The following is a 56,867-nucleotide window of genomic DNA, read 5'->3' as shown; positions in this document are numbered from 1 at the left end:
AGGGCCCGGCGGGTCTGCGCGGAGATGTCGAACTCGACGGTGCCGCCGGCGGTGCTGCGGTGCCGCGGGCGGGGGCGGTCCAGCGGCAGGTCCAGCTGGTCGGGCAGGTCGGCGAGCGCGGCGCGCCAGAAGGCGAGCTGCCGGGCCAGGGCGCTGGCCGGGTCGGCCTCGTCGCCGAGCAGTTCCCGTTGCCACAGTGCGAAATCCGCGTACTGCACCGGCAGCGGCGTCCACCGCGGCGCCACGCCCTGGGCGCGAGCGGCGACCGCGGTGATGATGTCGCGGCTCAGCGGGGCGATGGACCAGCCGTCGCCGCTGATGTGGTGCAGCACCACCAGGAACAGGTGGGTGTCGGGCCCGATGGCGTACAGCGCCACCCGGACCGGGGCCTGGCTGCGCAGATCGAAGCCGTACCCGGCGAATTCGCTCGCCAGCGCGACCGCGTCCTCGCCGGTGGCGTCGATGGGATCGAGGGTGAGCGGGATCTCCGAGGCCGGGTGCACCAGCTGGCAGGGCCCGTCGGGGGTGTCGGGGAAGGTGGTGCGCAGGCTCTCGTGCCGTTCCAGCACATCCACCAGGCCGGCCCGCAGTGCCGGAATATCCAGGGGCCCGGTCAGTTTCACCGCGAAGGCCATGTTGTAGGCCGCCGCGTGCTCGGCGAACCGGTTGAGGATCCACAGCCGCTGCTGGGCCAGCGACAGCGGAAGCTGTTGCGGCCGTTGCCCGGCCACCAGTTTCGGGGAGGTGTTCTCCGGCTCCGCGGCCGAGAGCCGGGTGGCCAGCGCGGTGATGGTGGAGGTTTCGAACAGATCGCGGATGGTGAGCGACGCGCCGAGGGCCGCGTTCACGCGCGCGACCGCCCGGGCGGCGGTCAGCGAGTTGCCGCCGAGGTCGAAGAAGCTGTCCTCGGTGTCGAATTCGTCGGTGCCGAGCACCTCGGCGAAGATGTCGGTGAGCTGGTGTTCCATGGCGGTGCGCGGGGCGGCGACGGGCCGGGCCGGGCGGCGGGCGCCTGCATCGGGTGCGGGCAGCGCCTTGCGGTCCACCTTGCCGTTGGCGCTCAGCGGTAGCTCGTCCAGCACCATGAGGTACGACGGCACCATGTAGCTGGGCAGGGTCCGGCGCAACGTGGCGGTGAGGTCGGACGGGTCGAGGTCGCCGATGCCGGGGGCGGGCACGACGTAGGCGATGAGCTCGTCCCCGCTGCGACCGCGGCGGGCCACGCACACCGCGCGTGCGACGCGGGCGTCGGCCAGCAGGACTGCCTCGATCTCGCCGAGTTCGATGCGCAGGCCGCGCACCTTGATCTGGAAGTCGCTGCGCCCCAGGTATTCCAGGACGCCGGCGGTGCCGGCGCCGCGCCAGCGCACCAGGTCGCCGGTGCGGTACATACGGGCGCCGGGGGTGAACGGGTTGGCCACGAAACGGTCGGCGGTGAGGGCGCCACGGCCCACATAGCCCCGGGCCAGCTGCACGCCGGCCAGGTACAGCTCGCCCACGACGCCCGGGGCGACCGGCTGGAGCCGGGCGTCGAGCACATAGGTGCGGGTGTTCCAGATGGGCGAGCCGATCGGGACGTCGGTGCTGCCCGGAGTGCAGTGCCAGGCGGTGACGTCGACGGCGGCCTCGGTCGGGCCGTACAGGTTGTGCAGCTGCGGCGCGTCGGTGCCGCTGCCGAGGGCGGCGTGGAACTCGGCGACGGTGGCGGCGGGCAGCGCCTCACCCGAGCAGAAGACCCGCGACAGTCCGGTGCAGCCCCGCACATCGGTGTCGGTGAGGAACACCGACAGCATGGACGGCACGAAATGCGCCGTGGTGACGCCCTTCTCGGCGATGATGCGGGCCAGATACGCGGGATCGCGGTGCCCGTCGGGGGCGGCGATGACCAGGCGGGCCCCGATCTGCAAGGGCCAGAAGAACTCCCACACCGAGACGTCGAAGGTGGCGGGGGTCTTCTGCAGCACCACGTCGGAGGAGTCGAGCGGGTAGGCATCCTGCATCCAGCGCAGCCGGTTCACGATGGCGGCGTGAGTGACGCCGACACCCTTGGGCGTGCCGGTGGAACCGGAGGTGAAGATGACGTACGCGAGGTGGTCGGGACGCAGCGACGCGGTCCGATCGGCATCGGTGACCGGGCGGCCCGGGTGCCGCGACACATCCGCGGTGTCGATGTCGAATCGCGGTGCGGTGCCAGGCATGTCGAGCCTGTCGCGCGACGCGGTGAGCACGCACAGCGGCCGGGCCTGGTCGAGGATGGCCTCGATGCGGTCGGCCGGGTGGTCCGGGTCGATGGGCAGGTAGGCGGCGCCCGCCTTGACGATGGCGTACATGCCGACCAGCAGGTCGAGGCTGCGCCGGACGGCCAGGCCCACCAGGCTGTCGGGTCCCGCGCCGCGCGCGATGAGTTCGCGGGCCAGCCGGTTGGTGCGCTCGTCGAAGGCGGCGTAGGTGAGGGTCTCGCCCTCGAAGTCGAGCGCGACCTGATCGGCGGAGGCGGCGGCCCGGTCGGCGAACAGTCCGGCCAGGGTGCCCTCCTGGCGGGCCACCTGGGTCGAATTCCATTCGTGCAGCACGCGTTCGCGTTCCGGATCGGTAAGCACCGGCATGTCGGCGACCGGTGTCTCCGGGTCGGCGGACACGAAGCGGGCCAGGTAATCCAGCAGCCGGTCGTGGTGCGCGGCGAGTTCGGCGTCGCTGTAGAGGCGCGGGTTGGCCTCGAAGTCGATGTGGATGCGATCGCCGAGCCCGTTGTACAGGTTGATCGACAGGTCCTCGACCGGGCCGGTGGACAACACGTTGATGGCGCCCATCAGGCTGCCGAACTTCAGCTCGTTGTGGAAGAGCATGAGGTTGACCATGGGGCCGAAGAAGCCGCGGGCGTCGCGCGAATAGCCGCAGTCCCGGCGGATGTCGTCGCTGCGATAGCGCTGGTGGCGCAGGGCCCCGGTGATCTGCAGCTCGACCGCGCGCACGGTGTCGGCGACGGTGTGGGTGTCGGTGAACTGCACGCGGATGGGCACCACGTTCGAGACCACACCGCTGGAACGGCGCAGCGCCACGGTGGTGCGCGCGGACACGGGCAGGCTCAGCACCACGTCCTGGGTGCCGGTGACGGCCCGCACGTAACCGGCCAGGGCGGCCACGAACAGCGCGGAGCTGTTGGAGCCGAAGGCGGTCGCGGCGGCCTCGACGGCGGCCTGGGCGTCGTCGGCGAGCACGGCGGTCGCGCTGCGGCGGCCGGCGTCGGACACCGCGGGCAGCATTCCATTGCTGGACAGGGTGATCGGCTCGCCGGCGCCGGCGAGCTGCTGACGCCAGTAGTCGCTGTCGGTCACGAAGCGGCTGGTCTCCCGGTAGCGGTTCTCGTCGGAGTAGATGCTGGCCAGTGGGGTGGCCCGGGAGTCCGCCGGCTCGTCGTGGGCTTCGAGCGCCGTATAGATCTCCGCGGCGCGGGTGGTGGCGTTCATGGCGCCGTAGCCGTCGATGACAATGTGGTGGCCGCGGCTGTACCAGATCCAGTCCGAGTCGCCCACCTGCAGCACCACATTGGTGGTGAGCGGGTCGCGTTCGATGTCGATGGGCGAGCTGGCGTGCTCGTTCATCCAGGCGAGGGCCGCGGCGCGCGGGTCGGTCTCGGCGCGCAGGTCGTAGCGGGCCCAGCCGGGCCGCCGGTGGTAGTCCACCAGCTGGTGCGGCACCCCGTCGATCTCGATCAGGCGCACGTGGCCGACTTGGCTCTCGGCGCCGTAGCGCTCGATGGCGTACAGCAGGCGGCCGACGTCCAGGTCGCCGTGAATCTCGACGTATTGCGCGATGGTGAGGGGAATGTCGGGCCGGATGCGCTGGGCGTACCACAGAGCCGACTGTGCGGGAGAGAGCGCGAAAGGTTGAGCTGAGAATTCACCAGAAGAACATTGGTCGACACGGTCGGTGGCCAATGAACTCATCAAAAAACTCCGTTCTGCCGCTGTTGACGCAACTCCCCGAGCCCCGAAAATCGATCACGGTCCGCCCCGATAGCCCGGCGATCGCGCGCATGCGCGAGCCGTAGGACGTGATCCACGTCCTATGATTCGGAGCATCCCGCCGAGCGGATCGGTGGTGATCTCGAGTTGTCCGCAACGAACGGGCGTTGACGGCGCGAAGATTAAGTTCAGTTACCCCATAGCAAACCTCGCTAGGATCGCTTAACTCGCCTAAGGAAACCGCACGACCACAGACAGACCGGAGACTCCAACAAGCCATGGCAACGAACTGGCGCAACTGTCTCGCCGACGCGGGACGGCCCTCTCACACGTGCCCGCGGGTAATACGCCGGAAAAAGCCTCCGGGATCAGATCCGGTCGATCGGAGTCACGCGCGCGGTGCCCGACGCCGGATCAGCGCTGCCGCAACGGCAGCAGCGGCCAGGATACACACGATCGCCTCGGGCGCGGGCCCGAAACGAGTGGCAAATGTCGTATTGTTCCGCAACGGCAACGTCGCTACCAGCGCCGCAGGTTCGAATTGCGGCGTCTGCTGCCGGATCACGCCGTCTGCGGTGATCATGGCGCTGACACCGGTGGTCACCGAGACCACCACTGCGCGCCCGTGTTCCACCGCCCGCACCCGCGACATGGCCAGCTGCTGATAGGTCATCTCGCTGCGGCCGAAGGTGGCGTTATTGGACGGGACCGCGAGCAGCTGCGCGCCGGCGCGCACGGACTCCTCGAACGCGCGGTCGAAGACCACCTCGTAGCAGGTGGCCACGCCGATCGCGACCGGGGCGCCGCCGGTGAACGGCTGGGCGCGCACCACACCGTCGCCCGTACCGGGGACGAAATAGCCTGCGCGGTCCGCGTATTCGGAGAAGTGCCGGAAGAAGTCGCGGTACGGGAGGTATTCGCCGAAGGGCTGGATGATCTTCTTGTCGTGCCGCTCCCCCGGTCCGGCGTCGCCGTTCCAGACGATGACCGAGTTGGTGGTGGTGCGGTCGTCGTTGACGAGCACCGCGCCGACCAGGATGGGTGCCTTCACATCCTTGGACGCCTGCGAGATCTCCTGGGCCGCATCGGCATTGCGCAGCGGATCGATATCGGAGGAGTTCTCCGGCCAGATCACCACGTCCGGTTGCGGGGCGCGGCCGGCCGCGATGTCGCGGGCCAGTTGCTCGGTGCGCTTGACGTGATTGTCGAGAACCGCGCGGCGCTGGGCATTGAAGTCCAGGCCCAGGCGCGGCACGCTGCCCTGGATGGCGGCGACCGTGATCGGCCGGTTGCCGTCCTCCGGGCCGGGCAGCGCGGTCCGGAGGATCACTCCGGTGAGGGGAACTATAGCCACAAGCATTGCCGCAGCAACAATCCGGTTCCAGGATGTGGGACGGCCAGCCCTCGATCTGGGAGAATCCGAGGCGGCCGCGACCGGCTCACTGCTCCCCTCCGCACTCGATGCGAAGCGGCGCAGCAAACTCACTGCAAGCCACGCCAGCCCGGTGCCGGTGAGCGCAACCGCGAAGCTCACCAGCGGTGCGCCACCCACCATCGCGAAGGGCAGATACCATCCGTCGGCCTGACCGAAAGCCAGTTTCCCCCAAGGGAACCCGCCGAACGGGAAGCTGGCCCGCGCCCACTCGGTCAGCGACCACACGGTCGCCACCCACAGCGGCCATCCGGGCAGCGTCGCCACCCACCGCGTCAGCAGCCCGAACAATCCGACATACAGGGCGCACACGGTCGACAGGGCGAGCCACGGCACCGGACCGACATAGATCCCGGTCCACGGCAGCAGCGGCAGGAAGAACGCCAGCCCCGCCACGAACCCGAATCCGAATCCTCCACGCGCCCGGCAGGTTCCGCGCACGGCGAGGGTCAGGACGGCGATCCCGACCGGAGCCAGATACCACAGCGTCCGGGGCGGGAAGCTCGCGTACAGCAGCAGCCCGGCCACCGCCGCGGCCGGCAACCGCGTCAACCACGGCCGTGCCGTCGCTACCGCGATCGCTCGCGCCGCCGCCCCCGGCCGGGACTCCGGCGCGGACGCGCCCCCGGCCCGCGCGACGGTCGAAATGCCGCCGCCCTCATCGCCTTCCGATGCCGCGCCGACGGCGCGATCTCCGTCCCGCTCGGCCGCTGTGGTCGCCACCGGATCCGGGCCCTGGTCGGCGGTCCCGGAGGCAGTGTCCGCATCGCTGGCCGACGGTCCCGATCGGGTAGCTGCTTCGGCGGCGGGACCGTCGGTCTCGCGAGGTCCGGGATCCGGCGTGGCCGGTCCGGTGGAAGGCGGTGCGGCGGTGCGGTTCTCGGGGCCGGGCTCAGGCTTCATGAATGGTGACTCCGCGGTGCACGGTGCGCAGGCAGCGCGGCAGGGTGGCGTCCGGGGTGAGGGGCGGGAGGCCTGGGACGCGGGAGCGGGGGTCGGTAGACCAGCGCTGCACGGTATCGGCGGCGGCCGCGACGACGAGCTCGCGGGCGTCCCAGATGGCATAGGAGGCAGGGGCGCCCGGGACGAGGGTGCCGGCGACACCGTCGCGGACGCCGCCCGCGCGCCAGGCGCCGCGGGTGGCCGCGGCGAAGGCGGCCCGCGGCGAGATCTGATGGCCCGGGGTGCGGTGGTTGACCGCGGCGCGGATGGCCTCCCACGGATTCAGCGCGGTGACCGGCGCGTCGGAGCCGATGGCGAGGGAGATGCCCGCGGCGGCCATGGCGGCGAAGTTGTTGAGGGTGGCGGCGCGTCCGGCGCCGAGGCGGGTGGCGTACATGCCGTCCGGGCCGCCCCAGGCGGCGTCGAATCCCGGTTGGACACTGGCGATCACGCCCCACGCGGCGAGTTTCCCGATCTGGTCGGCGGTCATCATCTCGGCGTGTTCGAGGCGGTGCCCGCGGGAGGCGACGGCCGGGCCGCCGAGTTCGCCCACGACCCGCTCGAATCCGGCCACGACCGCGTCCATGGCGGCGTCGCCGATGACATGGAAGCCGGTCTGGAGGCCGGCCTCGGTGCACGCGAGGATGTGCGCGGCGATCGCCTCGGTGTCGAGGTAGGAGGTGCCGGTGGTGTCGCGGTCGGCATAGGGTTCGCGCAGCCACGCGGTGTGCGAGCCGAGCGCCCCGTCCACGAACAGGTCGCCGCCGAGGGCGTGCACGCCGAGTTCCTTGACCAGGGTGCGGGCTTCGTCGGCGGTGCGCACGGCCTGCCCCCAATAGGCGCGCACCTCGACGCCATGCCCGAATTCGAGGAGTTCCCGCACGTCGTCGGCGCCGGAGATCTCGGGTCCCGCGCATTCGTGCACGGCCACAACGCCATTGGCGGCCGCCGCGTCCAGCGCGACCTGCCGGGCGGCATCCCGCTGTGCCCGGTTCAGTGCGCCCAGCGCGGCCCTGCGCACGCGGTGGTGGGCGTCCGCGCGCAACGGCTCACCGCGGGTGAACCCGGCCGCCTCGGTGATTCCGGGTACCGCGTCCAGCAATGCGCTGGAGGCCACCGCCGAATGTGCGTCCACGCGAGCCAGATACACCTGGCGTCCCGGCGCTGCGGCGTCGATCTCCTCGCGCGCCGGCGGCCGTCCGCCGGCCCAGGTGGTCTCGTCCCAGCCCTCGCCGAGGATCACCCCGTCCGGGTGCGCGGCGGCGAACTCCCGCACCAGCCGCAGGCATTCCTCCAGCGAACGGGCCTGTGCCAGATCGAGTCCCGTCAGCGTCAGCCCCAGCCCGGTCACGTGCACGTGCGGATCCACGAACCCGGGGGCCACGAACGCCCCGTCCAGTTCGATGATCTCGGCGTCCGGATGCAATGCCCGCCCCGGCTTGTCCAGCCCCACCCACACCACGATCCCGTCACTGACGGCCATGGCCGTCGCGTCAGGATTGCTCGAACTGTAGATACGACCGCCGACAAGCAACTGGGTACTCACGGGTCTCCAGTCTGCCCGACGCGCCTGCCACACTCACAACCGCACTGCGCACCAAAGACCGCCACTCTGGTAATACTCTAGTGCTACCGTGGTCGCATGAAGATCTCCGTGTCGCTTCCCGATGATCGCGTAACCGAGCTGATCAAGAAGCAGCCGAACGTATCCGATTTCCTCTATCGCGCCGCTCGCCGCATGCTCGTGGCCGAGGAACTGGCGGCGCTCACACCCGATACCGGGGCCGACGCCTTCGCCGAGGCGTCCGAAGCGGCGGCACTCGAGGCGTGGGCCGCCAATGAGTGACGTCCCCGGCATCCAGGGTGAGATCTGGAAATTGAGGGGCGTCCGCGACATCGTGCATACGGTCGTCGTCCTCGACTCGGTGCCACATGTCGTCCGGGGCGGCCTCATCGCGGTGGCGATGGTGATACCCACGCGCGAGGCTCCCAATCCCCGTGCGCTTCTGACCGTTCCGATCGCGGGCACCGATCAGGCGGTAGCTGTTTTCCGGCTCGGCACGTTCAGCGCGTCCTTGTTCATCGAAAAGATCGGGATGCTCGACTCTGCGACCCTCGAGAATGTGCGAATGGCGCTGCGAGCTCGGTTCGATCTCTAGCCGTTCGGCGACGAACTGCCGGAGATCGCGAACAGCCGGACTGGAGTGACCGCACGCTGCGGCTGGTCGCCGAGCGCCGGGACGCACCGGGGTGAGGGACAGCGCTGTGGGTCAGCGGGGGTCGATCATCTTGTACCCGTTGCCCTGGCCGTCGTCGTAGTACTCGGTCACGACGGTGGCGTCGATGACCTCGCCGTCGGGGTCGATGACGACATTGCGGTAGCCGTAGGGGCCGACCGCGGTGGCGACGCGGCTCAGGCGGCGGGCGGCGAAGGCGGCCACGACCGGGCGGAACAGGAAACGGGTCACGGGCAACAGGGCCAGCAGACCCAGCGCGGTGGTGAGCAGGCCCGGCACGAACATCAGGACCGCGCCGACCGCGACCAGGGCGCCGTCGGCGACGGCGGTGCTGGGTTCGAGTTCACCGCGGGCCGCGCGGCGGAAGCTCTGGAACACGCGCCGGCCCTGCGAGCGCACCAGCACCAGACCCACGGCCGAGCCCGCCAGCAGCAGCAGGATGGTCGGGAACACGCCGATGAAGTGGCCGACCACGACGAGGGTGGCGATCTCGGCGACGAACCAGGCGAGGAACAACAGGGCAGGCATCGGGCGATCCTTTCGATCGATCTACCCGTGCAACGCGCGACGGCGCGGTTTTTCTCCCGGATGCGTCGCCGGTCACACCCGCTAGGCGCTGCCCGGCCGCACCAGCCCGGTCTCGTAGGCCAGCACCACGGCCTGAACCCGGTCGCGCAGGCCGAGTTTGGTGAGCACCCGGCCGACGTGGGTCTTCACCGTGGCCTCGGACAGGAACAGCGCGCCGGCGATCTCGGCGTTGGAGCGCCCGGCGGCGATGTGTTCGAGGACCTCGCGTTCGCGGGCGGTGAGCACGTCGAGGACGCGGGGATCGCGCCCGGCGGCCGGGTCCTCGGCGATGAGACGGTCCAGCAGCCGCTTGGTCACCTTGGGCGAGACCACGGCATCCCCTGCGGCGACACTGCGAATCGCGGAGATCAGATCCTCCGGAGGCGTGTCCTTGAGCAGGAATCCGCTGGCCCCGGCGCGCAGCGCACCCAGCGCGTGCTCGTCGAGATCGAAGGTGGTCATCACCAGAACCCGGCTCCCGCACCCGGACTCGATGATCCGCGCCGTCGCGGTCACCCCGTCGGTCACCGGCATCCGCACATCCATCAGCACCACATCGGGCCGCAGCTCCCCCGCCCGCGCGATGGCGGTGGCCCCGTTGTCCGCTTCTCCCACCACCTCGAGGTCCGGGTGTGCACCGAGCACCATCCGCAGTCCGGCCCGCATGAGCTCCTGGTCATCGACAACGAGAACGGTGATCGGCACCCCCACAACCTATCCGGCCGCCCGGTGCGGTGGTGTGCGCGGGCCGGGGCCGATCGCGGGACGCTCCGGTCGTCGCAGGTGGGAGGCGGTCAGTCGGGGGCGTCGCGGTCCAGGGGGATGGTGGCGCGGACGGTCCAGCCGCCGTGGGGATTTCGGCCCGCGGTGAGGGTGCCGCCGAGGACGGCGATGCGTTCGCGCATGCCGACCAGGCCGAGGCCGCTGCCGGGGATGCGGGCCGGGGGCGGGAGAACGGTGAGTGTGGTTGGGGCGCTGGGGGATCCGCAGCCGCCGGGGGTGGTGGTCGCGGGCTCGACGGGGGCACCACCGGAGTCGGTGATGTCGAGCAGGACGTCGGCGGCGCGGCGGGTGACGCGGACATCGGCGTGCGGGTCGGGGCCGGCATGGCGGAGGGTGTTGGTGAGCGATTCCTGGACGATGCGGTGGATGCCGAGGCTGACCTCGGGGGTGACGGTGTCGAGTTCGCCGCTGAGTTCGAGGGAGACGTCCAGGCCCGCGCTGCGCATCATGTCGACGACCTTGGCGATGCCGGCGGTGCCGTGCTGCGGAAGTTGTTCGGGCGCATGCTCGGTGCGCAGCAGTTCGACGGTGCGGCGCAGTTCGCGCAGGGCGTCGCGGCCGGTACCGGCGATGGTGGTGAGTGCCTGTTCGGCGGTGTCCGGGTCGTGGCGCAGGGCGTAGCGGGCGCCGTCGGCCTGCACGATGATGACGCTGACCGCGTGCGCGACCACGTCGTGCAGTTCGCGGGCGATGCGGGTGCGTTCGGCGGCGACGGCGTCGTGGGCGCGGCGTTCGCGGTCGTAGTCGGCGACGGCGAGGCGGGCGGCGACCTCGGCGTCGTAGGCGTGGCGGGCGCCGACGAATTCGGCCAGCGTCCAGCACAGCGCGTAATAGAGGGCGGTGAAGGCGATGTCGGTGCCCGACGGTTTGCCGATGGCGGCCGCCGAGATGAGGCTGTCGAGCAGCAGGATGCCCAGGTAGAGCAGACCTTGGCGGCGGCCGACATACGCGACCAGGGTGTAGAGCATGATGCCAAGCCCGAGCAGCGCCGGATGCACGGAGGTGTCGCCGACCGCCCCGTGCACCAGTGAGGCCGCGATGGACAGCAGCACCACCGCGAGCGCCGCGGCGCGGGTGTGGGTGCGGCGGAACACGATCGGCAGCGGCAGCAGCACGCTGAAGACCAGGTAGGTCGGCTTGTACTGACTGTTGCTCAGGGCGAGCACATCGATGGTGAGCAGCAGCAGCGCCACCACGGAATCGGTGATCAGCGGCTTGCCGCGCAGCCACAAACTGAACCGGCGCACCCGTCCACCCTACGGTCGTGCCCGCGGGCGGCCTCGGGTCGGCGTGTCCTGGGTACTCAACCGTTTGATCTTGCTCCGGGGTTTCTGGTTGGGTCGCCCTGTGAGTTTTGCGGACTGGGCGGTCTTGCTGACCGCGGCGACGGCGGCCGGATGGGTCGATGCGGTGGTGGGCGGCGGAGGCCTGATCGTGCTGCCCACCCTGTTCGTGGTGCTGCCCGGCCTGGCGCCGCAGACGGCCCTGGGCACCAACAAGATCGCAGCGTTCTCCGGCACCAGCGCCGCGGTGCTCACTTTCGCCCGCCGGGTGCCGATGCGCTGGAAGGTGCTGATTCCGGGCGCGGTCATCGCCGCGATCGCGGCCGCCTGCGGTTCCGCGGCGGTGGCGCTGATCGACAAGAAGTACTTCGTCCCGATCGTGATGGTCGTGCTGGTGGGTGTGGCGATCTTCGTGACCCTGCGGCCCTCGGTCGGCGTCACCATGGCCACCCATCCGCCGACCCGCCGCAAGACGATCCTGGTGGTCGCCCTGGCCGCGGGCCTGATCGGGCTCTACGACGGCATTCTCGGCCCCGGCACCGGGACCTTCCTGATCATCACCTTCGCCACCCTGCTCGGCACCGAGTTCGTGCGCGGCGCCGCCATGGCGAAGGTCATCAACTGCGGCTCCAACCTGGGCTCGCTGCTGTTCCTGGCGAGCACCGGCCACGTGCTGTGGGCGCTGGGCCTGTCCATGGCGGTGGCGAATGTGGCCGGGTCCGTGGTCGGTTCGCGCATGGCGCTGGCGAAGGGCGCGGGCTTCGTCCGCGCCGTCCTGCTGGTGGTGGTCGTGGCGATGGTGATCCGCCTGGGCTGGCAGCAGTTCGGCGGCTGACCCCGGACCCGCGACCGTCAGACGCGGGCGTCCTCGGCGGGCCGGTGGCCGCCCGGCAGCGAGCGCGGGCTGCCGCCGTCGAAGGCGGAGCGCTGCAAGGACTCCGGGCCGAGCCGGTGCACGGTGGGCATCGCCCGGAAGGCGTCGGGCTCCTGGCGTAGTGGCCCGTCGGACAGCAATGCGGTCTGCTCCCCGGGCAATTCGTGCGGCGCGGCGGTCTCGGGCTGGCTCAGCCACGGCGCCAGCACCTTCGAGGTGGTCTCCTGGATCTTGCGTTGCAGCGCTTCGCCGTCCTCGAGGCCGGGCCGCTGGAACAGCACGGTGAGCGCGCCCGAGACGGCCCCGACCACCGCGCCGACCAGCGCGGCCGCGCCGACGTCGTCGAGTTCGTCGGGGAAGGCGCCGCGCAGCTGGCGCGCGATCTCCTGCTGGGAGGCGAGCTGGGCGTAGGCGGCGCGACCCGAGACGGCGGGCACGGTGCGCGAAACCTGCGCGCGCAGCACGGCGATGCGGGCGGCGAGGGTGTCGCCGAGGTGGTCGCCGGGATTGTCCCCGGCGGCGCGCAGGGCGCGCAGCAATACCTCGACGGGGCGTTCCCCGGCACGGCGGGTGGCGATGGCGCGCACGGCGGCCTGCACACGTTCGTCCGGCTCGGGGAACAGCAGTTCCTCTTTGCTGGCGAAGTAGTTGAAGAACGTCCGGGTGCCGACTTCGGCGGCGGCCGCGATATCGGCGACGGTGGTCGCCTCATAACCTCGGCTCTCGAACTGTTCGACGGCGGCTTCGAGCAGGGCTCGGCGGGTGCGTTCCCGTTTGCGATCGCGGAGTGCGGATGGCGGCACGCGGGCAGACAGTACGGCATCCGGTCAGCAAAACGTGGCATGTTCAGCTGTCGTGCGCGCCGTTTCAGGCTGTGCTGCTTCACACTTCGTGCATCGTTGCAGCGTATGCACTTTTGCGCGGAGTGAATTCGGTTCGAGGTGAGTCGTTTCTTGTACGCCCGGCGTGTCGGCCTCTAGCGTGGTGCGGGTGAGCATCGCTACCAAGGTCGTGGACGAGCAGTTCCGCGCGCTGCCGCTGTCCGCGCTGGCCGACGCCGCGCTCGGCGCGGCCCGCGCGGCCGGGGCCGAGTACGCCGACCTGCGCGTGCATCGACTCGTGCAGCAGTCCATCCGATTGCGCGACGGACGCGTCGAATCGGTGTCCGACAGCACCGATCTCGGGTTCGCGGTGCGCGTGATCGTCGACGGCACCTGGGGTTTCGCCTCGCATGCCGACCTCACCACCGGCACCGCCGCCGAGGTGGCGCGCCGCGCGGTCACCGTCGCGCAGACCCTGCGCGCACTCAATCGCGAGCGCGTCGAGCTGGCCCCGGAGCCGCGCTACGACGGCGCGGAGTACGTCTCCGCCTACGAGGTGGACCCCTTCGAGGTGCCGACGCCGGAGAAAGTGGCGCTGCTGCTGGACTATTCGGGCCGGCTGCAGGCCGCCGACGGCGTGGATCACGTGACGGCATCGGTACTGCAGGTCAAGGAGCAGACCTTCTACGCCGACAGCTTCGGCTCGCGCATCACCCAGCAGCGGGTCCGGCTGCACCCGCAGTTCGAGGCCATCACCGTCGACCCGTCGGCGGGGGTGTTCGAGACCATGCGGACCCTCGCCGCCCCGGCCGGGCGCGGCTGGGAGTACGTGACCGGCGCGGACGGTACCTGGGACTGGGCGGGCGAACTCGCGCGGATGCCGGAGTGGCTGGCCGAGAAGGTGAAGGCCCCGACCGTGCAGGCCGGGCCTGCCGACCTGGTCATCGACCCGACCAACCTCTGGCTGACCATCCACGAGTCCATCGGCCACGCCACCGAGTACGACCGCGCCATCGGCTACGAATCCGCCTACGCGGGCACCTCTTTCGCCACCCCCGACCTGCTGGGCACCCTGCGGTACGGCACCCCGATCATGCACGTGACCGGCGACCGCACCCAGCAGCACGGCCTGGCCACGGTCGGCTGGGACGACGAGGGCGTGGCCGGGCAGCGCTGGGACCTGGTGCGCGACGGCGTGCTCGTCGGCTACCAGCTCGATCGCGTGTTCGCGCCCCGCCTGGGTCTCGAGCGCTCCAACGGCTGCTCCTACGCCGATTCCGCACACCACGTGCCGATCCAGCGCATGGCCAATGTGTCGCTGCAACCCGATCCCGACCGCGACACCAGCACCGCCGAACTCATCTCCCGCGTGGAGAACGGCATCTACATCGTCGGCGACAAGTCGTGGTCGATCGATATGCAGCGCTACAACTTCCAGTTCACCGGTCAGCGCTTCTTCCGCATCCGCAACGGCGAACTGGCCGGGCAGCTGCGCGATGTCGCCTACCAGGCCACCACCACCGACTTCTGGGGTTCGATGGAGGCGGTCGGCGGGCCCTCGACCTGGATGCTGGGCGGGGCGTTCAACTGCGGTAAGGCGCAACCCGGTCAGGTGGCGGCGGTCTCGCACGGCTGCCCCTCGGTCCTGGTGCGCGGCATCAATATTCTCAATACCCGCGCCGAAGCCGGACAGTAGGAAAGGACCGACACGGTGAGTGTGCTCCCCGCCCCCGAGGTCGTCGACCGCGCGCTGCGGGCCTCCCGCGCGGACGAGGCCATGGTGATCGTCACCGACGCCCACGAGGCGTCGCTGCGCTGGGCCGGAAATTCCATGACCACCAATGGTTCCTCGGTCTCGCGGGACTGGGCGGTCGTCTCGGTGTTCCGGGACGGCCCGGACACCGCCCGCGTCGGCAGCGTCAGCTCCACCAGCGTGGATCCCGCCGACATCGAAGCCGTGGTGCGCGCCAGCGAAACCGCCGCCCGCACCGCCGAACCCGCGCGCGACGCCATGCCGCTGCTGCACCCGGACGCCGTCGACGCCGACACCCTCGACAAGCTGCTCGACTGGGACGGCGACCCGGCCACCACCGACATCGGCGTCTTCACCACGCTGGCAACCGATCTCGCTACCGGCTTCGACGGCGCCGACCGCCTCTACGGTTTCGCCCACCACCAGATGCACTCCACCTGGCTGGGCACCTCCACCGGTCTGCGCCGGCGCTGGGTGCAGCCGACCGGCTCGGTGGAGATCAATGGCAAGCGGGGCACGGGCGCCGAGCTGGCCAGCGCCTGGGTCGGCACCGGCACCACCGATTTCGCCGATGTCGACACCCCCGGCCTGCTGGCCGAACTGGCGCGCCGCCTGGACTGGAGCAAGCGCCGCGCCGACCTGCCCGCGGGCCGCTACGAGACGCTGCTGCCGCCCTCGGCCGTCGCCGATCTGATGATCTACATGGCCTGGACCATGGAGGGCCGCGGCGCGCACGAGGGCCACACCGCGTTCTCGCGCGTGGGCGGCACCCGCATCGGGGAGCGGCTGACCGGGATTCCGCTCACCCTGTACTCGGATCCGAGCGCGGCGGGACTCGAGTACCGGCCGTTCGTGGCGACACCGTCGTCGTCGGAGTCGCTGTCGGTGTTCGACAACGGCCTGACCGCGCAGCGCACCGACTGGGTCCGCGAGGGCGTGATCGAGTCACTGGTCTACCCGCGCGCCACGGCCGCCGAATTCGACGCGCCCGTCACGGTGCCGGGTGAGAACCTGCTCATGACCGGCGGCGGCGAGGCCAGCCTGCCGGACATGATCGCGCGCACCGAACGCGGGCTGCTGCTGACCTGCCTGTGGTACATCCGCGAGGTCGATCCGGCCACGCTGCTGCTCACCGGCCTCACCCGCGACGGCGTCTACCTGGTCGAGAACGGTGAGGTCACCGCGGCGGTCAACAACTTCCGCTTCAACGAGAGCCCGCTGGATCTGCTGCGCCGGGTCAGCGAGGCCGGGCGCACCGAGATCACCCTGCCGCGCGAGTGGAAGGACTGGTTCACCCGAACGGCCATGCCGCCCTTGCGGATTCCCGACTTCCACATGTCCTCGGTGAGCCAGGCGACTTAGCCTGGCCCGGCAGCCGCGCACCGAACACCTGAATCCGATTGCCGCCCGGCGCGATCCGTGACGCGCCGGGCCCCCTCGGGCCGCCTCGGACCTCGATCATGACGACTCCGGTGGCGAGTGCCTGCGCGTGAGCACGCGGATCATCGCGGGCCACCGCGAGGCACGGGCCGAGACCGTCGGTCGGTGTGCTACTCCGCGTCGAGCCGGGCGGCCAGTGCGCGCTGGCGGGCGGTGGAGCCGCGCAGGAAGCGGATGACGGTTTCGAGTTCCTCGGTGCTGAAATCCTCGTAGTGCGAATGGACTTCGCGGGCCCAGTCCTCGAACAGCGGCACCAGTTCGGTGTCGACCGGCTGCTCACAGAGTTCGATCAGGACCCGGCGCTTGTCGGTGGGGTGCGGGACGCGGCGCAGGTAGCCGCGTCGTTCGAGCCGGTCCACCAGTCCGGTCACCGAGGCGGGTGCCAGGCCGCTGCGCTCGCCCAGTTCCTTGGCGGTCAGCGGGCCGTGCCGCTGCAGCAGGTCGATGGCCTTCATATCGGTCGCCCCCAAGCCCTGTTTGGCGGCGATGGCGCTGTGGAACATGACGGCGACCGTGCTGGAGTCGCGGCCGACATTGTCGAGCTCGCCGATCACCGCCGCGCGGCGCTCGTCCGTGCTGTCGCCGGACTCCCCCGGCTCGGTGACGCTGGTCATGGCACGACTCTACCAAGTATTTCGTTCGCCCGAACGAACCTCTTGACGGACTCCAGCGTCGGTCATATTGTTTTGTTCGGCCGAACGAAATACTTTCCAGGAGTCCGACATGACCCTCACAACCCCCGCACCACCCGAGAACTCGCAGGTCATCCCGCATCCACGACGGTGGGCCGCGGCCGTGGTCATGATGGTGGCCGCGCTCATGGACCTGCTCGACGTCACCATCGTCAATGTCGCACTGCCCTCGATCGGGACCGATCTGCACGCCGCGGGCGATCAGTTGCAGTGGCTGGTCTCGGCGTATCTGCTCGGATTCGCGGCCAGCCTCATCGTGGCCGGTCACCTCGGCGACCGGTACGGTCGCAAGCTGCTGTTTCTGTGCGGCACAACCGCATTCGGGCTCGCGAGCCTGGCCTGTGGGCTGGCGCAGTCACCCGGCCAGCTGATCGGGGCCCGCGCGCTGGAGGGTGTGGCGGCGGCGCTCATCGTGCCGCAGGTGCTCGGCTCGTTCCGCACCCTGTTCGAGGGCAAGGAGCGCGGCGCGGTGTTCGGAATGTACGGCGCCATTGCCGGTTTCGCCTCGGCCATCGGCCTGTTGCTCGGCGGTGTACTGACCGATGCCGACCTGTTCGGCTGGGGCTGGCGGGCCATCTTCCTGGTGAACGTCCCGGTGGCGGTGGCCGTCGTGGCGCTGGGCGCGCTGCTGATTCCCGGCACCGGCGACCGCGGCGCGGCCCGCCCGGATCTGCTCGGCACGCTGGTACTGGCCGGTGGCCTGGTGGCCGTCGTGTATCCGCTGGTCCAGGGCGAGGCCAATGGCTGGCCGGTGTGGGGCTGGCTGTGCCTGGCCGCGGGTGTCGTGGCGCTGGCGGGGCTGGCGCTGGCCGAGTCCCGGCGTCGTGCGACCGCGCCGCTGCTGCCGCTGCCGGTGTTCCGGCGTCCGGCCTTCTCGGTGGGTCTGCTCGTGCAGCTGTTGTTCTCGATCGGCATGCAGGGCTTCTTCCTGATCTTCGCGCTGTGGCTGCAGGCGGGTCAGGGCTACACCCCGATGCAGGCCGGTGTGCTCACCGTCGCGTTCTCCGCGGGCGGATTCCTGACCGCGCCCGCCGCAGACGGCCTGGCCGTGAAATTCGGCCGCTGGGTGCTGCTGGCCGGGGCGCTGCTGATGGCGGGTGGTTTCGGCTGGGTCGGTTACGCCGTCGACCACGCCGCCGCCCACCACACCGGGGCCTGGCCGCTGGTGCCGGGACTGCTGCTCGCGGGTGCCGGCCTCGGGTTCCTGGTGGTGCCGCTGGCGAACGTGGTGCTGTCCGCGGTGCCCGCCGAGACCGCGAGCGCTGGATCCGGAATCCTTTCCACCGCACAGCAGTTCGGTGGCGCACTGGGTGTCGCGATGATCGGCACGGTGTTCTTCCACCACACCTCCACGGGGCCGGCCGACGGCTTCCACGCCGCCGCGCCCTGGATCGTGGCCGCCATGCTCGGATGCGCGGCGCTGTGCGTGCTGCTGCCCCGGCACGCCACCCGCCACGACTGAACGGCGTGGCGGTGGCCCGGCCGCGCGCGGATCGGTCGCGCGCGGCCGGCGCGTGCACCGGTTCGGTTCCGCGCCATGGTTTCCCGGCAACTGCTCGGGGCATGAACGATGATTTGCCGATATCGGCTCCGACTTCATCGCAGAGACGGCAATCCCCGCCGCTTCGTTCCCCCCCATGAAGGAGTACGGCAATGAGCAAGGTAGTCACCGGCGCGAGCATGTCCCTCGACGGATACATCGCGGGCCCGGGCGAAACCGGATTCGAGCACCTGTTCGCCTGGTACCAGAGCGGGGATGTCCCGATCCCCAGCACCCACCCCGAGATCCCGTTCAATCTGACGCCCGAGGATGCCGCGTATCTGCGGGCCTGGCTCGACGGGGTCGGTGTCTACATCGTCGGCAAGCGCCTGTTCACCCTGACCGACGGCTGGGGCGGCGTGCACCCGGCGGACAAGCCCATCGTGGTGGTCACCCACACCGTGCCCGACGAGTGGGTCGCCGACCATCCCGATGCGCCCTTCACCTTCGTCACCGGCGGTGTGAAGGAGGCCGTGGAGGTCGCGCGCGGCATCGCCGGCGCGAAGATGGTGGGCGTCAGCGGCGGCAATGTGGCCCGCCAGTGCCTGGAACAGGGCCTGCTGGACGAGATCTGGGTCGATATCGTGCCGGTGCTGCTCGGCGGCGGCGTCCCGCTGCTGGGTGAACTCTCCAACGCGCCGGTGCTGTTGGAGGATCCCGAGATCGTCGCCGGCACCCGCGTCACCCACCTGAAGTACCGCCTCCGGTGAGGCGCTGACCTCGGCCTGTACGGGGCGTGGTTGCGCTGTCGGCGAACCGGTTGGCGTGACGGTGGTTTCGCGCGCATTCTGGAATCGAGGCAACGTAATCATGTAATCGGGATGGTGGTCGTCGTGGACGACGAAGCTGCCCTCTCGTCGATGGACGAGAACGCGAACTCAGCGGCATCGACCCCGCAGCCCGGCTTCGGAACCCCCGACGCCGCGGCGATGGACGCCTACTCGCGCACGGTGATCGCGGTCGCCAAATCGGTGACACCGCACGTCGCCAGCGTGCAGACCCGCCGCGGCGGGGGCTCGGCGGTGGTCTTCACCGACGACGGCTTCCTGCTCACCAACGCGCACGTGGTGGGCGAGGCGGCCGAGGGAACCGTGGTGTTCGCCGACGGGATGGAATCGAGATTCGATGTGGTGGGCGTGGATCCGCTCTCGGACCTGGCGGTGCTGCGCGCCCGCGGCGGCGCACCGACCGCGGTGACGCTGGGCGACGCCGACACCCTGGTGGTGGGCCAGCTGGTGGTCGCGGTCGGCAGTCCGCTCGGGCTGGCCGGGTCGGTGACGGCGGGCGTGGTGAGCGCGCTGGGCCGGTCGGTGCCGGTGGGCAATCGCCGCGCCGCCCGCGTGATCGAGGACGTGATCCAGACCGATGCCGCCCTCAACCCCGGCAATTCCGGTGGGGCGCTGGCGGATTCGGCGGGCCGGGTGGCGGGGATCAATACCGCGGTCGCCGGCATCGGCCTGGGCCTGGCCATTCCGATCAATGCCACCACCCGCCGCATCATCAGCACCTTGCTCACCGAGGGCCGGGTCCGGCGCGCCTACCTGGGCGTGGTCGGGGTGCCCGCACCGCTGCCCACCGCGGTGGCCGCCCGCACCGGGCAGGACGCCGGGCTGCGCATCGTCGAGGTGGTGCGCGGCGGCCCGGCCGAGCGCGCCGGACTGCGGCGCGGGGATCTGATGCTCAGCGTCGCGCGCACCGAAATCCGTGACGCACAGGGGATTCAGCGGCAGCTGTTCGCCGACGCCATCGGCCGCTCGCTGCCGGTGACGGTGCTGCGCAATGGCGCGATGGTGGATGTCATCGCGGTGCCGGTGGAACTGACCGCCGACTGAATCGGCCCGGTGTCAGGATGCCGAGCGCTGGTCCGCGTGGCCCGGCTGCCAGATCTCGGCGAGCTCGTCGAGCGGGATGTCCAGTGCGCGGCTCAGGGCCACCACGGTCCCGAACGCCGGGGTGGGCAGCCGGCCCGATTCGATCTTCCGCAGCGTCTCCGGTGAAATGCCCGCGCTCGCGGCGACCTCCGGCAGCTCCCGGCCGCCACGGGCGGCTCGCAGCGCGGCGCCCAGGCGCCGACCGGCTTCCAGCTGGGCGGGGGTGAGGGGCAGTCGGACCATGCCCGCCACCCTACGGTTGGTATTTAAATACCGCAACCCGCTATGGTCGGTATAAAAATACCGAAACGAGGAGGTTGTCATGGTGGAGCTCAAGAGCCCGGCCGAGATCGAACGCATGCGGGTGACCGGGCAGTTCGTGGCCGGAGTGCTGAACGAACTGCGGGAGAAGGCACGGATCGGGGTGAATCTGCTGGAACTCGAGGCCGTGGTGCGCGACCGCATCCGCGAGCGCGGCGCGGTCTCCTGCTACTGGGACTACTCCCCCTCGTTCGGGCGCGGCCCGTTCCGCAACACCGTCTGCCTCTCGGTCAACGACGCTGTGCTGCACGGACTTCCGTTCGATTACGCCCTGCGCGACGGCGACGTGCTGAGCATGGATCTGGCGGTGAGCATCGACGGCTGGGTCGCCGACTCCGCGGTCACCACCATCGTCGGCACCCCCGACCCGGAGGACGCCCGCCTGGTCCGCGCCACCGAGCAGGCTCTCGACGCGGCCATCGCGGCGGCGCGGCCCGGCAACACCATCGGCGACCTGTCCGCGGCCATCGCACAGGTCGCCCGCGACGGCGGCTACCCCATCAACACCGAATTCGGCGGCCACGGCCTGGGCCGCACCATGCACGAGGACCCCCACGTACCCAACGACGGCCGCGCCGGGCGCGGCTTCCGGCTGCGCCCCGGTCTCACCCTCGCCATCGAGCCCTGGTTCGCGCGCGGCACCGTCCGCATCGTCACCGATCCGGACGGCTGGACCCTGCGCTCAGCCGACGGTTCGCGCACCGCGCACTCCGAGCACACGATCGCCGTCACCGACGCGGACCCGCAGGTCCTCACCCGCGTGGCGTGACCGGTCCGGCCTGGGCGCGGAAACCCGGACAGCACGTCGGGTTTCCGCGCCCGGCCGCGTGACGGGGATCGACGTCCGGGCTACGCGGATGCCCGGCGGATCCCGGCGTCACGGTCCCGAGGCCGCGAGAACACCGCCCATCTAAGCGCCCGCTTAGTCTACATGTGACCGGAACCACGTCACCCCCACCGGCCGGGCGTCCCTCGCGCCCGGCCGGTGATCGGGTGAAACACTCTCTGGGAGATACTCATTCGATGGGTAACGACGACATCGCGCCGATCACCGGGGACGGAATCCGCGACACCGCCGCCGACGGCTCTCGTGACACCGCCGCGGTGGCGCACCTGGAGCTCACCCAGCGCCGCTTCCCCGAGGGCCAGCGCCGGATCTTCCTGGCCGCCATCGACGCCTTCGCCGAGCGCGGCTTCCACGCCACCACCACCCGCGACATCGCCGCCCGCGCCGGGCTGAGCCCCGCGGGCCTGTACGTGCACTTCGGCTCCAAAGAGGAAGTGCTCTACCGCATCTCGCTGTCGTCCATGCGCCTGACCCATCAGGTCGCGGTGGCCGCGTCCGCCGGTTCCGGCAGCGCCGCCGACCATCTCAGCGCCGTGGTGCGCGATCTCACCGTCTGGCATGCCGAGCACGCCGCCTCGGTGCGCGTGGTCCTGCACCACATGACCGACCTGACCCCCGGGCACCGCTCCGAGGTCGTCGACCTCCAGGTCGCCATTCAGCGCCTGGTCCGCGATCTCGTCAGCCAGGGCCTCGCCGACGGCGTCTTCGACGTCTCCGACACCAATGCCGTCACGCTGGCGCTGATGTCGGTGTGTGTGGACACCGCGCGCTGGTACCAGAAGGACTACCGACGCTCCCCCGAGGAGATCGGCGCCGACTACGCGGCGCTCGCACTGCGGATGGTCGGGGCGAAACCCGCCTAGCCCGCCCGGCCGGCCGCGGGCAGGCCTTCCATCACCAGATCGACTGCGCCGCTGAGGTATTCGGGCGTCAGGGGCTCGCCGCGCAGCAGCAGCCGGAACCAGATCGCGCCGGCGAGCAGGTCCATGATCGCCGCCGGATCGCAGGTCGCGGCCAGTTCGCCCCGGGCCATCGCGCGCTGGAACACCGGCTGCTCGCGGCCGAGCCGGTCGGCGAAGAACGACGCCCCGACCGCCGCCAGGTGCGGGCGCGCGGGGGCGGCCGCCAGCACGGCGATCGCGATGGGTGCGGTCGCCTCCGCGGTCAGCAGCCCCGCGATCGCCTGCGCGAGCGCCAGCAGATCGCCCCGCAGGCTGCCGGTGTCCGGCACCGGGAAGGCCAGTACGTCGGAGTCGATGAGCGCCGCGGCCAGCAGCGCGTCCTTGGCCGGCCACCACCGGTACAGCGTCGTCTTGTTCACCCCCGACCGTTCGGCCACCGCCTCCATGGTCAGCCCGTCATAGCCCTTGGCCGCCAGCAGGTCCAGGGTCGCCCCGAAAATCGCCTCGGCCTGTCGCGGCCTGCCCGCCGATCGCCGTCCCGGTGTCGTCACTCCCCCAAAATACAACACAACGTTGCGTTGTGTTCCCAGCACTGCTTTCATGGAAACGCAACGCAGCGTTGCATTTCGATTCGGGAGGTAGTCATGATGAGAACGCCGGTCCTGCTGGTCCACGGCATTCGGCTGAGCAGCACCTGCTGGGTGGAGGTCGGCGAGCATCTCACCCGGCAGCGCCCGGTCCTGGCGATCGATCTACCCGGCCACGGCGCCCGCCGCGGTGAGCGCTTCACGCTGCCGGGCGCGGTCGAGGCCGTGCGCGCGGGTCTCGATCGACTGGGCGGATCCGCACTGGTCGTCGGTCATTCCTTGGGCGGCCTCACCACCATCGCGGCCGCGGCGGCCCATCCGGACCAGGTGGCGGGCGTGGTGCTCGCCGGCGCCACCCTGGTCCCGGGGCCCGCGCCGGCGACCCCGTTCCGGCTCATGCATCGCGTCCTGTCGTCCCGGCCCGACGGCGGACAGGCCCTCAGCGAGAGGGTCTTCGACCGTGCGGTGCCACCCCGGGTTGCCGCGGCGATCGCCCGCGGCGGCATCGCCACCGAGGTGATTCCGGATGTGCTCGCCGCCGTGTCCGGTTTCGATCCGGTTGCCGCGCTGGCGACCTACCCGGGCCCGGTACGCCTGATCAACGGCGGTCACGACCATTTCCGCCTGGGCGAACAGCGTTTCGTGCGTGCCTGCGCGAACGGCCGGCTCCTGATCGTGCCGCGCGCGGGCCACTATCTGCCGCTCACGCATGCCGTGACGTTTGCCGACCTGGTCGCAGACTTCGCGGCGGCGCGAGACGCCGCCCGCGAAGCCGTCTCCGCACGATAGGCGCCGAACGAGTCGGCCACGCCGGCCGGTTCACGACCCACGCTACGGACCCGGCGGGGATCCCCGCCCCTGACGCGGCGCGTGGTCCGCGTCGCCCGCCGGTTCCGGATAGGCTGCGGAGGTGGACAACCCGTTCGGGCCCGTGGGCACCGCGAACTACGTCAATCTCGTCACCTACAAGAAGGACGGCACGCCGGTCGGCACGCCGGTGTGGGCTGCGCTCGACAATGGCCGCCTCTACGTCTGGACCGTCACCGACAGCTGGAAGGTCAAGCGCGTCCGCCGCAATCCCGAGGTCACCGTGCAGGCGTGCGATCTGCGCGGCAAGACCCGCGGCGAGATCGTGAAGGGCAGCGCGACCGTGCTCGACGCGGCCGGCACCGAGCGAGTGCGCGATCTCATCAAGCGCCGCTACGGCATTCAGGGCTGGCTGGGCATCACCCTGAGCAAGGTGCGTCGCGGCAGTGCGGGCACCATCGGCATCGAAATCGTTCCGGCGTAACGGTATTCGCGCACCGCGCGGCCGCCGGACCGGCTCGACCGGTCCGGCGGCCGCGCGTGCTTCCACAGGGCGGCGACGGAAAGCACAGTGGTAGTGGCGATTCTGGCAATTCTCATGATGGTTCCCTGCGATCGAAGAGCCGATTCATCGCAGGGCCGAGCAGGCGCATTCATGGGATACGCCGGAACACTGCAACTCGATCACGCATACGCGAAAGCGCGGCGAATCGGGGAAATTCCCGCATCGAATTATCGGACCCGGCAAAGCCTTTGGAACGCTACCGGGTGACCCGGTGCCTGGTGACGAGTATGAAGTCCGCCGCCCCGAACGCGACACCGGGACGATTCTCATGATCCCCTCAGCCTGGAGGGCGGGGAAGACCGAGGTGCCGGGGTTGTCCGCCCTTGTCCTGCGCGTCACCCCGGCAGGCCGCGACCGATCGAACAGACCGGTCGAATTCGATTACTCCAGTTCGCCTTCGGTCTCCAGATAGATCTGCCGCAGCCGATCCAGGGTGTCACTGTCGGGCTGTTCCCAGAGTTTCCGCTCCGCCGCCTCCAGCAAGCGCTCCGCAATACCGTGCAGCGCCCAGGGATTCGACTGCTCCATGAACTTCCGATTGGTCTCGTCGAAAACATAGGATTCCGCGAGCTTTTCGTACATCCAGTCGGCGACCACATCTGTGGTGGCGTCGTAGCCGAACAGATAGTCGACGGTGGCGGCCATTTCGAACGCGCCCTTGTACCCGTGCCGGCGCATGGCCTCGAGCCAGCGCGGATTCACCACGCGCGCCCGGAACACCCGGGTGGTCTCCTCGGACAGGGTGCGGGTGCGCACCGCGTCCGGGCGGGTGCTGTCGCCGATGTAGGCCTCGGGATTCTTGCCGGTCAGCGCGCGCACCGCAGCGACCATGCCGCCGTGGTACTGGAAATAGTCGTCGGAGTCGGCGATGTCGTGCTCGCGGGTGTCGGTGTTCTTGGCCGCCACCGCGATTCGCCGGTACGCGGTGCGCATATCGTCCGCGGCGGGCGCGCCGTCCAGGTCGCGGCCGTAGGCGAAACCGCCCCAGGCCGTGTACACCTGCGCCAGATCATCATCGGTGCGCCAGCTCTTGGAGTCGATGAGCTGCAGCAGGCCCGCACCGTAGGTGCCCGGCTTGGATCCGAAAATCCTTGTGGTGGCCCGGCGTTCGTCCCCGTGCTCGGCCAGGTCGGTCTGAGCGTGGGCGCGGACATAGTTGGATTCGGCGGGCTCGTCGAGCTCGGCCACCAATCGCACCGCGTCGTCCAGCAGCGCCAGCACATGCGGGAAGGCGTCACGGAAGAATCCGCTGATACGCACGGTCACGTCGATGCGCGGCCGACCAAGTTCTTCGAGCGAGACGGCCTCGAGGCGGGTGACGCGGCGACTGGCCTCGTCCCACACCGGCCGCACGCCCAGCAGGGCGAACACCTCGGCGATATCGTCGCCGGAGGTGCGCATGGCCGAGGTACCCCATACCGACAGGCCCACCGAGCGCGGGTACTCGCCATGGTCGGCCAGGTACCGTGCGAGCAGCGAATCCGCCATGGCCTGACCGGTTTCCCACGCCAGCCGCGATGGCACCGCCTTGGGGTCGACCGAGTAGAAGTTGCGGCCGGTCGGCAGCACATTGATCAGGCCGCGCAGCGGCGAACCGCTCGGCCCGGCCGGAATGAAGCCGCCATTGAGCGCGTGCAGGATTCGCGAGACCTCGACGCCGGTCTGCCGCAGCCGCGGGACCACCTCGGTCGCCGCGAACCCCAGCACCTTGCGCACGTCGGTCAGGCGGGCCGGGACCTCGGTGATCCCGGCCGCGTCGGCGAGCTCGCCGTCCAGCAGGGTCTCACTGACCGCGTCGATGGAGTCGACATCCCAGTCGACCTCCTGCATGGTCAGCACCAGTTCGCGCGCCAGCTTCTCGAACGCGTCCACCCGTTCGCGAGCCTCGTCCCCGGATTCGCTGAGCCCCAGCGCTTCTCGCAGCCCCGGGACATTGACCTCGCCGCCCCACAGCTGGCGGGCGCGCAGCATGGCCAGCACCAGGTCGACCTCGGCCTCCCCCGCCGGCGCCTGGCCGAGAATGTGCAGGCCGTCGCGGATCTGCACGTCCTTGATCTCGCACAGCCAGCCGTCGACGTGCAGCAGCATGTCGTCGAAGGATTCCTCGTCCGGCCGCTCGGTCAGCCCCAGATCGTGGTCCATCTTGGCCGCGCGCATGAGCGTCCAGATCTGCTGGCGGATGGCGGGCAGCTTGGCCGGGTCGAGCGCGGAGATATTGGCGTGCTCGTCGAGCAGCTGCTCCAGACGCGAGATGTCGCCGTAGGTTTCGGCGCGCGCCATGGGCGGGATCAGGTGGTCGACCAGGGTGGCGTGGGCGCGGCGCTTGGCCTGGGTGCCCTCGCCCGGGTCGTTCACCAGGAACGGGTAGATCAGCGGCAGGTCGCCGAGGGCGGCATCGGTGCCGCACGAGGCCGACATGCCGAGGGTCTTGCCCGGCAGCCACTCCAGATTGCCGTGCTTGCCCAGGTGCACCACGGCGTCGGCGGCGAAGCCCTCCGGTGCGGCCAGCCAGCGGTAGGCGGCCAGGTAGTGATGGCTCGGCGGCAGATCCGGGTCGTGATAGATGGCCACCGGGTTCTCCCCGAACCCGCGCGGCGGCTGCACGATCAGCACGATATTGCCGAAACGCAGTGCGGCGATGACGATCTCGCCCTTCGGGTCCGCGGACCGGTCGACATAGAGCTCGCCCGGCGGCGGTCCCCACGCCTCGATCACGGCCGCGCGCAGATCCTCCGGCAGCGTCTCGAACCACCGCGTGTACAGATCCGCGCCGATGCGAATCGGGTTGCCCTCCAGCTGTTCGGCGCTCAGCCAGTCCGGATCCTGCCCGCCCGCGGCGATGAGCGCGTGGATCAACGCGTCACCATCGTCCTCTTCCAGACCCGGGATCTCGCCCGCCGCGCCGAGATCGTAACCGGCGAGCCGCATTTCGGTGAGCAGCCGGATGGCGCTGGCGGGCGTGTCCAGGCCGACCGCATTGCCGATCCGGGCATGCTTGGTCGGATACGCCGACAGCACCAGGGCGACCTTCTTCCGGTCCGCCGGAATGTGCCGCAGCCGCGCATACCGCACCGCGATACCCGCCACCCGCGCCGCACGCTCGGGGTCGGGCACATACGTCGACAGCCCGTCGGCGTCGAACTCCTTGAACGAGAACGGCACCGTGATGATCCGCCCGTCGAACTCCGGCACCGCCACCTGCGTGGCCACATCCAGCGGGGACAGGCCGTCGTCATTGGCCTCCCACTGCTCGCGACCGCTGGTCAGGCACAGGCCCTGCAGGATCGGCACATCCAGATCCGCGAGCGCGCCCACATCCCACGCCTCGTCGTCGCCGCCCGCCGACGCGGTCGCGGGCTTGGTGCCACCGGCCGCCAGCACCGTCACCACGAGCGCGTCCGCCGTGCGCAGTTCGGCCAGCAGTTCCGGTTCCGCGGTGCGCAGCGAGGCGCAGTACACCGGCAGCGCCCGCGCGCCCTTGTCCTCGATGGCCGAGCACAGCGCATCGATGTAGCCGGTGTTCCCGGCCAGATGCTGGGCACGGTAGTAGACCACCGCCACCGTCGGGGCGTCCGCCGCGACCGGGCGCGGATCCCGTTCCAGCGCACCCCAGCTCGGCATCTCGACCGGCGGCTCGAAGCCGTGCCCGGTGAGCAGCACCGTGTCGGACAGGAAGTTGTGCAGCTGCAGCAGGTTTCGCGGGCCGCCCGCCGCCAGGTAGTTGTGGGCGTCGGCGGCCACGCCGCCCGGCACCGTGGAGCACTCCATGAGCTCGGCGTCCGGCGCGATCTCACCGCCGAGGGCGACCAACGGAATCCCGCTGGCGCGCACCGTCTCCAGCCCCGGCTCCCAGGCGCGTTTGCCGCCGAGGATGCGCACGATCACCAGCTCGGCGCCGTCGAGCAGGGCGGGCAGGTCCGCCGGCAGCAGGCGCGCGGGATTGGCGAGCCGATACTCGGCGCCGCTCGCACGCGCGCTCAGCAGGTCGGTGTCGGAGGTGGACAGCAGCAGGATCACAGGTTTCAGGCCTTCCTAGGGTGACGCGCCCAGCACGGTTCGGCGCCCGCCGGGAAGGTCTGACTGTCACAGTGGCGCGACCGCACCGGAATTGCACCGGATTCTTCCGTTCGACGAGCTCGCCGATGCTATCGCGCCGACTCCCCGGGGCCGGTATCGCGCCCGGATCACAGTGCGGCAAAGGCTCCTCCGAGCTCCCTCGTGACCACCTGGGCGCCGCGTACGCTGCCCGTATGCCAACCACTCCAGGATGGGTCAGGCGGAACCGCTTTGCTGCCTGGTCGGGATACTTTTGCGTATTGGTTGCCTTCGCAACGCTGGCCATGGCCCTCACGGCCGCCGGCACCGGTCACACCGAGTGGGCCATGCTCGCCGGCATCGTCTGCGCCGCGACCATCCTGTTCGGCATCACGGTCATGACCACCACCGTCCATCGCGACCACGTCGACCACCACAACGTCCCGAGCCTCCTGAACGACACCTGGGAATCCACCCCCGCCTTCGCCCGCCGCCGCGGCGCTCCCAGGGCCATCGAACCCCACCGCATGCGCTGACCCACCCGACCTTCCACCACGATTCCGGGGCCACGCCCCGGAATCTTTCTATCCCGGGCCCGCACCCCGCACCGCGTTCATTACTCCGCACCGCGTTCACCCCTCCCCGAAGGACCTACTCCGCTTCCGTGATCCTTGCTCTCGGTTCGCCACGGACGGACGTGCGCGTAATACATGCTCAGATTGCAATATCTCTAGATGCGGATACTTATGGGAGCCGTTCCGTCCCGTTCCCGCCCCGTAGGTGCCCGACCTCGGCATCCTCCGTAGGCTGGGGGCGTCATGACGCGAACCGATCCCGATTCCTGCCCGGGCGTGCTGCGCCTGCACCAGGCGGCCGATGGTCCCCTCGCTCGCATCCGGGTGCCGGGCGGACACCTCTCCCCCGGCCAGGTACAGGCCCTGGCCGCCGCGGCCGTCGATCTGAGCGACGGCACTATCGAGCTCACCTCCCGCGGCAATGTGCAGTTCCGGCAGGTGCGGGATGCGGCCGCGCTCACCGAGCGGCTGACCGACGCGGGCCTGTTACCCAGCACGACGCACGAGCGGGTGCGGAACATCGTCGCCTCGCCGCTGTCCGGGCGGGTCGGCGGGTGGACCGATGTGCATCCCCTGGTGCCGGCGCTCGACGATGCTTTGCAAGCGCATCCGCGACTGGCCGGCCTGCCCGGCCGGGTGCTGTTCACCCTCGACGACGGTCGCGGCGATGTCAGCGGACTGGGCGGGGATATCGGTGTGCACGCGCTCGACGAGAACACCTACGCACTCCTGTTGGCAGGCAAGGACTCCGGTATCCGCGTATCCCCTGCCGACGCGGTGGATCTCATGCTCACCGCAGCGCACGGTTTCCTGGAGTTGCGCGACGGCCAGTGGCGGTTGCACGAGATCCCGGACGGCCGCGCCCGACTGACCGATCACCTGCTGGCCGCCCGGCCCGGCCTCGACGCGTCCGGCGACCTCCTCGACCTGCCGGTGCGCCAGGACATTCCGATCGGCTGGCTGAATCAGGACGATGACCGGGTTGCGCTCGGCGCCGGCGTGCGCCTCGGCTCGCTGCCCGCCCGCACCGCCGAGTTCATCGCCGCCGTCGAGCGTCCCGTATTCCTCACCCCGTGGCGCACCCTGGTCCTCACCGATCTCGACGAATGGACGGCCGAGCAGGTGGTCCGGGTCCTCGCCCCCATGGGCCTGATCTTCGACGCCAACTCCCCCTGGCTGCTGGTCAGCGCCTGCGCCGGCCGCCCCGGCTGCGCCAAGTCGCTCACCGACGTCCGCGCCGACGCCACCGACGCCGTGGACACCGGCCGCGTAGTCCCCACCGGCGCACCACAATTCACGCGCGAAGGCCTCGGCGCCGATGACATCGTGGCCGCCGGCCGCCAGCACTGGTCCGGCTGCGACCGCCGCTGCGGCCGCCCCAAGGGCGCGGTCACCGACATCATCGCCACGACCGACGGCTACCGCATCGTCCCGCCCCAGTAGGCCTAGGTCGTCGGTACCAAGTACGAACCCGCGTCTGTCCCCCCGCCGGCCCGCCCGCGACGCCGGTCAACCCCGTCTGCCGCCCCGGCAACGCGCACCTGCCATGCCAGCTCATTCGCACTGCCCGGCGGGCACGCTGCCCGGGCCGCGCTGCCACGAAGTCTCCGCTGGGCATGCCGCCGCAGGTTATCGCGCATGCTGGTGCACAGTGGGTTCAAGGCAGCGGCGAGCATCGGAGACGGGAGGCGGTCATGGCTGTGCCGGAGCTCAGCGATGAAGAGATCGCGGCGATGTCCGACGATGAGCGGCGGGAGCTGATCGGGCGTTTGCGGCTGCCGCCCGAGCGGGTGCTGCCGCGGCCGGAGGTGGTGCGGGTGCATCGGCGGGTTCGGTTGGCGCTCATGGTCGGCGGCTGTCTCGGGTTGATCCCGTGGATCGTGTACCTGGGGTTCTCGCTGCCGGCGGAGTATCACGCGCGCAATTGGCCGCTGGCCTGGATCGGATTCGACACCGCGCTGGTGCTGATGATGGCGACGACCGCCTACCTGGGCTGGCACCGGCGGGTGGTGGTGCTGCTCCCCGCCTTCGGCACCGGGATCCTGCTGCTCGTGGACGCCTGGTTCGATATCGTGACCGCCGATGCCCGGGACGTGTGGGTGTCGGCGGGCACGGCGATCCTGGGTGAGATCCCGCTGGCGCTGTTGCAGATCACCGGCGCGATCCTGCTGCTGCGCTTCCTGATCCTGGCGCACCCGCTGCACGATCCGGCGGTCACTCCGTTCCGGACCCGGCTGCCGTTCTGACCCCGTGCAATTCGAGCGTGCAGCACTTCACGCTGCCGCCGGACTTGAGCAACTCCGACAGGTCGATCCCGATCGGCTGGTAGCCGCGGGACCGCAGCTGCTCGGCCAGGCCGACGGCCTTCTCGCTGAGGAAGACGTGGAAGCCGTCGCAGACGCCGTTGAGGCCCAGCACATTCGCGTCCTCCTCGTCGGCGATGAGGGCGTCCGGGTACAGGCCGGCCAGCAGCCGGGCGCTGGGCCCGCTGAAGGCGCCCGGGTAGTAGGCGATGGTGTCGTCGAGCACCATGAGCGCGGTGTCGAGGTGATAGAACCGCGGGTCCACCAGATCCAGCGAGACGACCGGTAGTCCGAAGAACTCCGCCACCTCCTCGTGCGCGCCCGGGGCGCTGCGGAATCCGGTCCCGGCGAGGATCCGGTCGGCGGCGATGGCGAAATCGCCTTCGCCCTCATTGGTTTCGCGGGCGGCGGCCACTGCCGCGAATCCGCGGGCCGACATCCACGCGTGGAAGGCCGGACCTTCCTGCGCGCGTTCGGGATTGGCGAAACGGGCCGAGAGCGCCCGGTCCCCGATGACGAGTCCGCCATTGGCGGCGAACACCATATCGGGTAGTCCGGCAACCGGTTCGATGACCTCGACCTGATGCCCGTGCGCCTCGTAGGCGGCGCGCAGCCCGTCCCACTGGGCCACGGCCAGGGTGCGGTTCACCGGGTCGGAGGTGTCCATCCACGGATTGATGGCGTAGGTGACGTCGAAGTGTTCCGGGCGGCACATGAGGTAGCGGCGGGGAACGGGCCGGCGGGCGGCGGGATCACGGGCGGGCAGCGTGACTACGGACGTCAACGAGACTCCCTCGGAAGCGGCGCGGACGGGGCTGATCTGAAGGTAGGTGGCGTACCGTTGTGCTCGAAATAGCGAATCGTTGCGCGAATCTCTGGATGAGCGGCGATTCGTTGCGTGCCGCCCATGCGTGCGCATGATTGCGAAAGAGGGAGCATGGACGAGCTGGACCGGCAGATCCTGGCGCATCTGCTCAAGCACGCGCGCGCCTCGTTCCAGGACATCGGCTCCGAGATCGGCCTGTCCGCGCCCGCGGTCAAGCGGCGGGTCGACAAGATGGTGGCGGGCGGGCAGATCAGCGGCTTCACCGCGGTGGTGAACCCGGCCGCGCTGGGGTGGCGCACCGAGGCGTATGTCGAAGTCTTCTACCGCGACAACATCTCCCCCGCCGAACTGCGCCGCAGCCTCGAACCCATTCCGCAGGTGGTCGGAGTGTGGACGATCGCCGGTGAGGCCGATGCCCTGGTGCACGTGATGGCCACCGATATGGCCGAGATCGAGGCGACCGTCGAGCGTATTCGCGAGAACGCGCGGGTCGGGCGCACCCGCAGCAATATCGTCATGTCCCGGCTGCTCGAACGGCCCCGCACCTGATCCGGCCCGGCCGTGAACGGTCCACTGTGCCAGCTGAACCCCGTCGCGAGGCGGTCCGAACCCGGTCGCCAGGTGCCGGCGCACGACCCGCTCAGCACGGCCCCGCCGGCGAAATCTAGGGTGGACCCCATGTCCGACGTGCGTGCCAGCTACCTCAAAGACGGGGCCGAGATCTATCGGCGCTCGTTCGCGACCATCCGGGCCGAGGCCGATCTGGCCCGGTTCCCGGCGGACGTGTCGCAGGTGGTGGTGCGCATGATCCATGCCTGCGGGCAGGTGGATCTGGCCGGTGACGTCGAGTTCAGCACCGATGTGGTGGCCAAGGCGCGGGCCGCGCTGCAGGGCGGCGCGCCGATTCTGTGCGACGCCAAGATGGTCGCCTCGGGCGTGACCCGCAAGCGGCTGCCCGCCGGCAACGACGTGCTGTGCCTGCTCGACGACCCCCGGGTGCCGGAGCTGGCCGCCCGCATGGACAACACCAGATCGGCTGCGGCGCTGGAACTCTGGAGCGACCGGCTGGACGGTGCGGTGGTGGCCGTCGGCAATGCGCCGACCGCGCTGTTCCACCTGCTGGACATGCTGGACGCGGGCGCGCCCCGGCCCGCCGCCGTGCTCGGCATTCCGGTCGGGTTCATCGGGGCCGCGGAATCCAAGCAGGCCCTCGCCGAATACGGCGGTGTCGAATTCCTGACCGTGCGGGGCCGGCGTGGCGGCAGCGCCATCACCGCCGCCGCCCTCAATGCGATTGCGAGCGAACAAGAATGAGCAAGCTCTGGGGTGTCGGGCTCGGGCCCGGCGATCCGGAACTGGTGACGGTCAAGGCCGCGCGGGTCATCGGCGAGGCCGATGTCATCGCCTTCCACAGCGCCCGCCACGGCCGCAGCATCTCCCGCGCCATCGCGGCCCCCTACATGCGTGCGGGTCAGCTCGAGGAGCACCTGGTCTACCCGGTGACCACCGAGACCACCGACCATCCGGGCGGCTATCAGGGCGCGATCGACGAGTTCTACGAGCGCGCGGCCGGGGTGCTGGCCGGCCATCTCGCCGCGGGCCGCACCGTCGCGCTGCTGGCGGCCGGTGACCCACTGTTCTACAGCTCGTTCATGCACATGCACCGCCGCCTGGCCGACCGTTTCGACACCGAGATCATCCCGGGCGTCACCTCGGTCAGCGCCGCCTCCGCAGCCCTGGGCACACCTCTGGTGGAAGGCGACCAGGTCCTCACCGTGCTGCCCGGCACCATGCCCACCGAGGAACTGACCCGCCGCCTGCGCGAAACCGACGCGGCCGCGATCATGAAGCTGGGCCGGACCTACCCCGGTGTCCGCCAGGCTCTTTCCGACTCCGGCCGCCTCGACGACGCCTACTACGTCGAACGCGCCAGCTCGTCCCGCCAGCGGGTGCTGCGCGCCGCTGAGGTCGACGAAGCGAGTGTCCCCTACTTCGCGATCACGATAGTGCCGGGCCCCGAACCCGCCACGCGGATCACGCTGACGGCCGACAGTGCGCCCACGTCCTCCGTAACAACCGGTGCCACTCCGGATTCCGGTATCACCTCCGCGACGAACGGCCGGCCGGGGACCGCGGCCGCCCACGCCCCCGCGGCGGCCGTCGCCGATGGCGAACCCCACGCGGCGCGATCGGGACAGGTCGGCGAGGTCGTGGTGGTGGGTCTCGGTCCGGGCGCGGAGGTGTGGACCACGCCGGAGGTTCGGCAGGCGCTGGCCGAGGCGACCGACATCGTCGGGTACACCACGTATGTGAACCGGGTGCCGGTGCGTCCGGGGCAGCGGCGGCACGCCAGTGACAATCGGGTCGAATCCGAGCGCGCCGGAATGGCTTTGGACATGGCCAAGCAGGGCGCGAAGGTCGTGGTCGTCTCGTCGGGCGATCCGGGCGTGTTCGCCATGGCGGCGGCGGTGATCGAGGAGTCGGCGGATCCGCAGTGGCGGGAGGTGCCGGTGCGGGTGCTGCCCGGCGTGACCGCGGCCAGTGCGGTGGCCAGCCGGATGGGTGCGCCGCTGGGGCACGATTTCGCCATGATCTCGCTGTCGGATCGGCTCAAGCCGTGGGAGACGGTGGCGCAACGGATTTCGGCGGTGGCGTCGGCGGATATGGCGTTCGCCGTGTACAATCCGGCGTCGTCGCAGCGCACCTGGCAGGTGGCGGCCATGCGCGATCTCGTGCTCGAGCATCGCAAGCCTCAGACGCCGGTGGTGGTCGGCCGCGATGTGGGCGGCCCGGCCGAGTCGGTGCGGGTGGTGACGCTGGCGGAGCTGGATCCGGCCGAGGTGGACATGCGGACCCTGTTGATCATCGGCGCGTCGACCACCACGGTGTTCGACGCGGCCGGTGGACCCCGGGTGTTCACGTCGCGCCGCTACGCAGACTAATATTCCACTGTAGAACGTAGGCTGGAAGGAGTGCCGGTGCCTGAAGACAATGCTCGACGCCCGCTCAACTCGACGGCCGCGTCCCTACTCGGATTCCTCCACCAGGGCGAACTGTCCGGGTGGGATCTGGTGGCGCTGGCCCAGGACCGCATCGGCGATTTCTGGACCATCACCCAGAGCCAGGTCTATCGGGAACTGGCCACCATGCATCAGCACGGACTGGTGGACAAGGGTGCGGCCGGCGCCCGCGACCGCACCCCCTACCGGATCACCGAGGACGGCCGCGAGGCCTTCGCCGAGTGGATCGCCCGCGATCCCGGCGCGGAGACCATCCGGGTGCCGCTGCTGCTGACCCTCTCCTTCGGCGAGTTCGTCGACCCCGAGCGGCTCGAACGCATCGTCGCAGCCGGCCGCACCGTCCATGAGCAGCGCCTGTCCGGCTATCTGTCCGGCCACGACGAGCAGCGCATGTCACCTTACGAGCGGGCCACCCTGGATTTCGGCATCCGCTACGAGCGTGCGGTGCTGGAGTGGTTCGATCGGCTGCCGGAGCTGCTCGACCGCACCAGCCGCCTGTCCTGAGCCCCGGCCGGCCTAGCTTCCCGTTCCACGCCGGGCGCGCAGCCAGTCCCAGGCCGCCGCAACGGTTTCCACCTGCTGCGCGCCCGCGGGCAGCGGCGGCCGGTCGATCATCACGACCGGGATGCCGAGCTCGCGCGCGGCGGTGAGTTTGGCCTCGGTCAGCGCTCCCCCGCTGTCCTTGGTCACCATGACGTCGATGCGCTGTCCGGTCAGCAGCGCGATCTCGTCGGCGACACTGAAAGGCCCACGGGCGAGCAGCAATTCGTGATCGACCGGCATCGCGCCGTCGGGCGGGTCGATGGCCCGGATCAGGAACCACGCGTCCGAGTGCGCGAACGCGGCCACGCCCTGGCGGCCGATGGTGAGGAAAACTCGTTTCCCCAGGGCCGCGGCGGCTTCCGCCGCGAGCGGCAGGTCCGGAACGCGCATCCATCGATCCCCGGGCCGCTCGGTCCATCCCGGCCGCCGCACGTGCAGCACCGGTATCCCCAGATTCGCGGCCGCGGCCGCGGCATTGGCGGTGATTCCCCCGGCGAACGGGTGCGTGGCATCCACCACGACCTCGATTCCATTGCCGCGCAACCACTCCCGGAGCCCGGCGACGCCCCCGAAGCCACCCACGCGCACCTGGCCGACCGGCAGCACGGGGTCGCGCACGCGCCCGGCGAGCGAGGACACGATATCGAATCCTCGCTCGCCCGACGCGATATCGGCGAGTTCCCGGGCTTCCCGGGTGCCGCCGAGAATCAGCGTTTTCAGGGCTGCCCGCTGAAATAGGCCGAGCCCGAGTCGATCAGCGGCTGTCCGCCGGCGATCAGCAGTCCGATGATCGCGCCGGGAACCGCGCCGATCCCGAACAGGAAGGCGCCCAGGATGCCGCCGATGATGCCGCCCAGCGCGGCGTGCTGCAGCTGAGCGAAGAAGTCGGACTGCGAGTCGATGTCCTTGGCGGTCGACACCGGCGCCGAGACCGGGGTCAGGGTCAGCTGGGTGCCCGCGGTGTCGATGGCGGCCGTGAGGCCGTACTGCTTGCCCGCCAGCGCGCCGTTCAGCGGCACCTGGGTCACCACATCGCCGGCCTGGTTCTTCAGGAACACGGTCTGGCCGGCCGCATCCAGGCTGAACCGGCCGCCGGTCACCTGGGTGACGATGTCGTTCGCGTCGGTGAGCGCCACGCTGTAATCGACGCCCTGCTGGCTGCCGTGCAGCGTCGACGGGGACTGCTCCACCGCCGGAGCGGGGTCGACGGGGACGGCGTAGCCGGTGCCCGCGGCGATACCGGTCGCGGCGGCGGCAATGAATGCGGTGGCCACGAACTTTGTGTACTTCATGGAAGTCATCGATCTCCAAATAGTCTGAATCGAACCCGATAACAATCGGGTCACGGGATTCACACTACCGTTGAGTTACGCACGTTTCACTCTGAATGCCTCGCGCGCGGAGCCGCTTTCATGCCAATGACCCATTTGAGCAGCGCACGGACGCGTGTATTCTCCGTCATATCGCCGGGAACGATACCGCGCGAGCGTCACGCGCGAAGGGTGGACAGCAGCTCGGCAGCGGCCCCCGGCAGCGGCCAGCCGGTGACCGTCTTCGGGCGCGGCGCCGCGAAGGTCCGCACCTTGGAGGTCGACAGACCCAGCGCGACAAGCGATTCCGCGAGCTTGACCGCAGCGCTCACGCCATCCACGACGGGCACGCCGCAGCGCTCGGCGATGCGGCGATCCAGGCCCGCCATGCCGCCGCAGCCCAGGCAGATGACCTCCGCGCCGTCCTCGCGGACCGCACGCTCGGCCTGGTCGACGACGGCGACCACCGCTGCTGCCGGCTCGAGCCGCCCGCCTCGGCGAAGACCCACACCGCGAGCGCGGCCATGGTGACGAGGATGACCGGACCGGCGAACGCCTCGTACCTGCGGATCATCTCCAGTCCCCGCTGCGCGAGGAAAGTCTGTACGGCCCACAGGGATCCGAAGGCGATCCAGCCGAGCGTCGACAGCCCGAGGATCGAGTTGTGGTCCCAATCCGCCGCACCGGGCGCGAGCGCGATGATCAGTACGCGCAGCACCAGCGAGGCCAGATAGGTCTGAATGCCGAACCACGCCACGGCGACACCACCGCGCAGCAGCGCCGGAATCTGCGCGCCCCGCACGCCGAACGCGATGCGGGTCATCACCGGGAACGGGACGCCGGTCCGGTAACCCATGAACCCGGTGATGCTGAGCAGCACGAATAGCAGCGCCGAGCCCAGGCCCAGCGCCACCAGGATCTGCCAGCCGCCCAGGCCGAGTGCGAACAGCCCCAGCGCGAAGCCGTAATTGCCCAGGCTGTGCACGTCATTCGCCCACAGGGTGAAGATGCTGTAGCCCGACCAGCGCCGGCCGGCCCGTCGGGCGGGAGCGAGGTCCCGGTTGTAGAGGCGGGTGCTCAGGCCGGGCGCGAAGGCGACGCCGGCCGCGTCCGCCGGGCGGGGAGGCACCGCGATCGCGCTGTCACCCACCGGCGATACGAGCTGGGCGGTGTCGTCGGGAACCAGCATGGGTAGATCCTCGATTTCGCATGGCGGAAGGAGTTTTCCAGCGCGGGCTGGCCTCCGAGTGTCTGTTGACACAACACCGATCGTCAATCGGCCCGCCCCGTCCCCTTCACCCTCACCATTGCCGTGACCGGCGGGTATAGACCACGCCGATGCCGGCCATCGGCAGAACGTCTGACCGGCAGGCGGGATTCACACGGCCTGGCGGGCGCTCCAGTCCCGGGCGAGCCCGAAGAAGGCGCGCGCGGCCGCGGTGCGATAGGCGCTCTCGCGGCAGAGCAGAACCGCGATCCGGGTCGGCAACGGCGGATCCAGCGCCACGGTCGTCAGGCGCGGATGGTCGCGGGCGATGCCGTCGGGCAGGATGGTGGCGAGTTCGGTGAGCTGAACCGCCTCGATGACGGCGTGAATCGAGTTGGCCTCCACCAGGATTCGCGGGCTCACGCCCTGCTCGCGAAAATAAGCGTCGATGTGCAGCCGGGTGACGAATTCCCGATTGAGCAGGGCGAGATCGTATTCGGCGAGCTTCGCCGCCGGCAGGCGCGAGCGCGCGGTCCGCCGATCGGCGCCGACCAGGCTCAGCGTCTCGGTGAACAGGGTGGCGGCCTCGATGCCCGGCAGGTGCCCGCCCGCGAATCCGATCCCGACGTCGATATCGTCGGCAAGCAGCCCGGATTCGATCACGTCCTGATTGGTCTCGCGAATATCGAGGGTGATCCCGGGATGCCGGGCGCGTAATTCGGCGATGAGCGGCCCGATCAGATAGGCCGCGAAGGTCGGGGTGTACGCCAGCCGCAGATGCCCGCGCGACAGATCCTCGACATCGTGCACCGCCCGATCGGCGGCATCGAGTTCGGCCAGCGCGAGCCGAGCATGCCGGGCATACACCTCCCCCGCGTCAGTCAGCCGGACAGCGCGCCCGGTCCGATCCAGCAGTGGCGCACCCACCAGCCGCTCGAGCTGCCGAATCTGCTGCGAGAGCGTGGGCTGCGAAACATGCAGATCCTCGGCAGCGCGTGTGAAACTCCCATGCTCGGCCACGGCGAGCAGATACCGCAGATGGCGCAGCTCAGGGGACACCCACCGAATATAGACCAAGCCAATCGGCCCATCCCCAGCTACGCCATAGTCGCTATAACCCCAGCTCACCCTGCCGGTGCGCGCCCCTTCCGCTATCCAACGGAAGGCAGCGTCGACCCGGCAGGCTCGAGGGCGTGACCGGTCCTACTCACCGGAACCGAATGGCGGAAGCGGTTGGTTCGGTGACGGGCGGGCTTAGTTTGAGCGGCATGAGGAATGAAGCCCTCGAGGCGATTCGGGCAGTCAAATATCGGTATCTGCGCACGCTGGATCTCAAGCTGTGGGATGAATTCGGCGACACTCTGTGCGAAGACGTCACCGCCGCGTATGGGTCGCCCTCCGGTGAGATGCCTGCGGAGTTCAAGGGCCGTGAGCAGATTGTGGAGTACATGCGTGGTGCGCTGGGCGGCAATATCATCACTGTCCACGTCGTGCATCATCCGGAGATCACTGTCGATGGCGAATCCGCCACCGGCAGTTGGTGTCTGGAAGACACCGTGATCTTTCCCGAACACAGCAGCATCATTCGAGGCGCCGCCTACTACAACGACACCTATCGCTGCGAGAACGGCGTCTGGCGGATCGAACGCACCGGTTACGAACGCATTTACGAATCCACCATGTCCACGGAAGGACTGCCCGGATACGCGCTCACGGCGAATCGCTGGGCACCCGCGTGACCCGGCCGCCACTCCGACCGGGCCATCACCGCGGCACAGTCGCCGATCAGGCTCCGGGATCCGCGTCAGCCAGGTGAGGGGTGCGGTTCAATCCTCTTCCGGCGGAGTGGGTATCAAGGTCGCGATGTCTCCATAGGTTGTGGCCGGTTCGACTCGGCCGCCGTCGCGGACCGTGCGCGCGGCGTTCACGGCCGCGTCGAGGGCGGCGCGGTAGAGGAGGGAACCGGTGCTGACGCGTTTGACGCCGAGACTTGCCAGTTCGGCGAGGGGGCGTTGGGCGAGGACGTTGAGCGGCACGGGAATCGCCCGGACCAGAGCGGTGATGTCGTCGTCGCGGATGGCGCCGGGCACGAAGATGCCGTCGGCGCCGGCGTCGACATAGCGGTGCGCGCGATCGAGGGTGGTGTCGTGGTCGCGGCCCAGCCAGTAGGTGTCGACGCGGGCATTGACGAACAGTCCGGGCGCACCGTCCTTGAGTCCGCGGACCAGGTCGGCGTGTGCACGGGCATCGCCCACCGCGTCCTCCACGTTCACCCCGGCGACGCCCAGGTCCCACAGTCGCGCCGCCAATTCGCGCGGGTCGGCGCCGAACCCGGATTCGATGTCGACGGTCACCGGGACCGGGAGCCGCACGAGTGCGCCTGCCAGCGCGAGGGTTTCGTGCAGCGTCGAACCGGCCTCGTCCGGCAGCCCGTGCGCCGCGGCCACACCGAGACTGGTGGTGCCGATCGCCGGGAACCCGTCCGCGACCAGCGCGGCCGCCGTAGCGAAATCCCAGGCATTGGGCAGCAGCAGCGGCTCGTCCTGATAGTGCAGCTGGTGGAAGCGCGAAATCGGCGGTACCGGAAGATCCAACATGATCATCACGTTAGAGCCGGAAAGGTTCGGCAGGCACCGAAGTGTCGCGGACGCGGAGTCAAACTCCCAGCCCGAATAGGCTCGCCCCGTCGGCAATCGCGGTGGACAGGGCGAATGCCGGAACCGATGCCGTATACGGCGACGACGTCGCGGACCGGATCAAGGCCGCCGCTCCTGAAGGTATCGACGCCTTCATCGGCACCTTCGGCAACGGGTATGTCGAGCTGGCCCTCGGCGTCGCGACCGAGCGGATCGACACCATCGCCGATTACGCCGCAGCCGCGCAGTACGGGGTGAAGACCGACGGCGGAGCGGAGGCCGGGCCCGGCGGCGCGATACTCGCCGAGCTGGCCGGCCTGATCGCCGACGGACACCTCGAAGTCCCGATCGCGAACGTCTACCCGCTGGCACAGGTCCGCGAGGCGTATACCGAACTCGAACGCCGCCACACCCGCGGCAAGATCGTCCTCAGGCCCTGGTCGTGGCGGAGTTCGAGACAGACTCAGAGACGACTGCGCAGCGTGGGTACGCCGGGTCCGGTGAGGTCGTCGCAATAGGCGGTTCGCCCCGCCATCGTCATGGTCAAGGCGATGGTCGTTCCGCTGACCAGCGGGCCGCTTCCGATGGCGAAGGGTCCGTCGGTCGCTTCGAGCCGCAGATCTTCGATAGCGCTGTGGCTGCGGACAGTGAAGTCCCGGCCGGCGAAGAACCGGGCCACCTCGGTGACGGCCTCGATCGACGGCTCACTCGGCAGGCCCAGTGGACGGCGGATGTCCTGGCCGTGGACGACCACCTCGCCGAGCCAGGCAGCCGTATGGCCGAACGGCGCGGTGGTGCTGGTGATGATCGCCCGGAACCGGTCCAACGTCTCCGCGGGAGTCGCGCCGCGATGCTCGGCCAGCCGCCGGGCATTGTGTTTCTCGAAGTCGAAGCGGGCCCCGAAAGCGCTGACCAGCCACCGGATTCGGCCGGTACTCGCCGCCGCAGTGAGGTGGGCGACGACCTCTTCCACCGTCCACTCTCCGCACAGCGACCGCACCGCCCACTGCCGATCGGTCAGATCGGCGAGATCATCGGCCAGCGCCGCACGTTCGGCGTGAGCCATGGCCCACAACTCGTCACGAGACATAGTGTTCGACACTCGAAATAACCTCCCGGCTCAGCGCAGCCTGCCGGTGAGAGCACGGTGATGGCCCGGCCATCGATCCGTCACCTCACAGCGGCATGGCTGCGGTTCGTTGTTCCTCCCTACTGACCGCGCCACTCGCCCAAACTCATCGGCCCACGCTAACGCCGAACGCGCACAGCGAGATGTCGCCGGGCTATCCCACGCGATCGGCGAAGTTCAGCAGGTACGCGGCCAGCGCGCCGGGAGCGGACAGGAATGGGGAGTGCCCGGTGGCCAGCGAGACCGTGTCGGTGATGCCGTCACGCCGGTAGAGGGTCTGCTGGACATCGGCGGGGAGGAGCGCGTCCTCCGACGTGATCACTCCCAATCGTGGGAGGGCCAGGTATCGGTCGGTGGTGTGGCCGATGCGGCTGGTGATGGTCGCGGTCGGCTCGGGGGTGAGCAGCCGGAGCGCGAGGGCGATATCGCTTGCGTCGCAGTCGCTGTAGAAGAATCGCGTGGCCGCCTCGTGCGCGATGTCGAAGGTCTCGGCGTCCGTATCGGCCAAGATGTGGGGACCCAGGGTCACCAGGATGTCCGCCAGGGCTGGATCGGTGGTGAGGGACTGCCCGCCCGCGACCACGTCGGCGGCGATGTAGGCGACCCCCGCGATCCGGTCCGCATAGCGTTCCGCGGCCGCCTTCACCGTGACACCGCCCATCGAGTGACCGACCAGAATCGCCTTGTCCGCCAGCGAATTCAGGACCGACCCCACGCGATCGAGATAGGCGGCACCGGTCAATCCCCTGGCCGGGGTGCGGTCCCTGCCGTGGCCCGGCAGGTCGGGTGTCACGACCGTGTGCCCCCGGGATTCGAGCAGCGCCACGATCTTGTACCAGCACCACGCGCCATGGCTCCCACCGTGAATCAGCACGAATGTACTCACGTCGAAGCCCTCAGTTCTTTCCGCGGAGGTCGATCGGGGTCAGGCTCCAGGCGTCGACGCGGTGCTTGATCCGGCGTTGGAGGTCTTCCGGATAGCTGGTCGCGAAGTCGCTTCGCAACGGAATGTCCTGTGGTGCAAGGTCGATCGGCCAGGTGCAATCGAACAGGACGTTCGCGCCGCCCGCCCCGAGGGCGCGGTGCGGGCCCGGTGGCAGGTAGGGCTGCAAGGGTGCGTTGTAGAAGCCGGGGTAGACGTGAATGTCCCGTGCCGGATGGCATTTGGCCACGATGGCGTGCAGGACCGCATCGGTGTCCATGGGGTCGACATCGGTGTTCACCACGATGACGTAGGGCGTGAGTTTGCTACCGGCCGCGTCGGACCAGATCGTGGCGGCGATGCGCTGCGGGAGTCCCGCGATCGGGGTGTCGGTCGAGACGACGACGGCCATCCCATTGCCGGCCCGGGGTACCCCGACCTTGTCGATGGGCAGTCTGGCCTGCAGCAGGGCGCGTTTGAAGTTCGCCGCCATCTGGATCTGCGGGAACACCATGTCCATCGGGATGCCCATGCTGCACGTCGGCAGGATCGCCCGGTGCCGATAGGTGACGGCGGTGACGCGCACGACCGGGGCCGGGGCCGGATCGGAGACCAGGTAGCCCGGGTATTCGGCGAACGGCCCCTCGGGCAGGACGTCACCCGGGGACACCGTGCCCTCGACCACGATCTCGGCATCGGCGGGGACGGTGAGATCGACGGTCTTGCACCGCACGAGTTCGACCGGGCGGCCGCGCATTCCGCCCGCGATGTCGACCTCCGAGACTCCGGGCGGCGCGCCCGGACCGCCCAGGATCGTGTAGAGCGGGTCACCGCCGAAGAACATGGCGTACGGCATGGGCCGGTCCTCGCGGTGGTAGGCGGCCATGATGCGGCCGCCGTGGTTGATCTGCGGATGCAGGGTGATCCCGAGCGCCCGGGGTCCGTGGATCATGCCCCGGTAGATGCCCCAGTTGGTCCAGTCGCTGTCGGGGTCCTTGGTGACGCTGACGCCGAAGGTGCCCAGATACCGGCCCCCGTCACCGGGGTGGCCGTGGATGGCGGGCAGTCCGGTGAGGTCCGCGTCGTCGCCGAGCAGGACGTTCTGCTGGCACTCCCCCTCCGCGACGACGACGGGTTCGGTGGTGCGGCCGAATCGTTCGCGATAGCAGTCGATGATGTCGTGCACATCGGTGTCGGCGGGCAGGCCGAGCGCGATCGCGACACCCGGGAAGGTCGCGAACATGTTGGCCGCCAGGCGCATTCCTGGAATCGAATCCTTGATGCGGCTGTATATCGGTCCGGGCAGCCCGGATTCGAGGAGGTGGCGGTTGATCGCGCCGGCCTCGAGATAGGGGTCGACGGGCTCGTCGATGCCATGCATCAGCCCCGCCACGGTGAGGGTGTCCAGAAATGCTCGGAAATCGGTGCGGGCGTGGTTCATCGGTCCTCTTCGGGAGTATGCCAGCGGGCGAAAAGGTGGTGGTCGATGCCGAATTGGTCGAGGATCTTGCCGGCGGTCTGGCGGAGCAGATCGTCGATGGTCCGGGGCCGGTGATAGAAGGCCGGCACCGGCGGCAGCACCGTCGCCCCGGCAAGGGTGACGGTCTCCATGTTCCGGATGTGGATCAGGTTGAGCGGTGTCTCGCGCACCGCCAGCACCAGGGGGCGGCGTTCCTTGAGGGTGACGTCCGCCGCCCGGGCCAGCAGGTTGTCGCCGTGTCCGGTGGCCACGGCCGCGAGCGTGCGCGCCGAACACGGCACCACGGCCATGCCCAGGGTCCGAAAGGATCCCGAGGAGATGGCGGCGGCCAGGTCGGCGGGGTGGTGGACGACATCGGCCAGCGCTGCCACCTCCTCGACGCTCGAACCGGTTTCGAGCCGGATGCAGCGCCGCGCCCCGTGCGAGATGACCAGATGCGTTTCCACCGCCCGGGATTCGGCGAGCGCGCGCAGCAGGGTGATGCCCAGCTGCGGCGCGCTCGACCCCGAGATACCGACGACAAGGCGGGGCCTGGGCGCGTTCAATCCGTCCCGCACCAGTCGATCGCGGCTATCGCGTATGTCTTTGCGGCACCGACCAGTTCGTCGATCGCGCACCGCTCGTCCACCGCGTGGGCCATGACCAGTGGGCCCGGCCCGAGTCCGACGGCGGGGATTCCGGCCGCGGTGAACCAGGTGAGATCGGTGGCCGACGGGAACGGCCGCACCTCGGGCGCACCCGCGAAGGCGGTGTCGAGCGTGGCCCGTTCACGAGCCGCGCACACCGTCCGGGTGAACGGATGATCCCCGTCGGTGCGCCCGCCGGGATAGTGCATGGGCCAGTCGATGCGCGGCGGGTTGGCGCGCAGCCAGGGGTCCTGCTGCGCGATGCCGGTGATCGTCTGCTCGATCTCCGACTGGATCTCGGCCACCGGCGCCGCCGGCGGATAGAAGATCGCGTAGTCGAGGGTGGTCTCGTCGGGAATGAACGCGACATTGCGGCTCCCGCGCGCACCGCCGTCGATCACATCGAGACCGATGGTGAACTGGCCCTTGTCGAACAGCGGATCGACCCGGCTCACTACCCACTCGTCCTCCAGCCGGCGCAACCCGTCGTGGATGCGCAGGGCCGCGTCGATCGCGCTGGCGGCAACCGGTTCGCCGGGATGCCCGGCCCGCATCCGGGACCGCATCGACGCGTGCGCCGCACGCCCGGTGACCGAGATGCGCATGACCAGCACGCCGGGAGTCGCGGGCATGACGGTCAGCGGGACGCGGGCGCCGGTGGGCTCGGCGATGATCGCCGCGTCCGCGCTGAAGCCACGCTCGAGAACCGCGGAGGTCCCCATGTGGTGTTCGAGATTCTCCTCGCCCGCCACGCCCTGCAGGATCAGGTCGCCGCGCAGCCGCACCCCGGCCTGCCGTAATGCCATGGCGGCGAAAGCCTGCGCGATCAGTCCGCCCTTCATGTCCACCGAGCCCCGGCCCCACACGTGGGTGCCGTCGACGAAGGCGGTGAACGGGTCGTGCGTCCACTGCGCGGTATCGTCGGCCGGAACGACATCGACATGACCGTTGAAGATCAGCGACCGCCCGCCACCACTACCCCGCAGCACCCCGACGACATTGTCGCGTCCCGGAGCCTTGCCGAACAGTTCGGTCTCCGCCCCGGCCTGCCGGTACAGTCCGGCAAGCAGCCCGGAGACCGCCGATTCGCCACCGACCAGGTCGTCGTAGTCCTGGTCCGGATAGCTGGGGTTCACGCTGCGGATGGCGATGGCCTCGGCGAGCGCGGCCACCAATTCGTCACGCAGGCCGTCGATCCGAGCGAGCACACGATCCGTTGCCCGGGCGTTCACGCGCGCACCTCCTGGGTCTCGGCGGCTGCGGCGAGATCGCCGCTGTCGTGGACGACCGTGCCGCCCAGATAGGTGCGCAGCACCTTGGTGCCCCGCAGATCGTCGATCGGGCATGTCACCGGGTCGCGGTCCACGATCACCACATCGGCGTGGTTTCCCGGTGCGAGAGAACCGATTCCGGGCCAGCCGAGCACCTTCGCCGCACCCGTGGTCCACATGCGCAGCGCGTCGACGCGGGACACCTTCTGGTCGGGTCCGTCATTGCGGTGGTCGCTGCCGGCGAAGCGGTGAGTGTGCGCGAGTTCGATTTGCTCCCATGGGTTCTTCGGTCCCCAATCCGATCCGCCCGCCAGGTCCAGGCCGCATTCGGTGAGCCGCTGCAGCGGTTCCAGGTCGCGCCAGACGTGCTCGCCCATCCGCTCGCCGTACATCGCGCCCTTCCCCCACGCGAAGCCCGCACTGGTGGTGACCTGGAAACCGAGGTCGGCGTAGCGGCGGGCCTGCCGCCGCGTGATCGTCATGGCGTGCTGCAGAATCCAGCGCCGGTCGCGAAAATCGTGTTCGCGCACCACGCGTTCGGCGATATCGAGGAAGTCGTCGTGCTCGCGGTAGGCGCCGAGGCACAGGTTCGCGCGAATGTCGTTGGCGGCGCAGAACCTGACGAACGCCTCCTCCTTCTCCAGCGACACGAAACGCACACCGCGCGTGGGACGGCCGAACGGGTCGGAGTAGGTCTCGTAGGTGGCGAAGTAGCCCGAGAAGCAGGGGCCGCCGGGGCTCAGGGTGAGTCCGTCGACGCGCAGCAGATCGTCGTCGAGATCCGAGGCCAGCTCGGCGAGGTGGCGTAGCCGGTCGTCGAACTCGGCGCCGGTCAGCGGATCGAACGGATAGAAGATGACCGACTCGGCATCCAGCGTCGCCTGGACGCGCAGGGTCAGCGCATCGGTGGCGCGCAGATGCCGGTACAGCGCAAGGTGTTCCGGTTCCATGGCGTGACCCTCGTACACGCTGGTCACCCCCTGCGCCGAGTAGCGGGCCATTTCCGTGGTCGTCCCGGCGACCGCGTTCGCCAGGTCCGGCGGTGGCAGTTTGGTGAGGATCTGACCCCAGAAGGGGTCGTAGGTGTAGTAGTTCGTCACGGGTCCGCGCAGGATTCCGGTCAGGTCGCCGGATTCGTTCTTCTCGATCTCGACATCGCAGACCCGGTCCGGGATGAACGCGGTGAGCCCGACGGCACGCAGCCCGGCGGTGTTGAACGCCACCACATTCGGCATGCGGGGCGCCCAGGCCTGGATGAGCACCGGATGAGCGTCGGTCGCGGTGTCGAGGGTCCACCGATCGGGCAGGCGACGCTCGAGCAGATCCCGCTCGGAACGGCGGATGAAGTAGTGCGGCTCGCCCACCGGCGTGCACATGATCCACTGCCCCGGCGGCGTGTCCGCGGCCTTGGCCCGGATCCGCGCCACGATATCCGCGTGATCGACCGCGTCGGTCAGATCCACCAGCCCGCCCGCCAGCATCCCGAAGTGCATGACGTGCGGGTGGGTGTCGATGAGTCCGGGCAGCACCACGCCGTCGCCGGCCTCGACGTGCCGGGCGTCCGGCCCGGCCGCCGCCCGCATGGTGTCGCGGTCTCCCACTGCCAGAACGCCTCCCCCGGACAGCACGAGTGCCTCGGCCTCCGGGGTGTTCGGATCGAGCGTGTGTACCCGCCCGGTGATGATCGTGTTGGTCATAGCCGTCCTCCGCTGCCAACCGTTGTGTCTACTGCGCATACCGTACCTCGAGTTTTCTCCATTTGGAGAAGTTTCGTGAATCGAAGTCGACGGTACGATGACCTCCATGACGACGTCCGTGCGCGAGCCGCGGATGGCCCGGGGGGCCGCCCGCCGCGAGGCCCTGCTGGAGGCCGCGATCCGACTACTGGCCCGCGAAGGCGCCCGCGCCGTGACCCACCGCGCCGTGGCCGCGGAGGCGGGAACCACCCACGGCAATGCCCGCTACTACTTCGGCACACTCGACCAACTGCTCGACGAAGCCCTGCGTCAACTGGCCGCCCGGCAGATCGACGAGGTCCGCGCCCTGTTCGACGGCTTACCCGATGTGGATGTCCCCCAACGAATTTCACGCCTCGTCGACTATGTGACCGGAACCCTGGCGGGCGACCGCGATGCCGCCGTCGCCCGCTACGAGTTCTTCCTGGAAGTCGCCCGCCGCCCCACCCTCCGGGCCAGCCTCGACGAATGGGGAGCCACCCAGCGCGCCGCCTTCGCCGGCGAACTCCGCGGCGCCGGAGCCGCCGACCCCGAGGCCGCCGCCGCCGATCTCCTCACTCTCGTCAACGGCCTGATCCTCGAGCAACTCGCCCTGCCCGCCGATGATTTCGAATCCGCCCGACTCCGACCGGCAATCGCCCGCTTCTTCCCCTGAGGCCGTGCGCCTTTCCGCGAGATCCACCGGACCAGCCTGAGTTTCCGCCGCCCCCGCGCGACCATGCACGCCCCAGCCGCGGTGAACTGATCGAGCTGATCGATCTCCTGCACGAGAGTGTCCTCGAGATCGCGACCGGTCGCGACGGAGGCCCGGAAGCGTATCGGCGGTCGGCGGCGGGCACGCTGGGCGGCTGCACCGTCATCGTGCCCCGATACCGCCGCCTGCGCGGGCTACCGGTCGGCGGTCAGATGGACGGGCAGCGAGGCGTGTCCGTTGGAGATGAAGCTGGGCAGCGCGGGGAGTTCGTCCACCGGGACGGCCAGGCGCAGGTCAGGGAAGCGGTGGAAGAGCTGTGGGAGTGCGATGTTCGCCTCCGGGCGGGCCAGGGGTGCGCCGAGGCAGTGGTGGACGCCGTGACCGAAAGCCATGTGGCTCTTGTTCTCCCGGGTGACGTCGAAGTCGGTGGCGGTGTCGCCGTGCACCTTCACGTCGCGGCCGGGGGCGGCATAGCAGACGATGATGGGGTCGCCCTTCGGTGAGCAGCAGTTCGAGCAGGCGGGTATCGGTGACCGATCACGCGCGCACCCCACCGGGCAGCTCCACCAGGGTGGCGGGCCCGCGCTCGCGGAGCCGGGCGATCTCGCCCTGGGTCTCGACGCCGGTGGGGTCGAGGGTGATGGGTTCGGCGGTCATTGGTGTTCTCCCCAGTTCACGTGCATGGGCAGGGTCGGCGGGAAAACGACGGGGAGTGCGCTCAGCGCGCGATGGAAAGGCCCCGGCCGCCAGATCAATTCGGCATCGGCGACGGCGAGCCGCAGTTCCGGCAGCGCGTCGAGCAGCTGGTCGATGGCGTCCTGGGCGATGAGGTAGGCCGGTGACCGGGCCGGGCACGCGTGCGGTCCGACGCTCCACGCGAGATGCGCGCGGTTGTCGGTGAATTCGCGCGCGCCGACCGCGGGATCGTTGTTGCAGGCCGCCATGCTCACCACCACCGGCTGATGCGCGGGCAGCCACACGCCGTCGACGAGAATCGGATGCCGCGGATAGCTGACGCAGTAGTTGGCGCCGGGCGGGTCGGTGAACAGCACCTCGTCCAGGGCGCCGCGGGTGGACAGACTGCCGCCCAGCAGGTTTCCCGCGAACCGGGGGTCGGTGAGCATGAGCCGCAGGGTGTTGACGATGAGGTTCTGCTCGGGTTCGATGCCCGCGCCGTAGAGGGTGACGATCTGGTGGATCATCTCCTCGTCGGTGAGCTCCGCCGGGTGCGCGACCAGCCGCGACACGACGTCGTCGCCGGGCTGGGCGCGTTTGAGCACGACCAGCTCCAGTACGGCCGAGGTGATCATCTGGTTCCCGGCCTCGGCGTCGACACCCTCCCAGATCGCCGCCTGGCCGGCCGCGATGCGCTGCCCGATAACCGGCGGGCAGCCCAGCAGTGCGTTGACCATATGAAATGCGAGCGGAAACGCGTACTGCGACACCAGATCCGCGCTCCCGTCCGCACAGAACGCGTTGATCAGCGGTATCGCGACCCGTTCCACGGTGGCGTGCAGGGCGTGCGGATCCACCGCGTCGAGTGCGGCCACATTGACCGTCCGGTACCGCCGGTGATCGGATCCACTGCTGCGCAGCGCATTGGGCCGCCATTCGAGCATCGGCATGACCGGGCTGTCCGGCGGCGCGGTGCGCTGCCACACGCGCGGATCGGCGGGAAAATGCTCCGGGTCGTTGAGGATTCGCAGTGCGGTCCGGTACCCGATCACCAGTGTGGCCGGCACTCCCGGCGCCAGCTCCACCGGTGCCAGCGATCCGAATCGCGCCCGCAGCTCACGATAGATACGATGTGGATCCGCCGCGAACTCGGCCGAGTACAGCGGCACACGTGATTCTCCACCCACGGCCTGTGCCCCGTCGGCAACGCCGCCATGCGTCATAACCAGTCAATTCTCTTGTGCTCCAGCCGATCCCGGAACCGGCCTTGGCCACCGTAACAGAGGAAACGGTCTACACGACGGCAACGAGCCAGAACGGCGAACTCACGCTCGGCGCGGGCCGCGAGGTGGCCGTTTGCCCCGCCTCAGCCGATGATCATGTCGGCAGCGGTGCGCAGTCCCACCGCCGCGAATTCGGGGATCCGGGTGTCGTCGAGTGCGGTCCCGATCAGCGTCCGGCGCTGCCCGATCATCCGCTCCACTTCGAAACGTGCGGTGACGGACAGGATGTCGCGGCAGAGCGCCGCGCCGGACTCGTCCAGGCGCGCGTTGCCGACGAGCCCGGTCAGGTGGTCACGGCGCTCGGGGGTGGCATGGCGCAGGGCCAGCGCGAGCAGGACGGTGTGCCTGCCCTCGCGCAGATCCTGCAGTCCGGCCTGGCCGACCGGCTCGACATCGTGGAAGACGTTGCGCAGTTCGTCCTGCAGCCGCGCGGCCTTTGTTGCACAAACCAATAGACGCACCCATGGTCGTCCGACCGTCGAATCCCGCGCGTCACCGGACCAAGCGTCCGGAACACGAACGGACGGGGCGGGTCGGCACCCCCGATCGCCGATGTGCAGAATCGGACATATGCCTCACTCAAATCCGATCAGCGCCTGGAAATCTCTTCGCGAAGGTAACGAGCGTTTCATGCGGGGCACCCAGGTCCACCCCAGCCAGGGCGCCGGTCACCGCGCCGAGCTGGTCGGCGGCCAGCACCCCACCGCCATCCTGTTCGGCTGCGGCGACTCCCGGGTCGCCGCCGAGATCATCTTCGACCAGGGCCTCGGCGACATGTTCGTGGTCCGCACGGCCGGGCACGTCATCGACAGCTCGGTGCTGGGTTCCATCGAATACGGCGTGCAGGTGCTCAATGTCCCGCTGATCGTGGTGCTCGGCCACGACAGCTGCGGCGCCGTCAAGGCCACCCTCGACGCGCTCGACGGCGGGGCGGTCCCCGGCGGATTCATCCGTAGCCTCGTCGAACGCGTCACCCCGTCGATCCTGCTCGGCCGCCGCGAGGGCCTGAGCACCGTCGACGAGCTCGAGGCCCGGCACGTGGCCGAGACCAGCCGCGTGCTGATGGAGCGCTCGCAGATCATCTCGCACGCGGTCGACTCCGGCCGCTGCGCCATCGCCGGCGTCACCTATCAGCTCGAGGACGGCCGCGCCCACCTCAACCAGGTCATCGGCAATATCGGCGAACAGCCCTGAAACCTGCCGCGCGCGGATTCGACACCCTGGCAGGTTCCCGAACCCCCAGCGCTGCAGCCCTTCTCGACGTCACGGGTGCACGCCGACCGCCTGCACCCGGTCCTGACGGCGCGCGAGCACCGCGATGAGCGCGACCATGGGGACCGCCGCGGCGAGGGTGACCCAGCCGGTGCCCAGGTTCAGGCCGTCGCTGCGGTCGGAGGCGAGCCAGTCGGTCACCGACGCGCCCAGCGGGCGGGTGACCACGTAGGCGGCCCAGAAGGCGAGCACCGGATCGATCCCGCCCCAGCGCCAGGCCACCGCCGGCACCGCGATCGCGACGGCGAACAGCAGTGACGACACCAGGTAGCCCAAATGCAGTGTCGCGGCGGTGAAGTCGCCGGCGACGGTGCCCAGCGCGAAGGTCACCACGACCGTGGTCCAGTAGAAGCCTTCGCGGCGGCGGGTATCGATACTGTGCACGTCCAGGGTGCCCTCGACGCGATACCAGAGCAGCAGCACGCCCGCGAGCAGGGCCAGGAACAGCGCGGTCGAGATGCCCAGCGGAATTCCGACCACGAAATCCACGATGTCGGCGACCATGGTGCCGAAGATGGCCACCATGACCACGGCGGTCCAATAGGTCCAGACGCGGTAGCGGGGTGCACGGATCTGGGCGGCCAGGCCCAGGGTGAAGAGCACCAGCGCACCACCGACCGCCAGCAGCGGCGGCAGGTGCTTGACGAGGAAGTCGGAGAAGGTCTCTCCCATTCCGGTGGAGAGCACCTTGATCATCCAGAACAGCGCGGTGATCTGCGGGACCTTGACGGGTAGTAGCCCGGACCGGGCCGAATCAGGAAGTGTCACATGGTTTGTCACGCCGACACTGTGCCGTCCGGCCGCTGAGAAACCGCTGTGAAGACCACCCTCCCGCCGCGGCCGCGGGCGTCGGCCCGCGGCCCCGAGGGCCTACGCGTGGTAGGGGTGACCGCCCAGCGAGGCGGTGTAGACCGCGACCCGGGAACGGGCGATGCGCAGGTTGGCGCGCTCGGATTCGGTCAGGTGGTGGCACGCGCGGACCCGCCGCGCTGAGTCGCCGAGCACCGACAGGACGGTCAGCGGGGTACGGATACGCGGAAATGCGATGACGGCCATGAGAGAACTCCTTCGGAGGATCGGCCCGCCACGGAATTCCGAGTGCTTCAGGAAGCGCTCAGTGCGCGGCAAGCCGGGTACGACAATGGTTTTCGAACCGGACTGGGATACGGACTATCGCCGGAACTCATTCGTCCCTCACCTCCTTACCGCCGGGACGCACGCGCGTCGACCACATCTACGGGTGTCGCACCCGGCGGAGGGGAGAAACAATGTCACGACCAGTGACATTGCGGGCACCCCTCTCGTCAGAGCTTCGGCACTGCACGACGTATCCCTTCGCGGGAAGCCACTTCGGATCACCCCTTAATCCGGGGAGATCTGTCCTAACCCTGGGCGTCTCTCGACGTCGTCGGATCAGTGGCCTGTGTTCGTACAGGAGCCTCGCCTAGCGAGGTGCTGACGAGCCCATACTGAACCTGGGGACACGACCGAGTCAAATCACTCGGCGCTCGAAGTCATCGATTTCACCATCCCACAGCTGGGCCGGCTTCCCCTCGAACCCACCGGATCCGTTCCATCGCAACAGGACTCGGCCAGGACCCGGCTCCTTCCGCCGCGCCTACCAGCGCCGGCACGGCCACCCGCCGGCGGCCCTGGATGCCGCGTCCGCACCTCCGGAAGCCGCGACGGATGGGACGTGATCTGACCCACATCGTCAGCGGAGACCCGCGTAGGCTCGCTACCCTGATCGAGACGCGGCGGTGGGGCTCGCCGCTCCGATTTACGGAACAACCGCAGCCACCGGCCGCCAACAGTCCCTACCCCACAATGACACCCTCGGGGTGCGCTGGAGTAGGAGACGCGTGTGAGCAGTGAGCTGGATTCGACCCATGGTGTCGAGACCTTCGAACCGATCGACCCCGATGTCGATCTGCATCAACCCGGGCAACCACAGGAACTGTCGCGATCGCACGGTGCGATCCTGGCCGTGATCTCGATCGGCGGGGCGCTCGGCGCACTGGCCCGATACGGGCTCGCGCTGAAGTGGCCCACCCCGGTCGCCGGGTTCCCGTGGGCCACCTTCCTCACCAATGTGGCCGGCTGCTTCCTCATCGGCGTGCTGATGGTGATCGTCACCGAGACCATCACCGCCCACCCGCTGGTACGCCCGCTCCTCGGCGTCGGCATCCTCGGCGGATTCACCACCTTCTCCACCTACGCCAACGAAACTCGCGGACTGCTGCAACCGGGCACGGTCGCAACGGCATTCACCTACATGGCCGCCACCCTGGTGTGCGCGTTGCTGGCGACCCTGGTCGCGGTCCGTCTCACCCGCGCGGCCTGCACCCACCAGATCGCCCGACGCCGGGAGGCCACCGCATGACCGTGCTGCTCGTCATTCTCGGCGCGATGGTCGGCGCCCCGGCGCGGTATCTCACCGACCGCGCCATCCAGACCTGCCACGACAGCGTCTTCCCCTGGGGCACACTGACGGTCAACCTCACCGGCTGCCTGATCCTGGGCTCGCTCACCGGCGCCGCGGTCTCGTCTCCCACCTACGCGCTCGTCGGCACCGGATTCTGTGGCGCACTGACCACGTACAGCACGTTCGGCTACGAGACCATTCGGCTCGCCGAGCAGCGCTCGTATCTGTACGCCACGCTCAATGTCGCCGTGAGCATCATCGCGGGGCTCGGCGCGGCACTGCTCGGATACACCACCGCCCACGCACTGGGGTAGGGCGGCAAGACATCTCGACCGACCCGGCGGGTAGTCCACGCCTGCGGAACTCGTCGGCCTCTGACCTCGGCTGCACCATTGCCCGACGCCCGCCGGTCACGGCGTGTTGCCGATTCCGAGGGAGTCCAGGATGTCGGCCGGACGCTCGACGAACAGCAGGTGGCCCGCGCCGGGCACGAGGTGCAGCCGGGCGTCCGGGAGCGCCGCGGCGAGCCGCCGAGCATCGTCGGCGGGGACATTGCCGTCGGCCTCACCGTGCCAGACCTGCACCGGCACGGTCACATCGGACAGCCGGAATCCCCATTCGCGAGTGAAGACCAAGCGAATGTCGGAAGCGAAACCACGGCTGCCCTGCTCGAAACTGCGCCGCAGATTGGCCTCCAGCTTGCCGGCCAGCTCGGGATCGCCCTCGACCCGCTCGCGATCCACATCCGCCATCTGCGCGACCAATCCCGCGACCCCCTTCCGCCGACGGATCACCAGCGACATCTCCATCGCCATCGGATACACCAGAAAAGGGGCCCGCCGCAGGACATTCAGCCCACGCCGACGCCGGCGCGCCACCGGATCGAGGTCCGCGGCGTCGGCCTGTTCACCGAGCGGCGCGGGCGCGGAAATGAGCGCCACACCCGTGACCCGGCCGGGCAGCCCGGCCGCGACGGCCAGCGCGAAAGGCCCGCCACCACTCACCCCGATGACCCCGAATCGCCCCAGCCCCAGCCGATCCGCCAGCGCGGCCACCGTGCCCACCCAGTCCGCCACCCGCTCCCCCGCGGGCAACGACGATTCCGCCATTCCGGGCCGGTCGACCGCGATGACGCGAATTCCCGCCGCCACCCCGGCCGCATCGAAAGCCTCACCCTCCAAATGTGTTCCGGGCACGCCGTGGCAGTACAGAACCGGTATCCCGTCACCCGCACCGTACTCGGCATAGCTCACCCGGCAGTGCGGCAGAGCAATCGTTCGCGACGCAGCGGCACTCACGCCGAGCAGCCTAGGCCAAACCCGACCCCCACAGGTCGAGCAACCATGTTCCACACCTGCCGGGTCGCGGCGGCATCACCTGGGCTCGAGAAGGACAACCGGTATCACCCGCTGTCCCGCCTGCCGCTGATAGAACGCGAAATCCGGCACCGCCGTCACGAACTCCGGCCACAGCCGATCCCGTTCGCCCGGATCGGCCACCCGAGCCCGCACCGGCAGCACCTGGCCCCCGATCTGAATCACAGTGTCCGGATTGGCCTCGAGGTTGTGGAACCAGGCCGGATGAACGGGCTGCCCAGCCTTCGACGCCGCGATCGCCACCGCATCCCCGGCCTCCACATACATCACCGGGGACGTCCGCCGCACACCGCTCTTCGCCCCGACATGATCGAGCAGCAGGATGCGCGCGTCGCGGCGGCCGGGCAGGTGCCCGCCCAGCCTCCCCCGCGACCACCGATAAACGCGGAACCTTCGTGGATCGACGACCGGCGTAGACGCCCCGGCGGTTCGCGAATTGCGCAACGGCGGAAACCATTCGAGCGAACAGTGCCATGACGCCAGTAAACACACCTGACGCCACGCGCGCAGACAGCGCACACGAAAGACGGGTCGGCACCGCCTCGGGCCCCCGATCCGAACTCGTGCCCGCGTTTCTCTACGACGCCGCGAACAGACCGGTCAGGTGCCTGCCCCTGCCTTTTCTGCGGCCGCTGACGGCCGGGGGGACGGTGCACCGCTGGGAGGCGCTGACTCCCCTGGCGCTCACCGTCGCCGAACTCGCGGCCCGGCGGCCTTGCAGCGATCCTTCCGGCCCCGCTGGGGCGGATCTTCGGCCTCGAGCGATCTCCCCGCTACAGATTCACGACGTCTGACCTGCGCTGTTGCCAGATCTGCGGAACGCCTGGACTATCGAAGGGGACGGGCTCGACGTGGTCAAGAAGTGTTGGGGCAGGGTGGCCCACGAGTGCCATGTGGTGAAACTCGATGGACTGCCCCGTGTGTCGCTCTTGGGACACCGTGCCGGACCGACCCACAGCGACATGGTCGCCGCCGAATGAGCGAATACATGGCAATCACTATGTGGTGCCGTTGCGCCGTCTCGCTCTGCACCCGGCACCGAGCCCGGCAGTGGAATTCGGCACGGAAGGATCGAAGGCGATGACCGACATGATGATCGACCCGGCGGCCGCACGTAGCCAGTTCGCCCGCCCCGGGGCAGCGGCACCCGCCCCGATACCGGCGCGCGGCGAAATCTCCGGCCCGGCCACCGTCTGGCAGCAGGCGAAAACGGTGCTGGTGACGCGGACCACCGGCCCGCGCCGGCTGGTCACCGTGCCGCGGCTGGTGGTCCCCATCGGTGACAACGGTCTCG

Annotated in this window: 54 protein-coding genes, 3 pseudogenes and 1 riboswitch (2 of these 58 only partly in view); of the genes and pseudogenes, 26 read left to right on the top strand and 31 right to left on the bottom strand. The window is 69.7% G+C overall.

Features of this window, described 5'->3' with window-relative positions; translation table 11 throughout:
- The 3 genes from AB0L60_RS09875 to AB0L60_RS09865 form a co-directional block, all read right to left on the bottom strand.
- Positions 1-3,947, bottom strand: the 5' portion of a protein-coding gene (locus tag AB0L60_RS09875; protein WP_364610115.1) for an amino acid adenylation domain-containing protein. 9,697 nt of this gene lie to the left of the window's left edge; 3,947 of the gene's 13,644 nt are visible here — the first part of the coding sequence; the start codon lies at positions 3,945-3,947; its stop codon lies off the left edge, out of view.
- 406 nt (positions 3,948-4,353) lie between these two features.
- Positions 4,354-6,300, bottom strand: a complete 1,947-nt coding sequence (gene lnt / locus AB0L60_RS09870) for an apolipoprotein N-acyltransferase (RefSeq protein WP_364610112.1) — start codon at positions 6,298-6,300, stop codon at positions 4,354-4,356.
- Positions 6,290-7,885 (bottom strand): amidohydrolase family protein, encoded by a 1,596-nt coding sequence (locus AB0L60_RS09865; RefSeq protein ID WP_364610109.1) that lies wholly within the window; start codon positions 7,883-7,885, stop codon positions 6,290-6,292. Before AB0L60_RS09865 ends, lnt begins: the two co-directional genes overlap by 11 nt.
- A gap of 96 nt (positions 7,886-7,981) precedes the next feature.
- On the opposite strand from AB0L60_RS09865, the gene AB0L60_RS09860 reads away from it, so the two are divergent.
- Positions 7,982-8,185, top strand: coding sequence for a hypothetical protein (locus AB0L60_RS09860; RefSeq protein ID WP_364610106.1), 204 nt, complete (start codon positions 7,982-7,984; stop codon positions 8,183-8,185).
- Positions 8,178-8,498: a hypothetical protein gene (locus AB0L60_RS09855; RefSeq protein WP_364610103.1), complete on the top strand. Its 321-nt coding sequence runs from the start codon at positions 8,178-8,180 to the stop codon at positions 8,496-8,498. The genes AB0L60_RS09860 and AB0L60_RS09855 overlap by 8 nt, the downstream gene beginning before the upstream one ends.
- Before the next feature lie 111 nt (positions 8,499-8,609).
- On the opposite strand, the gene AB0L60_RS09850 is transcribed toward AB0L60_RS09855, so the two are convergent.
- The 3 genes from AB0L60_RS09850 to AB0L60_RS09840 form a co-directional block, all read right to left on the bottom strand.
- Positions 8,610-9,104, bottom strand: coding sequence for an FxsA family protein (locus AB0L60_RS09850; RefSeq protein WP_364610100.1), 495 nt, complete (start codon positions 9,102-9,104; stop codon positions 8,610-8,612).
- 81 nt (positions 9,105-9,185) lie between these two features.
- Entirely contained in the window at positions 9,186-9,848 is a 663-nt protein-coding gene (locus AB0L60_RS09845) for a response regulator transcription factor (protein ID WP_354832289.1), read from the bottom strand.
- An 89-nt stretch (positions 9,849-9,937) separates the two neighbouring features.
- Entirely contained in the window at positions 9,938-11,173 is a 1,236-nt protein-coding gene (locus tag AB0L60_RS09840) for a histidine kinase (RefSeq protein WP_364610096.1), read from the bottom strand.
- Positions 11,174-11,273: 100 nt separating this feature from the next.
- Here AB0L60_RS09840 and AB0L60_RS09835 point away from each other — a divergent pair, with 100 nt between their 5' ends.
- Positions 11,274-12,044, top strand: a complete 771-nt coding sequence (locus tag AB0L60_RS09835) for a TSUP family transporter (RefSeq protein WP_364610093.1) — start codon at positions 11,274-11,276, stop codon at positions 12,042-12,044.
- 17 nt (positions 12,045-12,061) lie between these two features.
- On the opposite strand, the gene AB0L60_RS09830 is transcribed toward AB0L60_RS09835, so the two are convergent.
- Positions 12,062-12,886, bottom strand: a complete 825-nt coding sequence (locus AB0L60_RS09830) for a helix-turn-helix domain-containing protein (protein ID WP_364610090.1) — start codon at positions 12,884-12,886, stop codon at positions 12,062-12,064.
- Between the two features lie 178 nt (positions 12,887-13,064).
- Between AB0L60_RS09830 and AB0L60_RS09825 the strand changes: the two genes are divergently transcribed.
- Positions 13,065-14,600: a TldD/PmbA family protein gene (locus tag AB0L60_RS09825; RefSeq protein ID WP_364610862.1), complete on the top strand. Its 1,536-nt coding sequence runs from the start codon at positions 13,065-13,067 to the stop codon at positions 14,598-14,600.
- A 21-nt stretch (positions 14,601-14,621) separates the two neighbouring features.
- Positions 14,622-16,019, top strand: coding sequence for a TldD/PmbA family protein (locus AB0L60_RS09820; protein WP_364610859.1), 1,398 nt, complete (start codon positions 14,622-14,624; stop codon positions 16,017-16,019).
- Positions 16,020-16,207: 188 nt separating this feature from the next.
- Here the strand turns inward: AB0L60_RS09820 and AB0L60_RS09815 are convergent, their stop codons facing one another.
- A complete protein-coding gene (locus tag AB0L60_RS09815) occupies positions 16,208-16,711 on the bottom strand; it encodes a MarR family transcriptional regulator (protein ID WP_364610087.1) in 504 nt (167 codons plus the stop codon).
- Between the two features lie 109 nt (positions 16,712-16,820).
- Between AB0L60_RS09815 and AB0L60_RS09810 the strand changes: the two genes are divergently transcribed.
- The 3 genes from AB0L60_RS09810 to AB0L60_RS09800 all read left to right on the top strand — a co-directional run bounded on the left by AB0L60_RS09810 (position 16,821) and on the right by AB0L60_RS09800 (position 20,161).
- On the top strand, positions 16,821-18,251 hold the full coding sequence (locus AB0L60_RS09810) for an MFS transporter (protein WP_364610084.1): 1,431 nt from the start codon (positions 16,821-16,823) through the stop codon (positions 18,249-18,251).
- A 191-nt stretch (positions 18,252-18,442) separates the two neighbouring features.
- Positions 18,443-19,039: a dihydrofolate reductase family protein gene (locus tag AB0L60_RS09805; protein WP_354832277.1), complete on the top strand. Its 597-nt coding sequence runs from the start codon at positions 18,443-18,445 to the stop codon at positions 19,037-19,039.
- A 219-nt stretch (positions 19,040-19,258) separates the two neighbouring features.
- The gene (locus tag AB0L60_RS09800) at positions 19,259-20,161 is read left to right on the top strand and encodes a trypsin-like peptidase domain-containing protein (protein WP_364610855.1); all 903 of its coding nucleotides are present in this window, start codon (positions 19,259-19,261) and stop codon (positions 20,159-20,161) included.
- Positions 20,162-20,173: 12 nt separating this feature from the next.
- On the opposite strand, the gene AB0L60_RS09795 is transcribed toward AB0L60_RS09800, so the two are convergent.
- Complete coding sequence (locus AB0L60_RS09795) at positions 20,174-20,443, bottom strand: helix-turn-helix transcriptional regulator (RefSeq protein ID WP_364610080.1); 270 nt, start codon at positions 20,441-20,443, stop codon at positions 20,174-20,176.
- A gap of 79 nt (positions 20,444-20,522) precedes the next feature.
- Between AB0L60_RS09795 and map the strand changes: the two genes are divergently transcribed.
- Both map and AB0L60_RS09785 read left to right on the top strand, forming a co-directional pair.
- Positions 20,523-21,290: a type I methionyl aminopeptidase gene (gene map / locus AB0L60_RS09790; protein ID WP_364610077.1), complete on the top strand. Its 768-nt coding sequence runs from the start codon at positions 20,523-20,525 to the stop codon at positions 21,288-21,290.
- A gap of 254 nt (positions 21,291-21,544) precedes the next feature.
- The gene (locus tag AB0L60_RS09785) at positions 21,545-22,231 is read left to right on the top strand and encodes a TetR/AcrR family transcriptional regulator (protein WP_364610074.1); all 687 of its coding nucleotides are present in this window, start codon (positions 21,545-21,547) and stop codon (positions 22,229-22,231) included.
- Here AB0L60_RS09785 and AB0L60_RS09780 read toward each other — a convergent pair.
- Positions 22,228-22,821, bottom strand: coding sequence for a TetR/AcrR family transcriptional regulator (locus AB0L60_RS09780; protein ID WP_364610071.1), 594 nt, complete (start codon positions 22,819-22,821; stop codon positions 22,228-22,230). The genes AB0L60_RS09785 and AB0L60_RS09780 overlap by 4 nt on opposite strands.
- A gap of 96 nt (positions 22,822-22,917) precedes the next feature.
- Here AB0L60_RS09780 and AB0L60_RS09775 point away from each other — a divergent pair, with 96 nt between their 5' ends.
- Entirely contained in the window at positions 22,918-23,646 is a 729-nt protein-coding gene (locus AB0L60_RS09775) for an alpha/beta hydrolase (protein ID WP_364610068.1), read from the top strand.
- A 121-nt stretch (positions 23,647-23,767) separates the two neighbouring features.
- Entirely contained in the window at positions 23,768-24,148 is a 381-nt protein-coding gene (locus tag AB0L60_RS09770) for a PPOX class F420-dependent oxidoreductase (RefSeq protein WP_354832266.1), read from the top strand.
- Positions 24,149-24,610: 462 nt separating this feature from the next.
- Here the strand turns inward: AB0L60_RS09770 and cobN are convergent, their stop codons facing one another.
- Complete coding sequence (cobN, locus tag AB0L60_RS09765; RefSeq protein WP_364610065.1) at positions 24,611-28,246, bottom strand: cobaltochelatase subunit CobN; 3,636 nt, start codon at positions 28,244-28,246, stop codon at positions 24,611-24,613.
- A 299-nt stretch (positions 28,247-28,545) separates the two neighbouring features.
- Between cobN and AB0L60_RS09760 the strand changes: the two genes are divergently transcribed.
- From AB0L60_RS09760 to AB0L60_RS09750, 3 genes are all read left to right on the top strand, one after another.
- The gene (locus AB0L60_RS09760) at positions 28,546-28,800 is read left to right on the top strand and encodes a hypothetical protein (RefSeq protein WP_364610062.1); all 255 of its coding nucleotides are present in this window, start codon (positions 28,546-28,548) and stop codon (positions 28,798-28,800) included.
- Between the two features lie 282 nt (positions 28,801-29,082).
- The gene (cobG, locus tag AB0L60_RS09755) at positions 29,083-30,282 is read left to right on the top strand and encodes a precorrin-3B synthase (protein ID WP_364610059.1); all 1,200 of its coding nucleotides are present in this window, start codon (positions 29,083-29,085) and stop codon (positions 30,280-30,282) included.
- Positions 30,283-30,533: 251 nt separating this feature from the next.
- On the top strand, positions 30,534-31,085 hold the full coding sequence (locus tag AB0L60_RS09750; RefSeq protein ID WP_364610056.1) for a hypothetical protein: 552 nt from the start codon (positions 30,534-30,536) through the stop codon (positions 31,083-31,085).
- Here AB0L60_RS09750 and ddaH read toward each other — a convergent pair.
- Entirely contained in the window at positions 31,054-31,926 is an 873-nt protein-coding gene (ddaH, locus tag AB0L60_RS09745) for a dimethylargininase (RefSeq protein ID WP_364610053.1), read from the bottom strand. The two genes, AB0L60_RS09750 and ddaH, sit on opposite strands and share 32 nt — an antisense overlap.
- A gap of 153 nt (positions 31,927-32,079) precedes the next feature.
- Here ddaH and AB0L60_RS09740 point away from each other — a divergent pair, with 153 nt between their 5' ends.
- The 4 genes from AB0L60_RS09740 to AB0L60_RS09725 all read left to right on the top strand — a co-directional run bounded on the left by AB0L60_RS09740 (position 32,080) and on the right by AB0L60_RS09725 (position 35,492).
- Positions 32,080-32,517, top strand: coding sequence for an Lrp/AsnC family transcriptional regulator (locus AB0L60_RS09740; RefSeq protein WP_364610050.1), 438 nt, complete (start codon positions 32,080-32,082; stop codon positions 32,515-32,517).
- A 129-nt stretch (positions 32,518-32,646) separates the two neighbouring features.
- The gene (locus AB0L60_RS09735) at positions 32,647-33,282 is read left to right on the top strand and encodes a precorrin-8X methylmutase (RefSeq protein ID WP_364610047.1); all 636 of its coding nucleotides are present in this window, start codon (positions 32,647-32,649) and stop codon (positions 33,280-33,282) included.
- Complete coding sequence (cobJ, locus tag AB0L60_RS09730) at positions 33,279-34,910, top strand: precorrin-3B C(17)-methyltransferase (protein WP_364610044.1); 1,632 nt, start codon at positions 33,279-33,281, stop codon at positions 34,908-34,910. The genes AB0L60_RS09735 and cobJ overlap by 4 nt, the downstream gene beginning before the upstream one ends.
- Before the next feature lie 36 nt (positions 34,911-34,946).
- The gene (locus tag AB0L60_RS09725) at positions 34,947-35,492 is read left to right on the top strand and encodes a PadR family transcriptional regulator (RefSeq protein WP_364610041.1); all 546 of its coding nucleotides are present in this window, start codon (positions 34,947-34,949) and stop codon (positions 35,490-35,492) included.
- Between the two features lie 12 nt (positions 35,493-35,504).
- Here AB0L60_RS09725 and AB0L60_RS09720 read toward each other — a convergent pair whose 3' ends face one another.
- From AB0L60_RS09720 to cynR, 5 genes and pseudogenes are all read right to left on the bottom strand, one after another.
- Positions 35,505-36,251: a cobalt-precorrin-6A reductase gene (locus tag AB0L60_RS09720; protein ID WP_364610852.1), complete on the bottom strand. Its 747-nt coding sequence runs from the start codon at positions 36,249-36,251 to the stop codon at positions 35,505-35,507.
- Positions 36,248-36,823 (bottom strand): hypothetical protein, encoded by a 576-nt coding sequence (locus AB0L60_RS09715; RefSeq protein ID WP_364610038.1) that lies wholly within the window; start codon positions 36,821-36,823, stop codon positions 36,248-36,250. The genes AB0L60_RS09720 and AB0L60_RS09715 overlap by 4 nt, the downstream gene beginning before the upstream one ends.
- Before the next feature lie 197 nt (positions 36,824-37,020).
- Positions 37,021-37,302 (bottom strand): annotated as a pseudogene (locus AB0L60_RS09710) (aspartate/glutamate racemase family protein); the annotation flags it as partial.
- A gap of 41 nt (positions 37,303-37,343) precedes the next feature.
- A pseudogene (locus AB0L60_RS09705) lies at positions 37,344-37,970 on the bottom strand (cytosine permease); the annotation flags it as partial.
- 249 nt (positions 37,971-38,219) lie between these two features.
- The gene (gene cynR / locus AB0L60_RS09700) at positions 38,220-39,107 is read right to left on the bottom strand and encodes a transcriptional regulator CynR (RefSeq protein WP_364610035.1); all 888 of its coding nucleotides are present in this window, start codon (positions 39,105-39,107) and stop codon (positions 38,220-38,222) included.
- Positions 39,108-39,316: 209 nt separating this feature from the next.
- Between cynR and AB0L60_RS09695 the strand changes: the two genes are divergently transcribed.
- Positions 39,317-39,787 carry a nuclear transport factor 2 family protein gene (locus tag AB0L60_RS09695; RefSeq protein ID WP_364610849.1) on the top strand — a complete coding sequence of 157 codons (471 nt, stop codon included), beginning with the start codon at positions 39,317-39,319 and terminating at the stop codon, positions 39,785-39,787.
- 87 nt (positions 39,788-39,874) lie between these two features.
- On the opposite strand, the gene AB0L60_RS09690 is transcribed toward AB0L60_RS09695, so the two are convergent.
- Positions 39,875-40,645 (bottom strand): isocitrate lyase/phosphoenolpyruvate mutase family protein, encoded by a 771-nt coding sequence (locus AB0L60_RS09690; protein WP_364610032.1) that lies wholly within the window; start codon positions 40,643-40,645, stop codon positions 39,875-39,877.
- A gap of 134 nt (positions 40,646-40,779) precedes the next feature.
- Here AB0L60_RS09690 and AB0L60_RS09685 point away from each other — a divergent pair.
- A pseudogene (locus tag AB0L60_RS09685) lies at positions 40,780-41,121 on the top strand (zinc-binding dehydrogenase); the annotation flags it as partial.
- A gap of 26 nt (positions 41,122-41,147) precedes the next feature.
- Here AB0L60_RS09685 and AB0L60_RS09680 read toward each other — a convergent pair.
- The 6 genes from AB0L60_RS09680 to AB0L60_RS09655 form a co-directional block, all read right to left on the bottom strand.
- Positions 41,148-41,786, bottom strand: coding sequence for a maleylpyruvate isomerase family mycothiol-dependent enzyme (locus AB0L60_RS09680; protein WP_364610029.1), 639 nt, complete (start codon positions 41,784-41,786; stop codon positions 41,148-41,150).
- Positions 41,787-41,967: 181 nt separating this feature from the next.
- Positions 41,968-42,699, bottom strand: coding sequence for an alpha/beta fold hydrolase (locus AB0L60_RS09675; RefSeq protein WP_364610026.1), 732 nt, complete (start codon positions 42,697-42,699; stop codon positions 41,968-41,970).
- Positions 42,700-42,709: 10 nt separating this feature from the next.
- Entirely contained in the window at positions 42,710-44,176 is a 1,467-nt protein-coding gene (locus tag AB0L60_RS09670) for a UbiD family decarboxylase (RefSeq protein ID WP_364610023.1), read from the bottom strand.
- Positions 44,173-44,772 (bottom strand): UbiX family flavin prenyltransferase, encoded by a 600-nt coding sequence (locus AB0L60_RS09665; protein WP_364610020.1) that lies wholly within the window; start codon positions 44,770-44,772, stop codon positions 44,173-44,175. The genes AB0L60_RS09670 and AB0L60_RS09665 overlap by 4 nt, the downstream gene beginning before the upstream one ends.
- On the bottom strand, positions 44,757-46,073 hold the full coding sequence (locus tag AB0L60_RS09660) for a M20/M25/M40 family metallo-hydrolase (protein ID WP_364610017.1): 1,317 nt from the start codon (positions 46,071-46,073) through the stop codon (positions 44,757-44,759). Before AB0L60_RS09660 ends, AB0L60_RS09665 begins: the two co-directional genes overlap by 16 nt.
- Positions 46,070-47,809: an amidohydrolase family protein gene (locus AB0L60_RS09655; RefSeq protein WP_364610014.1), complete on the bottom strand. Its 1,740-nt coding sequence runs from the start codon at positions 47,807-47,809 to the stop codon at positions 46,070-46,072. The genes AB0L60_RS09660 and AB0L60_RS09655 overlap by 4 nt, the downstream gene beginning before the upstream one ends.
- A gap of 106 nt (positions 47,810-47,915) precedes the next feature.
- Here AB0L60_RS09655 and AB0L60_RS09650 point away from each other — a divergent pair, with 106 nt between their 5' ends.
- Positions 47,916-48,503 (top strand): TetR family transcriptional regulator, encoded by a 588-nt coding sequence (locus AB0L60_RS09650; protein WP_364610011.1) that lies wholly within the window; start codon positions 47,916-47,918, stop codon positions 48,501-48,503.
- Between the two features lie 233 nt (positions 48,504-48,736).
- On the opposite strand, the gene AB0L60_RS09645 is transcribed toward AB0L60_RS09650, so the two are convergent.
- From AB0L60_RS09645 to AB0L60_RS09635, 3 genes are all read right to left on the bottom strand, one after another.
- A complete protein-coding gene (locus AB0L60_RS09645; RefSeq protein WP_364610008.1) occupies positions 48,737-49,096 on the bottom strand; it encodes a cytochrome P450 in 360 nt (119 codons plus the stop codon).
- Between the two features lie 99 nt (positions 49,097-49,195).
- The gene (locus AB0L60_RS09640) at positions 49,196-50,440 is read right to left on the bottom strand and encodes a cytochrome P450 (protein WP_364610005.1); all 1,245 of its coding nucleotides are present in this window, start codon (positions 50,438-50,440) and stop codon (positions 49,196-49,198) included.
- A 143-nt stretch (positions 50,441-50,583) separates the two neighbouring features.
- Positions 50,584-50,952 carry a hypothetical protein gene (locus AB0L60_RS09635; RefSeq protein ID WP_364610002.1) on the bottom strand — a complete coding sequence of 123 codons (369 nt, stop codon included), beginning with the start codon at positions 50,950-50,952 and terminating at the stop codon, positions 50,584-50,586.
- Between the two features lie 118 nt (positions 50,953-51,070).
- On the opposite strand from AB0L60_RS09635, the gene AB0L60_RS09630 reads away from it, so the two are divergent.
- Positions 51,071-51,694: a carbonic anhydrase gene (locus AB0L60_RS09630; RefSeq protein WP_364609999.1), complete on the top strand. Its 624-nt coding sequence runs from the start codon at positions 51,071-51,073 to the stop codon at positions 51,692-51,694.
- A 69-nt stretch (positions 51,695-51,763) separates the two neighbouring features.
- On the opposite strand, the gene AB0L60_RS09625 is transcribed toward AB0L60_RS09630, so the two are convergent.
- Positions 51,764-52,552 carry a hypothetical protein gene (locus AB0L60_RS09625; protein ID WP_364609996.1) on the bottom strand — a complete coding sequence of 263 codons (789 nt, stop codon included), beginning with the start codon at positions 52,550-52,552 and terminating at the stop codon, positions 51,764-51,766.
- A gap of 90 nt (positions 52,553-52,642) precedes the next feature.
- Positions 52,643-52,828, bottom strand: a complete 186-nt coding sequence (locus tag AB0L60_RS09620) for a hypothetical protein (RefSeq protein WP_364609993.1) — start codon at positions 52,826-52,828, stop codon at positions 52,643-52,645.
- 233 nt (positions 52,829-53,061) lie between these two features.
- Positions 53,062-53,231, bottom strand: a riboswitch (M-box (ykoK) riboswitch).
- Positions 53,232-53,636: 405 nt separating this feature from the next.
- Between AB0L60_RS09620 and AB0L60_RS09615 the strand changes: the two genes are divergently transcribed.
- Both AB0L60_RS09615 and crcB read left to right on the top strand, forming a co-directional pair.
- Positions 53,637-54,155: a CrcB family protein gene (locus tag AB0L60_RS09615; protein ID WP_364609990.1), complete on the top strand. Its 519-nt coding sequence runs from the start codon at positions 53,637-53,639 to the stop codon at positions 54,153-54,155.
- Positions 54,152-54,511, top strand: coding sequence for a fluoride efflux transporter CrcB (gene crcB, locus AB0L60_RS09610; protein ID WP_364609987.1), 360 nt, complete (start codon positions 54,152-54,154; stop codon positions 54,509-54,511). Before AB0L60_RS09615 ends, crcB begins: the two co-directional genes overlap by 4 nt.
- A 96-nt stretch (positions 54,512-54,607) precedes the next feature.
- Here crcB and AB0L60_RS09605 read toward each other — a convergent pair whose 3' ends face one another.
- Complete coding sequence (locus AB0L60_RS09605; RefSeq protein WP_364609984.1) at positions 54,608-55,495, bottom strand: alpha/beta hydrolase; 888 nt, start codon at positions 55,493-55,495, stop codon at positions 54,608-54,610.
- A 75-nt stretch (positions 55,496-55,570) separates the two neighbouring features.
- On the bottom strand, positions 55,571-56,017 hold the full coding sequence (locus AB0L60_RS09600) for a nitroreductase/quinone reductase family protein (RefSeq protein ID WP_364609981.1): 447 nt from the start codon (positions 56,015-56,017) through the stop codon (positions 55,571-55,573).
- Positions 56,018-56,653: 636 nt separating this feature from the next.
- On the opposite strand from AB0L60_RS09600, the gene AB0L60_RS09595 reads away from it, so the two are divergent.
- Positions 56,654-56,867, top strand: the 5' portion of a protein-coding gene (locus tag AB0L60_RS09595; protein ID WP_364609978.1) for a hypothetical protein. The gene runs 311 nt beyond the window's last position; 214 of the gene's 525 nt are visible here — the first part of the coding sequence; its start codon is at positions 56,654-56,656; its stop codon lies beyond the right edge, outside the window.

The organism is Nocardia sp. NPDC051981, from assembly GCF_040680715.1.
Lineage (GTDB): Bacteria > Actinomycetota > Actinomycetes > Mycobacteriales > Mycobacteriaceae > Nocardia.
This window is presented reverse-complemented; position numbering and strand designations above follow the sequence as displayed.

Coding starts and splice junctions, on each gene's coding strand:
- AB0L60_RS09775 (WP_364610068.1), top strand. CDS start 22,918: ATGAGAACGCCGGTCCTGCTGGTCCACGGCATTCGGCTGAGCAGCACC.
- AB0L60_RS09740 (WP_364610050.1), top strand. CDS start 32,080: ATGGACGAGCTGGACCGGCAGATCCTGGCGCATCTGCTCAAGCACGCG.
- AB0L60_RS09620 (WP_364609993.1), bottom strand. CDS start 52,828: ATGGCCGTCATCGCATTTCCGCGTATCCGTACCCCGCTGACCGTCCTG.
- AB0L60_RS09815 (WP_364610087.1), bottom strand. CDS start 16,711: ATGACCAGCGTCACCGAGCCGGGGGAGTCCGGCGACAGCACGGACGAG.
- AB0L60_RS09715 (WP_364610038.1), bottom strand. CDS start 36,823: ATGAAGTACACAAAGTTCGTGGCCACCGCATTCATTGCCGCCGCCGCG.
- lnt (WP_364610112.1), bottom strand. CDS start 6,300: ATGAAGCCTGAGCCCGGCCCCGAGAACCGCACCGCCGCACCGCCTTCC.
- AB0L60_RS09810 (WP_364610084.1), top strand. CDS start 16,821: ATGACCCTCACAACCCCCGCACCACCCGAGAACTCGCAGGTCATCCCG.
- AB0L60_RS09795 (WP_364610080.1), bottom strand. CDS start 20,443: ATGGTCCGACTGCCCCTCACCCCCGCCCAGCTGGAAGCCGGTCGGCGC.
- crcB (WP_364609987.1), top strand. CDS start 54,152: ATGACCGTGCTGCTCGTCATTCTCGGCGCGATGGTCGGCGCCCCGGCG.
- AB0L60_RS09650 (WP_364610011.1), top strand. CDS start 47,916: ATGACGACGTCCGTGCGCGAGCCGCGGATGGCCCGGGGGGCCGCCCGC.
- AB0L60_RS09850 (WP_364610100.1), bottom strand. CDS start 9,104: ATGCCTGCCCTGTTGTTCCTCGCCTGGTTCGTCGCCGAGATCGCCACC.
- AB0L60_RS09860 (WP_364610106.1), top strand. CDS start 7,982: ATGAAGATCTCCGTGTCGCTTCCCGATGATCGCGTAACCGAGCTGATC.
- cobG (WP_364610059.1), top strand. CDS start 29,083: ATGACGCGAACCGATCCCGATTCCTGCCCGGGCGTGCTGCGCCTGCAC.
- cobJ (WP_364610044.1), top strand. CDS start 33,279: ATGAGCAAGCTCTGGGGTGTCGGGCTCGGGCCCGGCGATCCGGAACTG.
- AB0L60_RS09640 (WP_364610005.1), bottom strand. CDS start 50,440: ATGACGCATGGCGGCGTTGCCGACGGGGCACAGGCCGTGGGTGGAGAA.
- AB0L60_RS09690 (WP_364610032.1), bottom strand. CDS start 40,645: ATGTTGGATCTTCCGGTACCGCCGATTTCGCGCTTCCACCAGCTGCAC.
- map (WP_364610077.1), top strand. CDS start 20,523: ATGGTGGAGCTCAAGAGCCCGGCCGAGATCGAACGCATGCGGGTGACC.
- AB0L60_RS09655 (WP_364610014.1), bottom strand. CDS start 47,809: ATGACCAACACGATCATCACCGGGCGGGTACACACGCTCGATCCGAAC.
- AB0L60_RS09670 (WP_364610023.1), bottom strand. CDS start 44,176: ATGAACCACGCCCGCACCGATTTCCGAGCATTTCTGGACACCCTCACC.
- AB0L60_RS09750 (WP_364610056.1), top strand. CDS start 30,534: ATGGCTGTGCCGGAGCTCAGCGATGAAGAGATCGCGGCGATGTCCGAC.
- AB0L60_RS09805 (WP_354832277.1), top strand. CDS start 18,443: ATGAGCAAGGTAGTCACCGGCGCGAGCATGTCCCTCGACGGATACATC.
- AB0L60_RS09800 (WP_364610855.1), top strand. CDS start 19,259: ATGGACGCCTACTCGCGCACGGTGATCGCGGTCGCCAAATCGGTGACA.
- AB0L60_RS09855 (WP_364610103.1), top strand. CDS start 8,178: ATGAGTGACGTCCCCGGCATCCAGGGTGAGATCTGGAAATTGAGGGGC.
- AB0L60_RS09630 (WP_364609999.1), top strand. CDS start 51,071: ATGCCTCACTCAAATCCGATCAGCGCCTGGAAATCTCTTCGCGAAGGT.
- AB0L60_RS09735 (WP_364610047.1), top strand. CDS start 32,647: ATGTCCGACGTGCGTGCCAGCTACCTCAAAGACGGGGCCGAGATCTAT.
- AB0L60_RS09785 (WP_364610074.1), top strand. CDS start 21,545: ATGGGTAACGACGACATCGCGCCGATCACCGGGGACGGAATCCGCGAC.
- AB0L60_RS09695 (WP_364610849.1), top strand. CDS start 39,317: ATGAGGAATGAAGCCCTCGAGGCGATTCGGGCAGTCAAATATCGGTAT.